Origin of the sequence: Bacillus sp. FJAT-42315, assembly GCF_002797375.1 — a bacterium.
GTDB lineage: Bacteria > Bacillota > Bacilli > Bacillales > Domibacillaceae > Bacillus_CE.
Genome location: NZ_KZ454941.1, coordinates 1,691,090 through 1,748,760, shown reverse-complemented (window position 1 = coordinate 1,748,760; position 57,671 = coordinate 1,691,090). Strand labels below are relative to the sequence as shown.

Annotated in this window: 63 protein-coding genes, 1 other RNA gene and 1 riboswitch (1 of these 65 cut by a window edge); of the genes, 14 read left to right on the top strand and 50 right to left on the bottom strand. The window is 41.2% G+C overall.

Going from position 1 to position 57,671, the window contains the following annotated elements; translation table 11 throughout:
* From CEF22_RS08515 to CEF22_RS08505, 3 genes are all read left to right on the top strand, one after another.
* A protein-coding gene (locus tag CEF22_RS08515; RefSeq protein WP_095480583.1) for a queuosine precursor transporter crosses the window boundary here: on the top strand, window positions 1-153 show its end. It extends 519 nt beyond the left edge of the window; the window shows 153 of its 672 coding nt (coding positions 520-672); its start codon lies off the left edge, out of view; its stop codon occupies window positions 151-153.
* 124 nt (window positions 154-277) lie between these two features.
* Window positions 278-679 (top strand): ribonuclease HI family protein, encoded by a 402-nt coding sequence (locus tag CEF22_RS08510; protein WP_100402511.1) that lies wholly within the window; start codon window positions 278-280, stop codon window positions 677-679.
* Window positions 676-1,581, top strand: a complete 906-nt coding sequence (locus tag CEF22_RS08505) for a DMT family transporter (RefSeq protein WP_100402510.1) — start codon at window positions 676-678, stop codon at window positions 1,579-1,581. Before CEF22_RS08510 ends, CEF22_RS08505 begins: the two co-directional genes overlap by 4 nt.
* Window positions 1,582-1,657: 76 nt before the next feature.
* Here the strand turns inward: CEF22_RS08505 and CEF22_RS08500 are convergent, their stop codons facing one another.
* The 7 genes from CEF22_RS08500 to CEF22_RS08470 all read right to left on the bottom strand — a co-directional run bounded on the left by CEF22_RS08500 (window position 1,658) and on the right by CEF22_RS08470 (window position 9,907).
* Window positions 1,658-1,933: a DUF6123 family protein gene (locus CEF22_RS08500; protein ID WP_100402509.1), complete on the bottom strand. Its 276-nt coding sequence runs from the start codon at window positions 1,931-1,933 to the stop codon at window positions 1,658-1,660.
* A 14-nt stretch (window positions 1,934-1,947) separates the two neighbouring features.
* Window positions 1,948-2,838 (bottom strand): 5'-3' exonuclease, encoded by an 891-nt coding sequence (locus tag CEF22_RS08495; protein ID WP_100402508.1) that lies wholly within the window; start codon window positions 2,836-2,838, stop codon window positions 1,948-1,950.
* 82 nt (window positions 2,839-2,920) lie between these two features.
* A complete protein-coding gene (locus CEF22_RS08490; RefSeq protein ID WP_100402507.1) occupies window positions 2,921-3,757 on the bottom strand; it encodes a sulfurtransferase in 837 nt (278 codons plus the stop codon).
* On the bottom strand, window positions 3,754-3,984 hold the full coding sequence (locus CEF22_RS08485; protein WP_332849165.1) for a hypothetical protein: 231 nt from the start codon (window positions 3,982-3,984) through the stop codon (window positions 3,754-3,756). The genes CEF22_RS08490 and CEF22_RS08485 overlap by 4 nt, the downstream gene beginning before the upstream one ends.
* Window positions 3,965-7,594 (bottom strand): dynamin family protein, encoded by a 3,630-nt coding sequence (locus CEF22_RS08480; RefSeq protein ID WP_100402506.1) that lies wholly within the window; start codon window positions 7,592-7,594, stop codon window positions 3,965-3,967. The genes CEF22_RS08485 and CEF22_RS08480 overlap by 20 nt, the downstream gene beginning before the upstream one ends.
* Before the next feature lie 712 nt (window positions 7,595-8,306).
* Complete coding sequence (locus tag CEF22_RS08475) at window positions 8,307-8,837, bottom strand: isoprenylcysteine carboxyl methyltransferase family protein (RefSeq protein ID WP_100402505.1); 531 nt, start codon at window positions 8,835-8,837, stop codon at window positions 8,307-8,309.
* The gene (locus CEF22_RS08470) at window positions 8,837-9,907 is read right to left on the bottom strand and encodes a type III polyketide synthase (protein ID WP_100402504.1); all 1,071 of its coding nucleotides are present in this window, start codon (window positions 9,905-9,907) and stop codon (window positions 8,837-8,839) included. Before CEF22_RS08470 ends, CEF22_RS08475 begins: the two co-directional genes overlap by 1 nt.
* A 146-nt stretch (window positions 9,908-10,053) precedes the next feature.
* Between CEF22_RS08470 and CEF22_RS08465 the strand changes: the two genes are divergently transcribed.
* From CEF22_RS08465 to CEF22_RS08450, 4 genes are all read left to right on the top strand, one after another.
* A complete protein-coding gene (locus CEF22_RS08465; protein WP_100402503.1) occupies window positions 10,054-10,473 on the top strand; it encodes a hypothetical protein in 420 nt (139 codons plus the stop codon).
* 187 nt (window positions 10,474-10,660) lie between these two features.
* The gene (locus tag CEF22_RS08460) at window positions 10,661-11,260 is read left to right on the top strand and encodes a hypothetical protein (protein ID WP_100402502.1); all 600 of its coding nucleotides are present in this window, start codon (window positions 10,661-10,663) and stop codon (window positions 11,258-11,260) included.
* Window positions 11,261-11,486: 226 nt separating this feature from the next.
* Entirely contained in the window at window positions 11,487-11,765 is a 279-nt protein-coding gene (locus CEF22_RS08455; protein ID WP_100402501.1) for an autorepressor SdpR family transcription factor, read from the top strand.
* Window positions 11,766-12,404 (top strand): DUF1648 domain-containing protein, encoded by a 639-nt coding sequence (locus CEF22_RS08450; protein WP_100402500.1) that lies wholly within the window; start codon window positions 11,766-11,768, stop codon window positions 12,402-12,404. It abuts the gene before it with no gap.
* A 278-nt stretch (window positions 12,405-12,682) separates the two neighbouring features.
* On the opposite strand, the gene CEF22_RS08445 is transcribed toward CEF22_RS08450, so the two are convergent.
* Both CEF22_RS08445 and CEF22_RS08440 read right to left on the bottom strand, forming a co-directional pair.
* Complete coding sequence (locus tag CEF22_RS08445) at window positions 12,683-13,990, bottom strand: nucleobase:cation symporter-2 family protein (protein ID WP_100402499.1); 1,308 nt, start codon at window positions 13,988-13,990, stop codon at window positions 12,683-12,685.
* A complete protein-coding gene (locus CEF22_RS08440; protein ID WP_100402498.1) occupies window positions 13,987-14,571 on the bottom strand; it encodes a xanthine phosphoribosyltransferase in 585 nt (194 codons plus the stop codon). The genes CEF22_RS08445 and CEF22_RS08440 overlap by 4 nt, the downstream gene beginning before the upstream one ends.
* Before the next feature lie 113 nt (window positions 14,572-14,684).
* Window positions 14,685-14,786: riboswitch (purine riboswitch) on the bottom strand.
* Between the two features lie 268 nt (window positions 14,787-15,054).
* Between CEF22_RS08440 and CEF22_RS08435 the strand changes: the two genes are divergently transcribed.
* From CEF22_RS08435 to CEF22_RS18495, 4 genes are read left to right on the top strand one after another with little or no spacing between them, the layout of a single operon-like run.
* Window positions 15,055-15,210, top strand: coding sequence for a cytochrome c oxidase subunit 2A (locus CEF22_RS08435; RefSeq protein WP_094835507.1), 156 nt, complete (start codon window positions 15,055-15,057; stop codon window positions 15,208-15,210).
* 17 nt (window positions 15,211-15,227) lie between these two features.
* Window positions 15,228-15,707, top strand: coding sequence for a cytochrome c oxidase subunit II (locus CEF22_RS08430; RefSeq protein WP_095480571.1), 480 nt, complete (start codon window positions 15,228-15,230; stop codon window positions 15,705-15,707).
* Window positions 15,707-17,356 carry a b(o/a)3-type cytochrome-c oxidase subunit 1 gene (locus CEF22_RS08425; RefSeq protein ID WP_100402497.1) on the top strand — a complete coding sequence of 550 codons (1,650 nt, stop codon included), beginning with the start codon at window positions 15,707-15,709 and terminating at the stop codon, window positions 17,354-17,356. The genes CEF22_RS08430 and CEF22_RS08425 overlap by 1 nt, the downstream gene beginning before the upstream one ends.
* On the top strand, window positions 17,350-17,505 hold the full coding sequence (locus CEF22_RS18495; protein ID WP_157843197.1) for a hypothetical protein: 156 nt from the start codon (window positions 17,350-17,352) through the stop codon (window positions 17,503-17,505). The genes CEF22_RS08425 and CEF22_RS18495 overlap by 7 nt, the downstream gene beginning before the upstream one ends.
* Window positions 17,506-17,751: 246 nt before the next feature.
* Here the strand turns inward: CEF22_RS18495 and CEF22_RS08420 are convergent, their stop codons facing one another.
* The 11 genes from CEF22_RS08420 to CEF22_RS08370 form a co-directional block, all read right to left on the bottom strand.
* Window positions 17,752-18,585 (bottom strand): cytochrome c oxidase assembly protein, encoded by an 834-nt coding sequence (locus tag CEF22_RS08420; protein ID WP_157843196.1) that lies wholly within the window; start codon window positions 18,583-18,585, stop codon window positions 17,752-17,754.
* 154 nt (window positions 18,586-18,739) lie between these two features.
* Complete coding sequence (locus CEF22_RS08415) at window positions 18,740-19,882, bottom strand: THUMP domain-containing class I SAM-dependent RNA methyltransferase (protein ID WP_100402495.1); 1,143 nt, start codon at window positions 19,880-19,882, stop codon at window positions 18,740-18,742.
* A gap of 148 nt (window positions 19,883-20,030) precedes the next feature.
* Window positions 20,031-20,428: RNase P RNA component class B (gene rnpB / locus CEF22_RS08410), an RNA gene on the bottom strand.
* Window positions 20,429-20,506: 78 nt separating this feature from the next.
* On the bottom strand, window positions 20,507-20,824 hold the full coding sequence (gpsB, locus tag CEF22_RS08405; RefSeq protein ID WP_100402494.1) for a cell division regulator GpsB: 318 nt from the start codon (window positions 20,822-20,824) through the stop codon (window positions 20,507-20,509).
* A 79-nt stretch (window positions 20,825-20,903) separates the two neighbouring features.
* Window positions 20,904-21,464: an SLOG family protein gene (locus tag CEF22_RS08400; protein ID WP_100402493.1), complete on the bottom strand. Its 561-nt coding sequence runs from the start codon at window positions 21,462-21,464 to the stop codon at window positions 20,904-20,906.
* A 58-nt stretch (window positions 21,465-21,522) separates the two neighbouring features.
* Window positions 21,523-21,762, bottom strand: a complete 240-nt coding sequence (locus CEF22_RS08395; protein WP_100402492.1) for a CotD family spore coat protein — start codon at window positions 21,760-21,762, stop codon at window positions 21,523-21,525.
* 339 nt (window positions 21,763-22,101) lie between these two features.
* On the bottom strand, window positions 22,102-23,307 hold the full coding sequence (locus CEF22_RS08390) for a ribonuclease H-like domain-containing protein (RefSeq protein WP_100402491.1): 1,206 nt from the start codon (window positions 23,305-23,307) through the stop codon (window positions 22,102-22,104).
* A gap of 38 nt (window positions 23,308-23,345) precedes the next feature.
* Window positions 23,346-25,592, bottom strand: a complete 2,247-nt coding sequence (locus tag CEF22_RS08385) for a DEAD/DEAH box helicase (protein ID WP_100403956.1) — start codon at window positions 25,590-25,592, stop codon at window positions 23,346-23,348.
* Between the two features lie 135 nt (window positions 25,593-25,727).
* On the bottom strand, window positions 25,728-26,096 hold the full coding sequence (locus tag CEF22_RS08380) for a YppG family protein (RefSeq protein WP_100402490.1): 369 nt from the start codon (window positions 26,094-26,096) through the stop codon (window positions 25,728-25,730).
* A 67-nt stretch (window positions 26,097-26,163) separates the two neighbouring features.
* On the bottom strand, window positions 26,164-26,514 hold the full coding sequence (locus tag CEF22_RS08375; protein ID WP_100402489.1) for a DUF1798 family protein: 351 nt from the start codon (window positions 26,512-26,514) through the stop codon (window positions 26,164-26,166).
* 83 nt (window positions 26,515-26,597) lie between these two features.
* Entirely contained in the window at window positions 26,598-26,840 is a 243-nt protein-coding gene (locus CEF22_RS08370) for a hypothetical protein (RefSeq protein ID WP_095480562.1), read from the bottom strand.
* Between the two features lie 329 nt (window positions 26,841-27,169).
* On the opposite strand from CEF22_RS08370, the gene recU reads away from it, so the two are divergent.
* Window positions 27,170-27,775, top strand: coding sequence for a Holliday junction resolvase RecU (gene recU / locus CEF22_RS08365; RefSeq protein ID WP_100402488.1), 606 nt, complete (start codon window positions 27,170-27,172; stop codon window positions 27,773-27,775).
* 62 nt (window positions 27,776-27,837) lie between these two features.
* Entirely contained in the window at window positions 27,838-30,558 is a 2,721-nt protein-coding gene (locus tag CEF22_RS08360; RefSeq protein WP_100402487.1) for a penicillin-binding protein 1A, read from the top strand.
* A gap of 29 nt (window positions 30,559-30,587) precedes the next feature.
* Here CEF22_RS08360 and CEF22_RS08355 read toward each other — a convergent pair whose 3' ends face one another.
* The 20 genes from CEF22_RS08355 to CEF22_RS08260 form a co-directional block, all read right to left on the bottom strand.
* Window positions 30,588-31,076, bottom strand: a complete 489-nt coding sequence (locus CEF22_RS08355; protein ID WP_100402486.1) for a YpoC family protein — start codon at window positions 31,074-31,076, stop codon at window positions 30,588-30,590.
* Entirely contained in the window at window positions 31,076-31,729 is a 654-nt protein-coding gene (nth, locus tag CEF22_RS08350; RefSeq protein WP_100402485.1) for an endonuclease III, read from the bottom strand. Before nth ends, CEF22_RS08355 begins: the two co-directional genes overlap by 1 nt.
* A gap of 16 nt (window positions 31,730-31,745) precedes the next feature.
* Window positions 31,746-32,435 carry a DnaD domain-containing protein gene (locus CEF22_RS08345; RefSeq protein WP_095481135.1) on the bottom strand — a complete coding sequence of 230 codons (690 nt, stop codon included), beginning with the start codon at window positions 32,433-32,435 and terminating at the stop codon, window positions 31,746-31,748.
* 293 nt (window positions 32,436-32,728) lie between these two features.
* Window positions 32,729-34,021 (bottom strand): asparagine--tRNA ligase, encoded by a 1,293-nt coding sequence (gene asnS / locus CEF22_RS08340; protein WP_100402484.1) that lies wholly within the window; start codon window positions 34,019-34,021, stop codon window positions 32,729-32,731.
* A 125-nt stretch (window positions 34,022-34,146) separates the two neighbouring features.
* On the bottom strand, window positions 34,147-35,328 hold the full coding sequence (locus tag CEF22_RS08335; protein ID WP_100403955.1) for a pyridoxal phosphate-dependent aminotransferase: 1,182 nt from the start codon (window positions 35,326-35,328) through the stop codon (window positions 34,147-34,149).
* Window positions 35,329-35,351: 23 nt separating this feature from the next.
* Window positions 35,352-35,837, bottom strand: coding sequence for a cell wall elongation regulator TseB-like domain-containing protein (locus CEF22_RS08330; RefSeq protein WP_100402483.1), 486 nt, complete (start codon window positions 35,835-35,837; stop codon window positions 35,352-35,354).
* 8 nt (window positions 35,838-35,845) lie between these two features.
* Window positions 35,846-36,016, bottom strand: a complete 171-nt coding sequence (locus tag CEF22_RS08325; protein ID WP_100402482.1) for a YpmA family protein — start codon at window positions 36,014-36,016, stop codon at window positions 35,846-35,848.
* Window positions 36,017-36,098: 82 nt separating this feature from the next.
* Complete coding sequence (locus CEF22_RS08320) at window positions 36,099-36,857, bottom strand: hypothetical protein (protein WP_100402481.1); 759 nt, start codon at window positions 36,855-36,857, stop codon at window positions 36,099-36,101.
* A 59-nt stretch (window positions 36,858-36,916) separates the two neighbouring features.
* Entirely contained in the window at window positions 36,917-39,721 is a 2,805-nt protein-coding gene (dinG, locus tag CEF22_RS08315) for an ATP-dependent DNA helicase DinG (protein WP_100402480.1), read from the bottom strand.
* A gap of 96 nt (window positions 39,722-39,817) precedes the next feature.
* On the bottom strand, window positions 39,818-40,663 hold the full coding sequence (locus CEF22_RS08310; RefSeq protein ID WP_100402479.1) for a pentapeptide repeat-containing protein: 846 nt from the start codon (window positions 40,661-40,663) through the stop codon (window positions 39,818-39,820).
* 93 nt (window positions 40,664-40,756) lie between these two features.
* On the bottom strand, window positions 40,757-41,140 hold the full coding sequence (gene panD / locus CEF22_RS08305; RefSeq protein WP_100402478.1) for an aspartate 1-decarboxylase: 384 nt from the start codon (window positions 41,138-41,140) through the stop codon (window positions 40,757-40,759).
* A gap of 13 nt (window positions 41,141-41,153) precedes the next feature.
* A complete protein-coding gene (panC, locus tag CEF22_RS08300; protein WP_100402477.1) occupies window positions 41,154-42,002 on the bottom strand; it encodes a pantoate--beta-alanine ligase in 849 nt (282 codons plus the stop codon).
* A complete protein-coding gene (panB, locus tag CEF22_RS08295; protein ID WP_100402476.1) occupies window positions 41,999-42,838 on the bottom strand; it encodes a 3-methyl-2-oxobutanoate hydroxymethyltransferase in 840 nt (279 codons plus the stop codon). The genes panC and panB overlap by 4 nt, the downstream gene beginning before the upstream one ends.
* 262 nt (window positions 42,839-43,100) lie before the next feature.
* Window positions 43,101-44,087, bottom strand: a complete 987-nt coding sequence (locus CEF22_RS08290) for a biotin--[acetyl-CoA-carboxylase] ligase (protein WP_198508046.1) — start codon at window positions 44,085-44,087, stop codon at window positions 43,101-43,103.
* The gene (locus CEF22_RS08285; protein WP_100402474.1) at window positions 44,072-45,265 is read right to left on the bottom strand and encodes a CCA tRNA nucleotidyltransferase; all 1,194 of its coding nucleotides are present in this window, start codon (window positions 45,263-45,265) and stop codon (window positions 44,072-44,074) included. The genes CEF22_RS08290 and CEF22_RS08285 overlap by 16 nt, the downstream gene beginning before the upstream one ends.
* Complete coding sequence (bshA, locus tag CEF22_RS08280) at window positions 45,255-46,409, bottom strand: N-acetyl-alpha-D-glucosaminyl L-malate synthase BshA (protein ID WP_100402473.1); 1,155 nt, start codon at window positions 46,407-46,409, stop codon at window positions 45,255-45,257. The genes CEF22_RS08285 and bshA overlap by 11 nt, the downstream gene beginning before the upstream one ends.
* A gap of 1 nt (window position 46,410) precedes the next feature.
* Window positions 46,411-47,118, bottom strand: coding sequence for a bacillithiol biosynthesis deacetylase BshB1 (gene bshB1 / locus CEF22_RS08275; protein ID WP_100403954.1), 708 nt, complete (start codon window positions 47,116-47,118; stop codon window positions 46,411-46,413).
* The gene (mgsA, locus tag CEF22_RS08270) at window positions 47,108-47,521 is read right to left on the bottom strand and encodes a methylglyoxal synthase (protein ID WP_100402472.1); all 414 of its coding nucleotides are present in this window, start codon (window positions 47,519-47,521) and stop codon (window positions 47,108-47,110) included. The genes bshB1 and mgsA overlap by 11 nt, the downstream gene beginning before the upstream one ends.
* Window positions 47,522-47,535: 14 nt before the next feature.
* The gene (dapB, locus tag CEF22_RS08265) at window positions 47,536-48,336 is read right to left on the bottom strand and encodes a 4-hydroxy-tetrahydrodipicolinate reductase (protein WP_100402471.1); all 801 of its coding nucleotides are present in this window, start codon (window positions 48,334-48,336) and stop codon (window positions 47,536-47,538) included.
* Window positions 48,336-48,668: a nucleotide pyrophosphohydrolase gene (locus CEF22_RS08260; protein ID WP_100402470.1), complete on the bottom strand. Its 333-nt coding sequence runs from the start codon at window positions 48,666-48,668 to the stop codon at window positions 48,336-48,338. The genes dapB and CEF22_RS08260 overlap by 1 nt, the downstream gene beginning before the upstream one ends.
* A 168-nt stretch (window positions 48,669-48,836) precedes the next feature.
* Here CEF22_RS08260 and CEF22_RS08255 point away from each other — a divergent pair, with 168 nt between their 5' ends.
* A complete protein-coding gene (locus tag CEF22_RS08255) occupies window positions 48,837-49,709 on the top strand; it encodes a YitT family protein (protein ID WP_100402469.1) in 873 nt (290 codons plus the stop codon).
* 74 nt (window positions 49,710-49,783) lie between these two features.
* Here the strand turns inward: CEF22_RS08255 and CEF22_RS08250 are convergent, their stop codons facing one another.
* The 10 genes from CEF22_RS08250 to aroA all read right to left on the bottom strand — a co-directional run.
* On the bottom strand, window positions 49,784-50,461 hold the full coding sequence (locus CEF22_RS08250) for a zinc metallopeptidase (protein WP_100402468.1): 678 nt from the start codon (window positions 50,459-50,461) through the stop codon (window positions 49,784-49,786).
* A gap of 69 nt (window positions 50,462-50,530) precedes the next feature.
* A complete protein-coding gene (locus CEF22_RS08245; protein ID WP_100402467.1) occupies window positions 50,531-51,322 on the bottom strand; it encodes a sporulation protein YpjB in 792 nt (263 codons plus the stop codon).
* Between the two features lie 71 nt (window positions 51,323-51,393).
* Window positions 51,394-51,996 (bottom strand): lipoprotein heptaprenylglyceryl N-acetyltransferase LhaT, encoded by a 603-nt coding sequence (locus CEF22_RS08240; RefSeq protein ID WP_100403953.1) that lies wholly within the window; start codon window positions 51,994-51,996, stop codon window positions 51,394-51,396.
* 68 nt (window positions 51,997-52,064) lie between these two features.
* On the bottom strand, window positions 52,065-52,832 hold the full coding sequence (locus tag CEF22_RS08235) for a menaquinol-cytochrome c reductase cytochrome b/c subunit (RefSeq protein ID WP_100402466.1): 768 nt from the start codon (window positions 52,830-52,832) through the stop codon (window positions 52,065-52,067).
* 53 nt (window positions 52,833-52,885) lie between these two features.
* Window positions 52,886-53,560: a menaquinol-cytochrome c reductase cytochrome b subunit gene (gene qcrB, locus CEF22_RS08230; RefSeq protein WP_095478067.1), complete on the bottom strand. Its 675-nt coding sequence runs from the start codon at window positions 53,558-53,560 to the stop codon at window positions 52,886-52,888.
* A gap of 14 nt (window positions 53,561-53,574) precedes the next feature.
* Window positions 53,575-54,078, bottom strand: coding sequence for a ubiquinol-cytochrome c reductase iron-sulfur subunit (locus CEF22_RS08225; RefSeq protein ID WP_095478069.1), 504 nt, complete (start codon window positions 54,076-54,078; stop codon window positions 53,575-53,577).
* Window positions 54,079-54,236: 158 nt separating this feature from the next.
* Window positions 54,237-54,704 (bottom strand): YpiF family protein, encoded by a 468-nt coding sequence (locus CEF22_RS08220; protein ID WP_100402465.1) that lies wholly within the window; start codon window positions 54,702-54,704, stop codon window positions 54,237-54,239.
* An 86-nt stretch (window positions 54,705-54,790) separates the two neighbouring features.
* Complete coding sequence (locus CEF22_RS08215) at window positions 54,791-55,330, bottom strand: ReoY family proteolytic degradation factor (protein ID WP_100402464.1); 540 nt, start codon at window positions 55,328-55,330, stop codon at window positions 54,791-54,793.
* Window positions 55,331-55,368: 38 nt separating this feature from the next.
* On the bottom strand, window positions 55,369-56,628 hold the full coding sequence (locus CEF22_RS08210) for a tetratricopeptide repeat protein (RefSeq protein ID WP_100402463.1): 1,260 nt from the start codon (window positions 56,626-56,628) through the stop codon (window positions 55,369-55,371).
* 156 nt (window positions 56,629-56,784) lie between these two features.
* Window positions 56,785-57,671, bottom strand: an 887-nt coding sequence (gene aroA / locus CEF22_RS08205; RefSeq protein ID WP_100402462.1) for a 3-phosphoshikimate 1-carboxyvinyltransferase, incomplete at its 5' end; no start/stop codon positions are given.

Below are 57,671 nucleotides of genomic sequence, written 5' to 3'. Positions count from 1 at the left end.
CTTGACACACTCGTCTTTACGAGCATCGCTTTTCTTGGTGTATTTCCGATGGACGTCTGGTGGCAAATTTTCCTTTCCACCTACGCTCTCAAATGGATTGTCGCTGTGATGGACACGCCGTTTGGCTATATCGCAAAACGCTTTCCGAAATAATGAAAAGAAGCGGCCTGCCCTGGCATATTTGGGGTCAGGCCGTTTTTGCTTTCTCATTTTTGTTATTGCCAATCGTTGTATTATTCAGTAAAATTTAATTTTATGAGAGAAAGGAGGAAATGGCTTGGTAGAATTATATACAGACGGTGCCAGTACAGGTGACCCTGGGTGGGCTGGTGCTGGCATTTTTATCAAACGAGATGGGAAAGTAGACAGACATAAAATTCCACTTGGCTGGTGCGATACGCATGAGGCGGAGTTTTTAGCGGTGTTAAAGGCACTTGAGCTCGTTCAAGCGCATCAATCGGAATTGATCTCACTTCGAAGTGACTCTCAAACCGTTGTTCACGCAATCGAGAAGGAATATATACATAAAGAAAAATATAAACCGTTATTACAGCAAATTTTAGAGCTGGCCAAGGATTATCCGTTGTTTTTTGTCAAATGGATTCCTCGGAAAGAAAACCGGGCGGACGGATTAGCCCGTGAAGCAATTCGAATGAATGATCGGGAGGGAAAACAATGAAAGGGCTCGCTGATGTCTCCTTATTATTAGTGGCGCTCATTTGGGGAGTCACATTTGTGATTGTACAAAACGCCATCGAATTTTTGCCTCCGCTATTATTTAACGGCGTGCGCTTTTTTCTTGCTTTTTTAATTTTATTAACGGTTCTTCTATTCCATAAAAAACTTCGAGAATTGAATAGGACGACGTGGAGAAACGGACTCATTCTCGGCCTTTGTTTAGCGGTTGGCTATGCCTTCCAAACGATCGGCTTATCATACACAACCGTATCAAAAACAGGCTTTATTACTGGCCTGAGTGTTGTACTTGTGCCGATTTTATCACTATTTATTTTAAAAAAGCGACCAACACCGATTGCAATGATCGGATCATTCATAGCCGCAACCGGCCTTTATTTACTGACAGCCGGCGGTGAAGGTGGCTGGAACGTCGGCGATTTCTTTGTATTGATTGGGGCGTTTGGCTTTGCCTTCCACATTATTTTCACCGATGCTTTTACCCATCAATCATCGGCCGTCGCCTTAACGAGCGTGCAAATTTTAACTGTCTCCATTCTTTGCAGCTTAGGCGGCTTCTTCATGGAAGATTGGCAAACAACGTTAACAGCGGCGAATTTGCTACAAACTAGCGTGTGGAGCGCCTTACTAATTACCGCCTTTGCGGCGACTGCACTAGCCTTTTTCATCCAAACGTCTGCCCAAAAATTCACGACACCAACGCGAGTCGCTTTGCTATTAGCAATGGAACCCGTTTTCGCGGCCATCGCTGCTTTCTTCTGGCTGGACGAACGACTAGCCGCCGCTGGGTTAACAGGTTGTCTGCTCATTTTCTTTGGAATGATTTTAGCGGAAATACCGGTGCATAAATTTTGGCTGGGTCATGCGATGCAGAAGGAAAAATGATTTGTTTTCAGCTTTTAAAAATTGTTTTTTAATAAAGACATTTCCCAAAAATAAGGGTCAAGCAAATTGCTCGACCCTACTTCATTAGCCCTCGTTCTTTCGCAAACTCCATCGCCATGTTCCGAGAAGTAATGTTTTTCTCCTTCAACCGCTCTAACAACGATAGATAGAAACTGCCATCAAAAGTTTTTTGGGCCTTCAATGTGATTTCAATTGCGGCCGTTACTAAGTGGTCAGAAGCATCCGTAGACCTCTGTCCAAAATAGATGAAAGCGATTTGATCATCTGAAAATTTAAAGCCCTTGTCCTCTAGTCGTAGTAAATAACTCGCTACAGATGAACGGTGTTTCATCGTCATGTTCACCTTTAAGCCCACGGGTTGCTAGAAGCAATCTCTGCCAAATGACGGCGAAGGACTTTTAATTCTAGCTGTTCCACTACTTCTTCCGCTTCTGTAGAAATGCCTGTCCAATTTGCTTCTTGAACGTTCCACTCTAGTGGCACTTCACAATTAATTTGAGCGAGCTTGTGAGAAAGATAGAGCATATCCACATCATCCGTCATCTTCTTCCGTTGCGAAGGTGTCAGTTTGTCGATATTATTCATGATCTCTTCCACCGAACCAAATTCTTTTACTAGCTTAAAGGCGGTTTTTTCACCGATGCCTTTCACTCCTGGATAGCCGTCACTCGTATCGCCCATTAATGCCTTCACATCGATAAATTGCTGAGGGGTGATGCCGTATAGTTCAGAAAAACTAGCGACTGTATGCGTTAAATAATTGCCGTAGCCTTTTTGCAGTAGCATCACATCAATTTGGTCATCTAATAATTGCAGTAAATCCTTATCTCCGCTCAAAATCGTCACTTTTCGCTCTTCTTGTTTCGCAATCGTTCCAATGCAATCGTCCGCTTCATAGCCAACAATGCCGATATTCGGAAGTAAAAAAGAACTCGCAACTTCTTTCGCCAAATCAAATTGCGGAATTAACTCCTCAGGTGGAGCGGATCGATTCGCTTTGTACCCTGAATATAGCTCATTTCTAAACGTTTGACTGCCCATATCCCAACACACGGCCACATGAGTCGGACGTGTGTAATCGACCGCCAGCAATAAATGCTTCATAAATCCTTGGACGCCGTTTGTCGGCACTCCCTTTGAATTGTACATAAATTGACCGCTCACCGCTGTCGCGTAAAAAGCACGAAATAATAAAGCCATTCCATCGATAAGCAAAATATGCTCTTGTTTGTTCATGTTGTCACCTCAACTGCTATTCTATCATATTCGCAAAAAAACGCTTTAGAAAAATCATTTTCCAAAGCGTTTCATTATTGTATTAATGTTTATCCGTTTTTTCAATAGGTAAATCCTCGTACGAAGACCAGTCGCTATAGCTTCCAGCGTATAATTTCACATGACGAAAGCCTGCTTCTTTTAAAGCGATAATATTCGGTGTCGCCGATACGCCAGAGCCGCAGTATACAATAATTAGCTGATCCGTATCTAGCTCACGAAAACGTTCGATTTGCTGCTCCTGACCTTTCCAGCTTGTCCCTTCTAACCCTTCTTGAAAGAAATAATTGACTGCGGTCGGAATATGACCAGGTACGCGATCCAGCGGTTCTATTTCGCCGTTATAACGTTCAGGAGCACGCGAATCGATCAGCACCGACGTTCCAGTAGCCACCGCTTCCTTCACCTCTTCGATGGAAACGAGCCAATCGTTTTGAATATTTACCGGGAAATAACTAGGCGTCGCTGTTGGAAGCTCTTTTGTCACTGGAAGCTGACGGTTCGTCCATTCCTGAAAGCCACCATTAAGCACATACACTTGCGAATGACCAAGGTAAGACAACAACCACCAACATCTGCCGGCAAACATCGCTTCCCCTTGATCATACACCACGACAGTCGTCTCTTCGGTAATTCCGAAAGACTCAAACACCTTTTGAGCATCTTCTACGTTCGGCAGTGGATGTCTGCCACCATGCTGTTGCTTTTCTCCCGATAGATGGCGATCTAAATGAGCGTAAAAAGCGCCTGGAATATGCCCTTCCATATACGCTTTTTCTCCCGCCTCAGCATCCGCTAAACTAAAACGGCAGTCGATTACACAAACATTCGGATCGTCTAAACGCTCGACTAGCCAGTCAATCGATTGAACAAAATTCATGCCTCTTCCTCCTTATCTTCCGCTTCCTTCAGCCTCTTTTCCATCAGCTTTTTCACTTGTTCCTTAGGGTCCCAACAATCGAATGTATAGCCGGGCTTTGTAGCAAACCCAAGCCGGCTACACATATAATTCATTCCTGATCCCCCTTTGATCGCGCGGAAATGACGACAAGTCGCACATGTATGAAAATGGCGAACGATCTCCTGTTTACGCTCGTTGAAGTTCAACTAAAACGCGCTCCCATTCGTCGATATTTTCCGCATGGTCAAGCACATCGAGCCAAGCAGTAAATTGCTCTTTCGCATCGGACTCAACCGTTGTTTTCATTAACGTTATGCCCGCATCAAGCTCATGATAAGCCCATGTCCATAATTTTTCTTTTTCTGTTTCTAAATACACATCAGCAAGCGTTGACAGCTTCTCTTCTAACTGCTCTTGCATCTGTTGCTTTTCATTTTTTTCAAAGAACGATTTTGCATTTTTAAACAAAGACAGCGCTTGGTTAAACGTCGACAATGGTTCATTCGTAAACGCCGTTGGAAACTCTGGCGTTTCTTGCGATGACCACTCTAATGGCGTAAATGACAACTGTGGCTGAATCGTTTGATAATGCAGCTGCAAGTTCGCATATTTTTCAGTTAAAAGCTCGTGTACATGATTCTCTGTTCGTAAGCTTGTTGCCCGCATTTCTTGAGCCAAGTCATATCCGACCGCTTCAAGAAGCTCTTTTAACGCGTCGTTTAATGCCGCTTTTATTTGATTGCTGGTGAGTGTCGCTGGGTTAAACGACTCTTTAAAGAAATCGGAAAAACGGTAAAATACACGCTGTTTTAAATAGTAAACGAGCTCATTGATTTCTTGTGACAATCTCTTTTCTAATAGTTGAGACGTTTCATTTGTTAAATGAGTAGCTACTTGTTGTTGTTGATCGTTCAATTGTTGTTGCTTTTGCTCGCGGTTGTCGCGATTTTCTTTCGCTGTCGCAATCAGTTGACGCAATCTCTCTACTCCACGCTCCCACTCAGCCTCTGCCGATTGCACCGCCATATGTGCTAAATCGCCATCGAGGAACTGATGAAACGCTTGTTTAAACGGCACAATATTAGAGTTTGGATGATCCGTCTCTCCACGCTCAATTTCTTGAATCGCCTGCAAGCTGGAAACGCCAAATAATCTCGGGAAGCGAATACCGTATTGCAACAACTGCTCCGTTACGTAGTTTTTCACTTCTTGTACTTCTTCTTCATCTTTCGCTAAGTCAATCGCATTAACGATAAAGAACATTTTATCCAGTTCAAAGGCATCCTTTACACGGCCAAGCTGAATTAAAAATTCACGATCCGCTTTTGAAAAGGCGTGGTTATAATATGTCACAAACAGAATCGCATCAGAATTTTTAATGTACTCAAACGCAACGCCTGTATGACGCGCATTAATCGAATCGGCCCCCGGTGTATCAACAAGCGTGACCCCTTGTCGTGTAAAATCACAATCATAATACAAGTCAATCGATTCAACGAAACAGCTTTGTTTCTCATTTGCCACAAAGCCTTGGAACGCTTGTAAGTCGACTAATAACGTCGTACCGAGCTGCTCCTTGTATTCATTAAATCCGTCATGGAACGCTTTCAAAAAGGATAAATGAATCTTTTCACGACCTTCTCCTTCATTTGCTATTAACAATTCTGGAATCACTTGATTCGCTTCAACTAAAGATGTAACCGATCGATCAAATAATTGTAGAGAATGCTGAATATCTAATAATAAATCTTGTTCTGTCTTTAAATGAACGGCCGCTGTTCGGTGCGGATGCTGTTCATCAGGCGGATGAATGCGGTTCACCGCTGCCGTTGTTGGGTTCGGCGAAACCGGAAGCACCTTTTCACCGAGCATCGCATTCGCGAATGATGATTTCCCGGCACTAAACGCCCCGAATAGTGCAATCGTATATTTACGCTGCTCTAAACGATCCGCTTTTTGACGAAGTCCATCGATAAAGCGTTGGAATCCAGGAATACCATCAAGCTGACGGTTCATGTTTTTCAGCTTCGACACGGTGTCGTTGACGGCCACTGTTGCTCCGCTAGATACAACTGTTTCCTCTTTTTGTTCCACTTTTTCGACAGTTGTTGCGGCTTCTTCTTCCCACTCTCCGCTAAAAATGTCCACTTGTTTCTGTTCTTTTTTCCACTCTTGCACAAACTGATCGAAGCTCTCAGGTACATCGGAGAACGAACGAATCATAAGCTCGTGCAAGCCGCTTCGATGCTCTTCCATCGTCGTATCTAAGTCCGTTAACTGCTGGATCGCCGTTAATTTTTGGTGCCAAGCTTGCCATTTCTCTTTCAGACCCGCTTGCTCAGAGGCAAACTGAACCGCCATTTCCTGTGATGCACGCGTCTTTAACTCATCTGTCGCCATCCGAGCTTTTTTCTTTAGTTGGTTAGCGACGTCGTCACAATAATTAAGAACGTAATCACCTGTCACTTGCGCCCCTGCTTTAATCGTATCCTTCAATAACGATGCATCAAAAGGAATCGATAACTCCTCGGCTTCTAGCTGCAACGAATCACTGATCAGTCCGCTTGATTTTAACCAAGAAGCGAATAATTGACGAAGATGCCACTCAAGCTGGGCTTCTGTTTTCTCCTTCAAATCCACCATCAATACATCCAGTCGGCGCTGTCTTTCTTCTTCTGTTTTCTTTTTGCTAAAGAATAGACCGACTTTAAATTCCGGCTGCATCGCTTCTAAAAAGTCCTTCGCTAATTGACGCGTAGAAGCAGGCATTAAATAAGCATTTTGCAGCACTTTTTCGCGGCCTTCCTCGACGGATTTCACTAAAGCGTTTGCATCACGCTTATCGAGTTCTGCCTTTGTTTTTTGTTCATTGGCGATGATTTCTTCCGCCATCCACCCTTCACCAAGAACTTCCTGTAGCTGTTCTCTTACTTCTTCTTGCCCATCTTGTAGCCATTGTAGGTGCTCACTGACAAGAAGACTCATCATCGTTTCCGCCGAACGGAGCGTTAATTGTTCCCGATTGGCCATGCTTTGATGAATCAGCTCTTTCACTTCGGCGAAATCATTATAAGGAAGATCCGGCTCTCTCAAGCTCGTGAAATAAAACTTTTCTGGATGCACATTCCAAGAGGCAAACGAGTCGTAGACCGATTGTTTAAAGGCATCAAAGGACAGCTCCTCGTCACGATGCTTATCAATTTGGTTAATGATCAAGTTCAACTTCACACCGTGAGAAAGCAAATCTTTCGTATAAATGAAGTTTAATTCCGATTGCACATGGTTGTAATCCATAACATAAAACACCATATCGGCTAAATGTAGCGCCGATTCAGTGGAAATTCGATGGGCATCGTCTGTGGAATCGACCCCAGGTGTGTCCATCACCGTCACTTCTGGCGGCAAACTAGATTCGCTATGACCAATTTCAATCGCTTCTACTTCTTCCCCGTTTTTACAATATTCTTTCACCTTTTCAAAGCGGTATGGTGCCTGAAAAAGGAGCGGCTGGCGATCTTTATAGTACACCTTCGCAAAGTCCTCAGGGGCTTTATGAATTTTTACTAAGTTGGCACTCGTCGGAATTGGACTGGATGGCAACAGCTTTTCACCTGTCAACTCATTAATCATCGTCGACTTCCCTGCCGAAAAATGTCCGCAAAACGCCACAATAAATTCTTCGTCATGCAACTTCCTTAAAAACAATTTGGCCTTTCTCGCCCGTTCTTCATCCCCGTATTGCTCAAATAAATCATGAAGCCAGGCCGTTCTAGCAATCGTTTCTGATAATGTTTGCTGCTGTGTTTCTAATGGCATCTTCACATAACTCCTTAATATACACTTTCCTTACATTAGGAAGCGGATTCTTTTTTTCTATTGTATCTGATTTCCGCTTTATTGCCCATCATAAAAAAGAAAAAAGAAGGCTTTGTATCAGCCTTCTTCCTAAATTATGCTTGCGCTTTATTTACGTGATCGACCACATATTTCATAACTCCACCGTACACTACAACTGTCGCTCCAACAAACATCCATACCATGATCTTCACCCCGTCCTTTTTATTCAGTCCATATATGTTTATCGTTTCATTGATAATAATATTCATCTTCACTTATACTTTATCATGAGCGATAATGATTTTCAATAACATTCACCATTTTTCTCATTTGCTTTTCTTTTCTACGTTAGCAAGTGGACAATCTTTGCATTTTCCGCAACCTGTTTTTTTGCACATCTTTCATTCCTCCGATTTTTTTGTAATGGGTAAGGGAAACGAAAAGAGCCAGTGATACCCACTCCAAATAAGGAAGGTATCACTGGCTCGATCTGCGCACAGGTCTCTTTTTCTAGAGATTTTAGCAGATTTGACAGTTTCGGTTTATCTCTAGCAGCATGCCTTTTTCACTTGATCAAAAAGAGGTAATCTTTAAGGAAGTGACTTTGCATGTCCGCTTCGTATCTTATTGATATTGAATATTATTATAACCCTCTCGCAATTTTCTGTCAATTGGTTTTGTTAAAATAATATCATCTTTTCGCAAAGGCCTCTTCATAATTTGTTAACTGTTCTAATGCCTTCTCTTCCTCATTCAACCGAATCATTAAAATAAGCTGATTCAAAAAGAAATAAATCATCAATGTCCAATATGCTTGAAACATCAGTGGAATGACAATTAGTTCAGTTGTCACAACGAAATAATTAGGATGTTTTAACAAGCGGAATGGACCTTTAACAACGACTTTCTCACCTTTTAACACAATAATTTTCGTATTCCAATAGCGACCGAGTGTGCGAATCGTCCATACCCGCATCCACTGTAAGCCCAAAAAGAGAACAAGTAGTAAAGGCCATAACGGATGAATCGTGGGCTGTTTTATACTCACCTCGACCATTAACGCAACAAAAAACGTGATATGCATCAACACCATAAACGGATAATGCCCTTGCCCGAATTCCTCCGCTCCCTTTGCCTTCATCCACTTTTCATTCCGTTTCGCATAAAGAAGCTCCACTAGCCTTTGCGCTGCCACCAATATAATAAACGCATAAAAGAACACTACTCCCACCTCATTAACAACATTTCTGAACTAAACCCCGGCCCAAGAGCCAGCATCAAACCTAAATCATTTGTATGTATATCTTTTTGTACATATTGCTCCAGCACAAACAGCACCGTAGCGGATGACATATTGCCATATTGGCTTAACACGCTTCTTGATACGTTCAGTTGATCTGGCGCTAGCCGTAAACTCTGTTCATACGCTTCCAATACTTTTTTACCGCCCGGATGAGCAACGATATGACCGATTTCTTCTATTTTTGTTTGTTGGCTCGCTAAAAACTCTGTCACTTGCGGCTCCAACCACTGGTGGACAATCGCAGGAATATCTTTTGAAAAAATCACATAAAATCCATTGTCCTTGATGTCCCACCCCATCACTTCTTCGGAATCTTCCATCAGAACGGTTTCGGTTTGTTGAATCACCGGGAGCAGGCGTGATCCGTTTTTAAACAACGAACTTTCCTTACCAGCGACAAGCACACAAGCCGCTCCATCGGCAAATAAAGACGTGCCGATTAAATTACTTTTTGATAAGTCGTCCACTTGAAACGTAAGACTGCATAACTCCACCGCCACCACTAACACATTCGCTGTCGGATGAGCTAAACAATAATCATGCGCTCGGGCCAACCCCGATGCTCCTCCGCCACAGCCCAATCCCCAAATGGGTAGCCTTGTCACCTTTTTTGAAAAAGGAAGACGGTTAATCCATCGTGCTTCTAAGCTAGGCGCAGCAAGACCAGTCGTACAAACAGTAATCATCGCATCCACATCTTCATATCGTGCCCCTGCTCGATCTAAGCATCCCTTGATCGCCTCTTCTCCAAGCGCCACCGCCGCCTCTAAAAACAACTCGTTTTTCTCTTCAAAGCTATGCTTCTTTTGATACCACTCGAGCGGTTTCGCCAAATATCTCGTATCGATGCCCCCATTATCAAACACCGACAACAACCGCTCAATTTTCGGATAGGTAGGCTGAAATAATTGATAAATCATCTCCTTCGCCTCTTGCTGATGAACCACATGACGAGGTAACGCCGTTTGAACCGCAATAATTTTTGACATAGGCAACTCTCCACTTTAATTGATAGGCTTATTTTACCTATTTCTCCATTAACTTATTCATGTAAAAAACAGACATAAAAATAAAGTTAAAAGGAAAAATAAACATATTCAACATTTGTTTGTGAAATTATACGAGGAGATATTACATGAAAAACCTATTATCATATTCATTAACAGCGTTTATATGTTTATTTTTGATGAACCATATAGCAGCCGCTGACTCACAGAAGATGGAATACAATAAAGGTCCGTTACATGTGAAAGAAAAAGTGGATGAAAGCAAAGTCGTGTTTGAATTTAAAACAGACTTTGCTTCCATGGCTAAATTTTTCAAACTGAGCGTAAAAGAATTCCACCAATTGCGTGAGAAAAAAAGCATGGTAGAAATCGCTCAAATGCAAGGAATAAATCGAAATGAATTGTTTAATTACTTAGTGGCTGAGCATTATAAACATTTAGAGTTGGCATACGAAAAGAAACAAATCGATTTAGAATTTATCATGGATTATACTCTGCATTTAAAAGAAGATATTATTTGGGAAATGCATGCTAAGAAAAGCGAATAAAGTAGGAAAAAGAAGTTCCTGTTCTAACAGAGCGGCTTATTTATTTTTTAAGAGCAACTCAAATTGAACAGGTCTTCTTGATGTGTAGCTACATCACCAGATCATCGAATTTTACAATAAAATAACAATTCCATCCATGTATAGAGTATAATTCTATATAAAATACCAATTGATTAGGAGAAAAATGATGAGAAAAATACTATTTTTCACAATGTTAGCATCGCTTATGTTTTCTTTAATGGCTTGCAGTAACGATAACACCAATTCGAAAGTCAACACCATTTCTGAAACTAAGCTAACGGAAAGAGAACAAGCTATTCTTACAACTACGGCTAATCAATCTTTTATATTTGACTTCAATGTAGATGGTAAATATAAGAATATAAAATTATGGGTTGAAAAATATGAATCTGGCAAGTTAGTTGGAGAACTAAACAATATTTCTACTGAGATCAAAGATAAAGGAAGCATTATCTTCACCACATCGCAAACGATGGAAGAAAGTAATCAAGCTCTTTTTGCTGTTAGTGTACATAATAATGGTAGTACAAGTACCATCTGGAACTCGGAAACTACGCCAAAAGGTGAACTTAGTACTGTGTGGGGGAGTAATTCGTTAGACAATATATCCATTACCGATCAAATGGTCTTGGCCAGTATTTGTTATTCAAGTAGCCAAGATGGAGTCAGCTCTCTTTCTAGTGATTTTTATCGTGATGCGGACAAACATATGAATGAATTAAAAGACTATGAGGTGGTCTATTTGCTTAGAGGTGAATTCAAGTGATTACTGGATTTTATTTTACAAATAAAGTGACTACGGTTTGGCCAAAATCCGCTTGGGTTCCACAAATTTCTCGAGGGACGAGGTATCTGCCCCTTAGTCCCCCTTGCTTCACAAAATTAATTGACAAGAAGAAAATACCAATATAAACTATAATTAAGCATTTGCTTAATTACTTTATCGTGTACTTTTAGCAGCTTAGTTTCTAATAAAAGGAGGTACAAAAATTGTGTCCTTAGGTAAGATTTTTAAAGCTCTCTCAGATGACAATAGAAGAAAAATATTAGATCTGTTAAAAGAGGGCGATATGACATCAGGTGAAATTGCCAATCATTTCAACATGAGTAAACCCGGCGTTTCGCAGCATTTGAACATCTTGAAAAACTCTGAACTGGTCGTTTCAAATAAACGGGGACAGTATGTTTATTACTCTCTGAACACGACTGTATTACAAGATATTATGAAGTGGGCTATTGATATGAAAAATACGCAAGGAGGAAAAGAATAAATGATAAGAAAATTATTCGTTTGGTTGTTCGTTGCTCTTGCTCTTGGATTAAGCTTTTATTTTTACAAGGAATTACCGAGTAAAATGCCTAGTAAATTTGCTAATTTCGAAGGATCACCAACCGCGTATACTTCCAAGAACCTCATGTTGTTTATCATCCCATTTGCCATGATCATTAACAGTCTTTCTCTTTCTGCACTTTCTTTTATGCGTAAGCAAGGAGTGACCTTTAAACGATTAGAAAAGATTCTAGACAATATTTCAATTGCAGTAAATATTGTTCTACTCGTTCTCCATTGTGCGATTATTTACATCGGTTTAGGAAACGAAGTAAACATTCTTCTATTATTGCCTATCATTGTTGGAATTACTTTTGTTGTAACAGGTAACTTACTTCCACGTGTTCAAGTAAAAGATACGCACAAGAATGCACTTAAACAAGCTTCATATGGGATGTGGCACCAAGTATCTAGGACCGTTTCCTACGCATTATTCTTTGGGGGATTAATTATGATGTTTTCAATACTTCTTCCTCAAAATTTAATTCTAACTAGCTTCTTTGTGATACTTACATTAACCATTGTATCTGCTTTCTTCTTTTCTTACATTCGCTATACGCGTTCTATAAAAATAAACTAAGGAAATAAAGTGAAACTTCAATCAGTGGGGGGTTCTTCATCCCCCACTGTTATGATTAAATCGGACTATCCAGATCGAAAGAATAAAATAAAAACACTCCCAAACATTGATACATCAACGTTTAGGAGTGTTTTGACGTTTTTTTAATTGAATATCTAATTTCGTTCTCGTTTATTTTAAAAAAACAAGATGCTAATACTTATTTAGTCTATTTAGACGAAAAATCTCAAACAAGCATCAATGAATTTCTACTATGTTTAACTTCTTTTACCCCTCAATTACGACACCTTCGCCCCACTCAATGCCACCACTTGCTTGCGTTTACTGCCAATTTCGTTAAACAAGATATTCAAAATGATCGCTGTCATGCTACCAGCCACAATGCCATTTCCTGTTAAAATTTTCAAACCTTTTGGCAAGTTCGCAAATAAGTCCGGTACAACGGTAACACCGAGCCCCATGCCAACCGCACAAGCGATAATTAATAAGTTCTCTTGTTTCGCCATATCGACTTGGCTTAACATTTTAATCCCTTGAGCAATGACCATTCCAAACATAGCGACCATCGCTCCGCCTAAAACGGATAGCGGAATAATCGTTGTAAATGCCGCAATTTTTGGTACGAGTCCGAGTACAATTAAAAATCCTGCTGTATAATAAATCACTTTCTTCGATTTCACACCTGATAACTGCATTAAACCGACGTTTTGCGAGAAAGCGGTGTAAGGAAAGGCATTAAAGAGACCGCCTAGTATAATCGCAAACCCTTCTGCGCGATAGCCTTTAGCAATATCTTTTTCCGTAATGCGCTCGTCGCATATATCACTTACCGCAAAGTAAACGCCGGTTGATTCTACAAGGCTGACCATCGCGACTAAAATCATCGTTAAAATCGCCGTCCATTCAAAGGTAGGCGTACCGAAATAAAACGGCTGCACCATATGGAAGTAAGACGCTTCTTGCACTGGTGAAAAATCGACCTTATCCATAAAGAAAGCAATCGCCGTTCCAACGAGCAAGCTAATCAGCACGGAAATCGAGCGAACAAATCCGGTAAAAAAACGATATAACAAAATGATTAATAATAATGTCGTTCCGCCAAGAGCAAGATTTGATAACGATCCGAAATCTTCACTGCCAACTCCTCCACCCATATTGTTCATCGCTACTGGAATTAACGTCACTCCAATAATCGTTACGACTGAACCTGTCACTACAGGCGGAAAAAAGCGGACAAATTTACTAAAGAAAGAAGATACGAGTAAAACAAAAATACCTGAAGCAATAATCGCCCCATACACGGCGGAAATGCCAGATGATTCACCAATGGTAATCATCGGAACGACCGCAGTAAAGGTACATCCTAATACAACTGGCAAACCTATTCCCAGGAAACGTCCCTTCCACACTTGCAAAAAGGTCGCGATCCCGCACATGAAAATATCAATCGATACTAAGTATGTGAGTTGCTCCGCTGTTAACCCTAACGCTCCACCAACAATCAATGGAACAATGACCGCTCCAGCATACATCGCTAGTACATGCTGCAAGCCCAGTGAAGCGGTTTTTAACACCGATGTTTTCATACGTGGGCCTCCTCGACAAAGGTCACTTTGCCATTTTCAAGCGATTGCACACGAGCCAATGACTCCACGCGGACATTTTTTCCTTCTAACAGCTTTCTTCCATCTTGGAACGACTTTTCAATGACAATTCCAATACCAGCCACATGTACCTCTGCTTGCTCGGCAATGTTTAATAACCCTAAAGCGGCTTGTCCATTTGCTAGAAAATCATCAATAATCAAGACACGATCCTCTTTATTTAAAAAGGCACTAGAAACCGCAATGCGATTCGATTGCTGCTTCGTAAATGAATACACATCTGCTGTTAGTAATCCTTCTGTTAACGTCAGCGATTGGCGCTTTCTAGCAAAAATGACCGGCACACCCATCTCTAGCCCCGCCATCACACTTGGCGCAATCCCACTAGATTCAATCGTTAAAATTTTCGTAATGCCCTCTTCTGCAAATAAGCGAGCAAATTCTTGTCCCATTTCTTTCATTAATACAGGGTCAATTTGGTGATTTAAAAAGGCATCCACTTTTAATACTTCATTTGAAAGTACCTTACCCTCTTCAACAATTTTCTGCTTTAAACGATCCATCTCTATTTCCCCCTCAACAATAGTTGATCTTTGGGGCATAAAAAAGCCCAAAGATCATTACATTCCTCAAAAAAAGAGTGAAGCAATGCCCTTTGGGTTCTTTCGCTGCATTCATACAGCCACTGCTCACTCATAGTCAGACGATTTACGGTCATCCGGTAGAAACTTGCAGGCCCTATCCCCACGATTATATGAGCGAATGATATTTTTTAATGTATTCACATTATATCAGCAAAACAAAGAAATTCAAGTTTATTTACGAACATTAGAAAGTTTTTTAGAAAAAACATTCGTGAAATGAACTTTTTTCCATTCCTAGTTCTTATTCACTTGATCTTTTCTTTACAGAGCCTTCATACATTCTTCACATTTATTTCACAAATCTACTTCTGTTTTGTGATAATTCTCACAGATGAAATCCATTTCCAACCTTATGATGATGGTAACGAAAGATATTCGACAGGAGAAGAAGGAGTGAGATCAATGGCAAAGCTTGAAACGAAAGAAATGACTGAAGTGAAAGTAAATCCAGAAGATTCTTCATCATTAAAAGGTACATTATACGCTGTATTTGGAATAGGAATATTTCTTGTCATCACTTGGCTTATCGTTTTTTCCATTTTCTTAGAACGCAATTAAGAGAGGAGTTATAAATTATGCATCTTCATCGTTATGAAAAATGGTGGTTAACCTTTGGAATTGCCTCTTTAGTCGTCTTTCTTGTTATTTTAGGAATTAGCGCTTTCCATCAAGGTCACCAGCCCCCAAGTGCCAATGCTGTTATCAATCATGAAAAAGTAGAACAAATCAAGCCTTTTGATCAACCTGGTTTAACGAAAGTAGAAGGGAAAGATTGGGATTACGAATTAGTCGTACTTGCATCAGCATTCTTTTATAACCCTGGCGAAGTCGAAATTCCAGTAGGTTCAAAAGTAAAAGTGATTGCAACAACAAAAGATGTCGTGCATGGTTTTGAAGTAGCTGGCACAAATATTAACATGATGCTTGTTCCAGGTCACGTGAATGAATTAGTCACAACTTTTGATAAAGCTGGCGAATACCTTGTTGTTTGTAATGAATACTGTGGTACTGGTCACCACACAATGAAATCGATGTTTAAGGTGGTGGAAAAATAATGAATAATCCATTAACGAAAGTTGATCGCCGCGATGCTAAGTTAGCAATGGCTCATATGTATGTTGCATTTGCAGCCCTTGCCCTCGGAGGACTTGCTGGCTTACTTCAAGTATTAGTTCGCTCTGGACGCTTTGAGTTACCATTAAATATCGGCTATTATCAAGTATTAACGACACATGGTGTATTACTCGGACTCGTTTTAACTACTTTCTTTATTCTTGGCTTTCAAACAGCAGGTGTCAGTCGTACAGCTGGTACATTATCTAACAAACAGCGTCTAACAGGATGGATTGGATTTTGGGTAATGTTACTTGGTACAGCAATGGCTGCGACTATGATTCTATTAAATGAAGCAACTGTTCTTTATACATTTTATGCCCCATTAAAAGCTCACTGGATTTTCTATCTTGGATTAACATTTGTTGTTGTTGGTAGCTGGTTAGTTGGATTTGCACAAGTAGCGAAATATATCTCTTGGCGCAAAGAAAACCCTGGCCAACCTGGACCGCTCTTTACATTTATGGCTGTCATCAATATCGTTCTTTGGTTCGTGGCAACGATCGGTGTAGCAGTAGAAGTCATCTTCCAATTGCTTCCTTGGTCTTTAGGCTTAGTTGATCGTGTAGACGTACTCATTAGCCGTACACTATTCTGGTATTTCGGACATCCGCTCGTTTACTTCTGGTTACTTCCAGCGTACATGTGTTGGTATGTCATCATTCCGAAAATTGTCGGCGGAAAAATCTTCTCTGATTCTCTAGCAAGACTGTCCTTTATCTTATTCTTACTATTCTCTGTGCCTGTCGGTTTTCACCATCAGTTAACAGAGCCTGGTATTAGCGCATTCTGGAAGTTCCTTCAAGTCGTATTAACGATGATGGTCGTTATCCCGTCGTTAATGACAGCGTTTAGCTTGTTTGCGACATTTGAGTTATACGGTCGTTCTCGTGGTGCGAAAGGGTTATTTGATTGGTTTAAACTGCTTCCTTGGAAAGACGCACGATTTGTCGTTCCATTTATAGGAATGGTCGCTTTCATACCAGCTGGAGCAGGCGGAATCATTAATGCTTCCAACCAAATGAACCAAGTTGTTCATAACACGATTTGGGTAACTGGACATTTCCACTTAACACTGGCAACATCTGTTGTGTTAACGTTCTTTGGTATTACTTATTGGCTCATCCCTCATTTAACGGGACGTGTACTAACACCAGCGATGAATACATTAGCGATCGTTCAAGCCTTTACATGGGCGCTGGGTATGGGCATTATGTCCGCTGCGATGCACTGGGCGGGCTTACTAGGAGCTCCACGTCGTTCATCATTCTCTACTTACGGTGATGCGGCACAGGCACTGGAATGGATTCCATATCAAATCGCTCAAGCAGTCGGCGGAACGATTCTATTCCTAGGTATCATCTTAGTATTAATCATCTTCATTAACCTTGCTTGGTTTGCACCAAAAGGCGAAGAAGAATTTCCGATTGGTGAAGTGGCTGAAGGTGCCGAACAAACACCAATGGTTCTTGAAAACTGGAAAATCTGGATCACAGTCACTGTCGCTTTAATCTTAGTTGCTTACACAATTCCAGTTATGGACATGTTCCAATATGGACCAATCGGATCGAAAGGATTTAAACTTTGGTAATATCCAAAAGCGGAAGGCGACGATTAGCGACGTATGAACTAGAACGACCCGCACGAGATAAAGGAAACACGATGAACGATAGTGAATCGATGTTGACTTATCGCAAGGAGGAGCGTGGAAGTTCACTAGTCGCTGGCGCCTGGAGCTAGACGATACTAAAGCGGAAGGCGACGATTAACTCCCACCCAACTTTAAGTAAACACTAAAAGCCTATGCTACTCATTTGGTAGTATAGGCTTTAGTATTTTTGATAAGTATAAACTACACAAATTCTCATTCACTTTAATCGAATAGCTAGATGTACGATTCATATATCGTTAATTTATGACCCGTTAGTTCAAAAACGATATAATCAGAACCGTTCTTTTTTAGATAAAAATAGAGTGCTTCATCATCTATTTCTTTTTATAAGGCACATTAAACGATTCTCTCGCATAGTACGGGTAATCATCATCAGGTTCTTCTTCCTTTTTCGCCCACCTTGACATAATGATGAATAAAGCAATGCCATATGTCGTCAACTGAATCCCCTTCAGAAAGCCACCGCCTAATTGCTGATCCCCTAGCGCTGATAAGCTAGGTAGAATTTGTTGCCCTGCTTGATATAACATGTAATGTGGATGACCTGTCGCTAGAAGAAAAATACCGATCGGTAATAGTAACAATGAAGCTAAAAAGATATAAAGAACGCGCACCTGCTCGGAAAGTTTCGTCATTTCCGGAAGTGGCGTAATGATTGTCCACCACATAATAAAAGCAAACAACAGCAAAAGTGTTTGAAGGCTCTGGAGTAGCACTGAATGACTGATCGCCATATTAAAAACAGGTGGGGCAAAATAAACGGATAATGAAATATTAAATAGTAAAGCAGATGGAAACGGGTGAGTGAGCCATTTCATCACTCTTCTCTTTTGATAAGACCAAAAATAAGAACGCAAAAAATCAACCGGTAAACTCATAATGCATAACGGCGGCACGACAAAGAGAACGACCATCAATTGCAGCACATGAGCACTAAATAATTGATCGCCACTCACTAAAGCAATCGGACTGCCTTTAAAGAGATAAAATAAAACAACCGCTGTGAAAAAAAACAATTTTTGCTTACTCGTCACTTTATATTTACTCGTTAATTTCATATATAACAACGATAGTAATACGAGCATAACAAAAACGCCAACTCCCCAAAACTTAAACGAGCCATAATGAGAAATTAGATTGCCGCTCACTGTAAACATAACCTCCTTCACGAAAAAACAATCGATTTATCCCCCTAATTATTTACTATAACAAAATATTCTAACTTTTTCACGCATAGACAGACCGATCATGACAGAAAACACTAAAGCGGAGACGACTTGTCGCTCCGCTCAAAAACCTATTCTATTTTTCTTTTCTTGGTGGACGTTTTCCCCAATATTGATAATAGTCCGTTCGAATAAAGCCGTTAAATAACTTGCGCTTTTTCGTTGCCGGCTTGCCATAAAATTGTTCAAAGCCTTCATGCGATGTCATCATGTAGACTGACCAAGTATCATATGGCGCTAAAGCCGCGCCCATTGCTTTATACATTTGCTCGACTTCCGGACGATCTCCAAGGCGCTCACCGTACGGCGGATTCCCTACGATCACACCATACTCTTTCTTCGTCGTAAAGTCAGCGACATTCATTTGCTTAAATTCAATTAAATCGCCCAGTCCTGCTTCAAACGCATTCTCTTTGGCAATCTCGACCATGCGATGATCGATATCGTAGCCTGCAATATCAAGCGGTTGATCGTAGTTCGCCACATCTTCCACTTCACCTCTTGCTTTGTCCCATACAGCTTTTGTCATCCATGGCCAGTTTTCAGAAACAAAATCTCGATTAAAACCAGGGGCGATGTTTTGTCCAATTAAAGCCGCCTCAATTGGAATCGTTCCTGAACCGCAAAATGGATCGATAAACGGACGATCGGGATGCCAGTTCGTTAATTGAACAAGTGCCGCAGCCAACGTTTCCTTCAAAGGGGCGCCCCCTTGAGCCACTCGATAGCCGCGTTTATGTAAGCCTGCGCCGCTCGCATCAATCGTTAATGTCGCTTTATCTTTCAATAATGCAACTTCAATTTTAAATAGCGGCCCGGACTCTTGTAGCCATGTTTGCACTTTATATTTTGAACGCAATCGTTCGACAATCGCTTTTTTCACGATCGCCTGACAGTCTGATACGCTAAACAACGTCGACTTTACAGACTTTCCTTGCACTGGAAATTCGGCATCGACTGGTAAATATTCTTCCCAAGGCAATGCTTTCGTCGATTCAAACAACTGATCAAAGGTTGTTGCCTTAAATTCACCGACAACCACTTTTAAGCGATCCGCTGTGCGCAACCATAAGTTACAGCGAGCAATCGCTTCTTCGTCCCCTTTAAAAATCACTTTTCCGTTTTCAGTTCGACCTTCATACCCAAGTTTCTTCACTTCGTCCGCTACGAGCGATTCAAGTCCCATCGCTGCCGTCGCAATTAATGTATATGTCGTCATCATTTCACCTGCACTTTTTATTTTCCGTACATATGTCCGTTATGTATTAACATGTTTCATGAATAAAATGAATTAAAAATTACTACAAATAGAATAAAAGCCCTCCTATAATAGGAGAGCATGTGAAGTTAGTTTCCCAACAATAACGTTCTGTAAGCCATGTTTTGTTCCATTGTACTGCAAGCGATCTGGGAGATCTTGTACTCCGGTGGTAATCATCTATCTCCGAATACCTTCATTAGCATTCGCCCTTCTTATCGTTCATTTCCTTAAAGAAGATGCCCCTACCTAAATTTGGGTTGCTCACTCGTGGGGTTTACCTCGTTCCACCTTTATAATTTCTTATAAAGCTCCGTCACTGTGGCACTTTCAAGATACTCATACCATATCTAAGAGACTTAGGTATTTTCTCTGCCGTCAATCGGACTTTCACCGAACTGCCCTAGCTTATTTATTCACTAGGCACGAACACTACGGGCATCTCAGCACCGTGTGAGCATGGACTTTCCTCTACAACCTCAAAAGTTGCAGCGATTACCCGAACGTTATTATGATCACCTGAACCATTATAGAGGAAAATAGACCTGATTGCAATGGTTCATTTCAATTCCCTCATTTGCCAGCTTATTCATTGTACAACTTATCACCAAACACATGTCTTTCAAGGTTAGATAAGCGTTTTAAAATATCAAAATTAGTTGACCCTGTCACCGATTGTGCGGAAGGAGCCGCTTGCGAACGTGTCATCGTAGTTTCACTTTGCTTTTTCAAACGCAAGTTTTCCCGTTGTAGCTCTTCAATCGCTTGATGAAACATTTTATAGTCTTTGATAATTAGATCAAGAAACTGATCAACCTCATCCGGATGATAGCCTCTCATCGATGTTTTAAATTCTTTCTCTAAAATTTCTTCTGTTGTTAATTGTATTTTGTCAGATAACATCTTCGTCATCACCTCAATGTAGTGCAACTGTTTTATTTATTTTTTCAAAAATAGCTTGTTTTGTCAATCAAAATAGCCCTTATTCCCACTCTAAATTGTTTAATTGCTCCTCTTCGACAATAAGCTGTAGGTCATAAAAGCCAATTTGTCGAATGTCGTAAGGTTGTTGCTCTTGCCATTGCTTGGCCATTTGATATAAATATTGTGGCGAGCCTTCCTTTTCTTCGTCATATAATGCCAGAAGCCCGACCGATTTTTGCAGCATTAATTGATTTTTATTTCTAAATTGCTGCGGACTTGTATACGGTTGATTAGAGACAGAGGCGACAAAATCCGCTTGACTCACGATCATTTCATAGTATGTACGTGTGTCCTCTTTCCAATTTTCCTCTTGCTGAAGGAAAGGAGTAAGCACGGCTAGCTTAATATCATAGCCTTCATCTTGTAAAGCAAATGTGACTTCCGCTGACCAACACTCCACACCTAACTGCCCGCTAATGAGCACCCATTCAAGCCCTTCATCTACGAGCTGAAGAAGCTGTTGTCTAAGCGCCTTCTTAATATAATCAATGGCCAGGTCCTGTTGTTTAAACAGGCCTAGTTCATGAGGCTTATAACCCGTTACCGCCCAAACAGACATAGGCACCTCCCCTATACAATATAAAAAGTAAGGGTTGCCCCTTACTTTTTATTTATAATTAATAACCAAAAGGCGGTCTAGGACGACCTCCACACATCTGTTGCTGATATTGAGCATTTTGAGCAAAAGACTGTGTATGTGGAAAATAATGCTGATGCTCAAACATTTGATGATGCACGTTTGTTGTATGAGTTGGATGAATATGTGGAACAACAATGTTTTCAAACGTGTGATTCTCACAGCACTTTGTCGGATGAACAACAGCAGGCATTACTCTAGGTGGTCTGCAAGGAAACATCTGGATTCCCCCTTTCCTTTTCCTGTTTACATAAGCAGTTTATGAAAGGACAAGGGAACATGTACTATTACAAACACCTATTTTACATAAAGCTATAAAAACTCGTCTTTAAATTCGTCATCACTAAGGCCGTCAAACAAATAAACACAAAAAACAAGACAAATAGTGCACGATACACCGTCAATCCACCCCAAAAGTATTTTTCATAATATTTCTACATGATTCTACATTTTACAACCTTTTTACTAATTATACAATCAATATACGGCTGGAATTTGGGGAATTTACTAAGAAAATACGCATTTTTTGTATAAAAACAAATACCGAGGGTAATATTGGTTAATTACCTAATTTTCTCTTAATGCGGTTCAGTCGTTTGCTGAGCATTTCATTCGTTTCCGCTAACAACTCGGCTGCATATTGAGCATGCGTTAATGCCATTGGATAATCTTTGGCTTGATGTTCATAGTATTTGCTTAATTCCAGATGGGCTTCTTTCTTATAGAGATCCGAGCCATTCTCACAAACTTCATTCCATAAGTGAATAGCTTCTTGCCATTGTTTCTTTCTTTTATAATGAAATGCAAGAGCGTGTTTCGCTTCTAACCCGACGACTGACGAATCATTCTCGGCAATTTGCTGATAGGCTTGTGTCGATTTCCCCTTCTCCCCGATATAACCAAGCCATTTCGCGACTTCGATTCGCTCTCGACCTGTGCTATCTTGGTTTTTTTGGAGAATGTGATGACTCAAATGTGTGTAGAGCGTAATCAATGTTAATATATCCTTCTCATTATGCTCCATCACTTTCAATATACCTTCAGGATCGCGTCTTTCCAAATAATCAAAATAAATCATCGGCGCTAAAAATCCAGGGACATCTTCTTGGCGCTCAATGCCGAGAATCTCTTTTTCTACATTAGCTAGCTTCACTGATTCCATCGTATGCTTCCACATTCGTCTAGATGCATGAAATAAATCAAAGTGACCAAACGTCGGTAGTTTAGGCACATGATCGCGAACGAGCGTATGTCTCGTTTTCACTTGTGGCCAATCGAACGCCTTTCCATTATATGTTACTAACGTCGTGTAATCGACTTGTTCTAAGAAACTGGCATATAACGCTACTTCATTCCCAGGCGCCGGTAAAAAATGCTGCCGCACAACCACGCGATCTGCTAACACACGCGCATAGCCTAGCAGAAAAATGGTGTTACCTACTCCTCCACCAAGCCCTGTCGTTTCCGTATCGAAGAAAAACAAATCATTCACTTTCATCCCTTTAGCAGAAAGTGGGTGTTGCCCATCCCAATCATTCCAAGCGCCCACTGCTTCCTTTATTTCCAAAAACGAGTGGCGCCCGTGCTGATAATCAAGTGGATAGCTCACCTCTCGAATGAAGCAATGCTGATCACCAAGCACGTAAGGAATCACGTGAGCATCGCCCCATCCTGCAATAGTAGGTACCTCCTTCTCCACTTTCACCGTCTGTTCTTCTTTTATAATATGAGACTTCATTCGCTTTAATTTGTTAGATAGACTCATTTTGCTAACTCCTTCACCCACTGCTGTCAAACATCATGTTAACATTGATTAAGCAATTGTATACTTCGTTGTTTCGCTTGGATTCCTTTTATTTCTGTTCCAATACATGAAGGGCAACCATCTTCACAAGGACAATGCTGAATTAAGTTGATAGCCGCTTCTTTCATCGAATCAAAACGTTTATACACATCTTCCGCTAGCCCAATGCCACCGGGATAATGATCGTATAAAAAGATCGTTGGCAATCCAGAATGTGTTGCTTTCACTTGCGATACGACGTGAATATCTTTACGATCACACATCACATAGACAGGAACAACATGCTGCAAGACATTCGCCACACCTAATAACAACTGCTCAAGCGTTCGTTCCCCTATAGTTGGGTCGACTTCCGTTAATTCGATCCACATCGCACTCGTATGCAATTCTTCTTCTGGCAGATGGATCGGGCCAGAGCCGATATTCTCAAACGTGCTTAATCGGATTTTCTTAAAAATACTGGGGAGTATATTAATCGTCACATCTCCATAGTGAATTGCCGTCCGCTCTCTCTTTTTCGTTTGATCGATTTCTAACACTTTTAGCTGTACCGCTAAATTAGCATCTGTGAAATATTCGACGTCCACTTCCCTGACATACGCCTTTTTATGCTCCCAATCTAGCTTTTCTACTTGATATTGAACGCCTTCATGTAAATAAATCGCTTCGTCGTGTAATAAGGTCATTGCACTAAAACGGTCCATTTCACCAATAATTTTTACATTTGCTGTTTCCGACTGATCGATAATGACGACATTCTCCTGCGAAGCCGAGCGCAAGCTAATGCCTCCTGCCGGGAATGATTGATTCGCCCAATAATACGTGTCACCATTTTGGTGGATCACTCGTTCTTCCACTAAAAATTCGAGAATATCTTGTACATCGAGCGCACCAAATTGTTCTCCTTCTTTAAAAGGCAACTCATAGGCCGCGCATTTTAAATGATCAACTAAAATAATTAAATTGTCGGGATTGATTCTCGCTGATTCAGGAGAGCGATCGAAAAAATAAGCGGGGTGTTGGACGATATATTGATCAATTGGCGTTGAACTCGCGACCATTACAATCAGTGCCTCGCCGTGCCGCCTCCCCGCTCTTCCTGCTTGCTGCCATGTGCTCGCAACACTTCCTGGGTAGCCTGTCATAATACACACTTGCAGCTGACCAATATCTACCCCAAGCTCTAACGCATTCGTGCTCACCACACCTAAAATATCTCCTTCTCGTAAGCCTTTTTCGATCTCCCGCCGCTGCTTCGGCAAATAACCACCGCGATATCCTCTAATCGATTTCGTTGCGATTTGATCTTTCACAAGCTCTTGAATATGACTTAAAATAATTTCCACTCGCACTCGACTTCGAGCGAAAACGATCGTTTGGATTTTATTTTTAAGGAATTCTTTCGCTAACTGATTGACTTCGACAGTAGCACTTTTACGAATATTTAACGGCTTGTTCACAATAGGCGGATTATAAAAGACAAAATGTTTCCTCCCCCTCGGTGCTCCATTATCATCTATAAGGCGCATCGGGTTTCCTGTTAGCTGCTCGGCTAACTCTTTCGGATTAGCAATTGTTGCCGATGTACAAATAAAGATCGGATCACTTCCGTAAAATCGGCAAATCCTTTTTAAGCGGCGGATCACATTGGCAACGTGACTACCAAACACTCCACGGTATGTATGCAGTTCATCGATCACCACATATTTTAAGTTTTCAAACAGACTGACCCATTTCGTATGATGAGGTAAAATGGCCGAATGGAGCATATCTGGGTTGGTAATGACAATATGCCCTGCTTTTCTCACGACTTGGCGAATCGCAGGTGATGTGTCCCCATCGTATGTGTAGCTCTTAATATCGATCCCCATTTCATCAATCAGCTCGTTCATTTCGCTTTTTTGATCTTGCGCTAATGCTTTCGTCGGAAAAATATAAAGCGCCCGACTCGTCTCATTCTCGATAATAGATTGTAAGACTGGCAAGTTATAACACAATGTTTTCCCCGAAGCCGTCGGCGTAACGGTCACGATATTTTCTCCTTTTTGTACCGCCTCAAAAGCCGCCAACTGATGACTATACAATTCACCGATCCCGCGTTTTTGTAGAGCGTGCTTAATATGAACATCTACATGATCTGGCAGTGACTTTGTTTTCGCTTCTTGTGGTTCAACCTCGTGCCAGTTGATAATATTTTCATTATTTCTTAACTCTTGAATGAGGTCTGAAAGTGATTTTTTACCGATCATTAACGTTGCCCCCTTATTGATATGTACTAGTTTATCGAATAAGCGTTTGGTTTGCTAGTTGGAATTTGTCGCTGAACATAGAGAAAAACCGCAAAAGGATGCGATCCTCTTACGGTTTTTCTAAAACTATGATCACACTTTCAACCATCCGCTCACACCTTTGACAATGCTCCCTAGCTGTGACATCGTATTCATCATCATTCCTGCTGTATCTAATGCTTTGTTCATATTAAACGATCCATCTTCATTTTTAAACGATTGGATAAACATATTGCTTGTGTTCTTTTGTGGTAATTGGTTAGGATGTGGGGCAAGGGGCATTTGCGAATAAAATGGCTGCTTTTGTTCCGGCATTTGCATGTGATATAACGGATGATCAAATAACTGACCAGCAAATGAAGAATACTCTTGAGCTTGTGAGTGAAAAGCAGGATAAGAAGGGCTATACGGATGATACATATAATACTCAGGCCGAGGTGGCATCGCTTCCCAAGGATTCATTCTTTCTCCCCCTACTTGACTGTTTATTCATAATTATCGTATGAAAAAGCAGGGCAAAAAGTGAGCATCATTTCAACTCGTTCAACAAGCTATTTAATAAGAAACTCGTTGATTCTATATAATTTTTAAAGCGAGTGTAGCTTGTCTCTGGAAAGAAGGCCTGAACAGATACTAACTCGATATTTTCAACCACAGCTTTCACTTGTGGTTGATGGATATATTTAAATCCCCCTTGCTGCAACTGTTCGTCTATTTCTTTTTCCCAGCGAGTGGACACGTCGTTTGCTCGATCAGCAAACGGCTTAACCTCTTCGTAGAAGTCGCCTTTTTCATTCGTCCTTCTTTTCTCATGATAGATCTCATTGGCTTCTTTGACGACCGCCAGTAGTTCAGTCGTTAACTTTTGAAGTTCGTTCATCTGATATTCTCCTCTGATGGCAACAATTCCTTATAAGATGTTCACATTCTATAAGTTTTTCTTTCAGACTTCAAGCAAAGAAATTATAAAGGCTCGTACATCACTTTGAATGATTGAACCATTTTATAAGAAGAAGGAGCGGCAAGAAGATAGTCTGCACCTTCTTCAAGGTGTTCTATTCGTTCTAAGATGAGTTCTTTTTTTCTCCAGAGGCGATTGCAATGAGCTTTATGCAAAATAGCCACACGTTTTTGCATTTCTCTTTCAATTTGTCCGACGGTCTTTTCAATCTCCATCAATGTGCGCAGTACCTCTTCTCTTGTCACGTTTACCACTCCTTTTTCTTATAGTTCTTTCCTCGCTTATATATGCTTTCGGTCTGTCATCGTTGATCTCCTTCACGTCTGACAAAACTAGTACCTATTCGTCAAAGAAAGAAGAGAATTGAGACTAGTGTCACTCATTTCGACAAAGTCCAAATACCTATTTTTTCAAAAAATGCAGAATATGAAAGAAGAGGGTATAATAGAATAAGTGGGTGTAGCTGTTTTTATTTTTCGCTCTCTCTTTTCATGATTTACAAAAACAGATATTTTTCACGCCCCATAAATAAATTTTTCTGTTATGATATGTATTATCTTGTGAGGTGTATTCAATGGTGATAAAATATCCAAATGGAAAAAAGTATGCTCCACAATCAAAAGCATTATCCATGCCGCCCCAATTGAAGCAGCAAAACTATAGCAACAGAGGAATGACGCTTGAGGAGGATCTAAACGAGACAAATAAGTATTATTTAGAGCGTGGGATCGCGGTGATTCACAAAAAGCCCACCCCCGTCCAAATTGTTCAAGTGGATTACCCAAAAAGGAGCGCAGCTGTCATTAAAGAAGCTTATTTCAAACAAGCTTCGACGACGGATTACAATGGTGTGTATAGGGGAAAGTATTTAGATTTTGAAGCAAAGGAAACAAGGAATTCCACTTCTTTTCCACTGAAAAATTTTCATGAGCATCAAATTGAGCATATGAAAATGGTGGAACAGCAAAACGGCATCAGCTTTGTCATTCTCCGTTTTGCCACATTAGAAGAAATATTTTATCTTCCGGCTACTCACTTGTTTGATTTTTGGGACCGGATGAAAAATGGAGGTAGAAAGTCGATTACCAAATCTGAAATAGAACATGTCGCATTTCGAATTCCATTAGGACTTCATCCACGGATTCCCTATTTATCTATTATTAATCAATTGCACTTTTAATATTAGATAAAGATTAATTTAGGAGTGTACTTACTCCTTTTGAAAGCGAGGATATTAGACAAATGTCTGATCAATACAGTTCACGTACAGAAAGACGAAAACAACAGAAAAAAAGACCTGCGAAAAAATCGGCAACGACTAAAGCAAAAAGTAACAAACGATCGATCGTCAAAAAAGTATTTTTGACCCTTGTCGTTCTCATGTTCCTTTCTCTTGCGGCTGGCGTAGGAACGTTTGCCTTTATGGTTAAAGATACGCCTGACTTAGACGCAGCGTTATTAAGAGACCCTATCTCTTCAAAAATCTACGATAAAGATGGTGAATATATCACTTCCATCGGTTCAGAAAATCGTGAATATGTCAAATACGAAGATATCCCCCCAATGGTCAAAGAGGCTATTTTAGCCACAGAAGATGTTCGCTTTTTTGAACATCATGGGATCGATATTTTGCGCATCGGTTCAGCCGCTATTGGCAACATCACTCAAGGCTTCGGTTCCCAAGGAGCCAGTACAATTACACAACAAGTAGTGAAAATGTCGTTTTTAACACCTGAAAAGACGTTAAAACGAAAAGCACAAGAAGCTTGGCTCGCTTTTCAACTCGAACGACAATATTCTAAAGAAGAAATCTTTGAAATGTATGTCAACAAAGCATTCATGTCGGGAAATATGTCTGGAGGTATTCACGGCATAAAAACGGCGGCTAGCTATTACTTCGATAAAGAGTTGGATGAGTTGACACTAAATGAAGCTGCCTTGCTCGCTGGTATGCCACAAAGTCCAAACAATTACAACCCATTTAGACATCCTGACCGTGCGGATAAGCGAAAAAATGTTGTCTTATCTTTAATGGAGCAACACGGAAAAATTACAAGCACAGAAATGGCAGCAGCCAAACAAGAGTCGATCACAGCTTATTTAACAGAGCCACAAGAAACAGAGAACAAAAAATACAATGCATTCATTGACATGGTTGTAGAAGAAGTGCAAGAAATGGGAGAATACAATCCGTATTCCGATGGCTTAAAAATTTATACAACGCTCGATCGTAATGCGCAAGATTATATGGATAAGTTATTAAACACGGAAGAAATCATTAATTATCCAAGCGATGAATTCCAAGCAGGGATTGCTCTTACAGACACGAAAACAGGTGAAGTTCGAGCGATTGGAGGCGGACGCAACCAAAAGGTGGAACGAGGGTATAATTACGCGGTTGACTTAAAACAACGCCAACCAGGTTCTGTCATTAAACCTTTAGTTGATTACGGTCCTGCTATTGAATACTTAAAATGGTCAACGTATCAACAATTAGATGACCGCCCTTACTCGTATTCAAACGGAGCACCTATTCGTAACGCTGGCGGATCTTATATGGGACCAGTTTCTGTGCGAACAGCTCTCGTCTACTCTCGTAACATTCCGGCCTTACAAACGTATCAAGAAGTCGGTCATGAAAAAGCAAATGAATTTTTAAGCAATGTAGGCATTCAATTGCGTAAAGAGGAATCCGAAAACGAATCAAATTCGATCGGTGCAATGAGCGGCATCTCTCCGCTCGATCTAGCAGGTGCTTATGCGGCATTCGGAAATGAAGGACAATATAATAAACCTCACACAGTGAAGAAAATTGTTTTGTCTGATGGAGATACAGAAATTAAAAATGACATTAAGCCGAAAGCTGCGATGAGCGATTATACCGCTTATATGATTTCAGATATGCTGAAGGATGTTATGGACGAAGGAACAGGGAGAAGAGCCAATATTCCAGGTCTCCACGTTGCCGGAAAAACGGGAACGACGAACTATACTGAAAAAGAAAAAAGAGAATTTGGCATCCCTAATAGCGGCTCTCCCGATTCTTGGTTTGTCGGTTATACAACGAACTACACAGCCGCAATCTGGACAGGATATGCAAGTAAAAAAGAGTATTTATCGAAAGAAAGTCAACAAATTTCCAAAAAACTATTTAAAAACCTAATGGAAGAAGTTTCTGCAAACGTCGAAACGAAGAATTTCAAACGTCCAAAAAGCGTCGTTGAATTACCTATCGTCAAAGGCTCTAATCCAGCGGCTATTGCTGGAAAAGATGTACCTAAGAGCGAAATAGCCTATGAGCTATTCGTTAAAGGGGAAGAGCCGAAAAAAGTGTTTAATGACTTTAAGAAAGAAGAAGAGAAAAAAGAAGAGGCTAAAAGTGGCATTACAGGCTTAAGCGCTTCTTACGATGCAGCTTCTCAAAGCATCTCTGTCTCCTGGTCCTTTAATGGAGAAGGTACGCCGAGCTTTACCGTTTCTTCTAACGGCGCTTCACAGGCTGTTAACGGCACATCAACCGTTATTAGCAATGTACAACCAGGCCAAACATATAATATTACCGTCACAGCAACCGTAAATGGAGAAGCAGCTGGTACAGCCTCCACTTCGGTCACCGTTCCAGGTGAAACAACACCGGAAGAACCTGAAACTCCACCTGTTGATCCAGAAAATCCAGATGGAGAGAATCCAGACGAAAATGGGAACAACAATGGCGGTGGTACTCCTCCTACAGATGGTGGGAACAACAACGGTGGCGGTACTCCTCCTACAGATGGTGGTGGGAACAACAACGGTGGTGGTACTCCTCCTACAGATGGTGGTGGTGACAACAACGGTGGTGGTACTCCTCCTACAGATGGTGGGAACAATAACGGCGGCGGTACTCCTCCTACAGATGGTGGCGGCACCCCTTCAACTGGTGGTGGCGGTAATAGCCAACAAGGAAAACCGACGGAAACATGAACAAAGGGATGGCCAGTGGGCCATCCCTTTTATTTTTGGTCATTATTTCGTAAGCTATGTTTAGCAAATTGCTTCTGTTGCTCGGTCATCAATGTATCTATTTGACGATACGCTTGGTAGGAAAACGGACGCGCAAGAACAAATGACAGCCTTTCTTCTACGTTCAGTGGCTTGACATTAAACACAGCGACCTTTTCTTTCCAACCATTCAATACCACCGGATCATGGTTGCTCCAAAACAAACTCATAAAAAATAAGGCAATCACCGTCTTCATCAGCGGATCAACCTCTGTCTCTTTTTCCTTAAAACTCCTCTCAATCAATGGTTGCATCGATTGATAAGCCTCCTGAACCATTTGTAAACCATAAGAAGGATTTCTCCAAGGCGTTTCCTTTCCTTGAAGTTCATAAATAAAATAAGGAGGGATCACCAAGCTAGACGATGGAACAAGCGTAACCATTTCCTCTTGAAAAAACAAAGGATGCTTTAAGCTATTTGGTACGACCATCTCTATCATTAGCTAGCCTTCCTTTTCATCCGCTTCTTTCCTTCACGACATAAGTCTAATAACGGACATTCTTCACATTTAGGAGACTGCGCCTTGCAATGATAACGTCCAAAGAAAATAAGACGATGATGGGTTACAGACCATTCTGCTTTCGGAATTTTCTTCATCAACGTCTCTTCTACTTCTGTAACAGAATCCTTCCAGCGACAAATCCCTAACCGTTTACTCACTCGCTCGACATGTGTATCCACCGCAATCGCTGGCACATCAAAAGCAACAGACGCGACAACATTGGCTGTTTTTCTCCCAACGCCGGGTAGCTTCACTAGCTCATTTTGTGTTTGCGGAACTTCCCCATCCATTTCTTCAATCAGCATCTTACTTAGTTTTTGAATATTTTTGGCCTTGTTACGATAAAGACCGATCGAGCGAATATCTTGTTGTAGCTCTTCTAGTGGAACCGCCAAATAATCTTCTGGTGTTTTATATTTTTGAAATAAATCCTTCGTCACTTTGTTTACTAAAGCGTCTGTACATTGAGCAGATAACGCCACGGCGATGACGAGTTCAAATGGATTCTCGTGTCGCAGCTCACAATGTGCATCAGGAAACATCTTGGCAATTTCATCTAGACAATGGCGAATTTGTTGTTTATTTAACAAAGTGCTTCTCCTCCTTTTATTGCTCTAACCAGTTATAAAAATGAACAGCCTTTTTCGAGCGCTGTACTTGTTCAGGAGAAGATTGTTGCTTGCGAAACCGTTGACCATAATCTCTCGCTTGTTCAAGTGTCTCAATCCCTTGCTTTTTCCATTCAAAAAGAATGCGATCGATATAGCGAAAGTTCATCTTTCCAGAAATGACCGCTTCTCTCAGTGCTGCTTTAATGATCATCGGGTCATGGTGATCCTGATCAATCCAAATCGCCAGCGTTTCACATTCAAGCGGAGACAGAGGGCGACCGAATTCCTGCTCAAACAGAGAATATAAATCTTGCTCCTCGCTCATCGCTTGCTGCAAAGCTGATTGTCTGGACTGCTGCAACATATACTCAGCTAACTTTTTCCATAGTGGTTTTAAAGAATAGCTCTCATACCCTGTGGAATCTCCCTGCTCAATCGTAATTAACTGCTGCTGCATCAACTTTTTAACAAGGACGGCACAGTCACCTGCAGAAATCGTCATTTGACTGGCTAACTCCTCAAATGTAGGAAAGTGGTGACCTTTTTGTTTAAAGGAAAAAATTTGTAATAACAATACCAATTCGACTTCAGATACATGTAATTGACGATAGTGCATAAATAGCACTTGAGGAACGCTAATCATCCCCTCGTCCATCCATTGCATGACTAATTCTTTTTGTTCCATTGTGTACACCTCATAGTTAGTATATCACGACCATCCCATAAAAATGAGAATTGACATTTGAGAACGAAGAAATACCGCGCTCATTAAGCGCGGTCATTGTTTCCTTTATCTCGATCGGCTCGTTCCAGTCCATACGTCGCTGATCAGCGCCTTCCGCTTTTCTTCTTGTCCAGCTGCAGGCGCTATCGGCTCGAGGTCAAAAGCCAATCTGTCCAAAAGGTTAAAGAACAACCTTTCAGCCAGCTCGTCTTTTGCTTGTCGCCGATGATCAAGCGCCTTCCGCTTTTCTTTATTTAGGGGTATAGTCTGTTCAGTAGGCGCGGGAATGGGATGGTTTCACGGACGTGTTCGACGCCGCTAATCCACGCTACAGTACGCTCTAGACCAAGTCCAAATCCTGAGTGAGGAACGGAACCGTATTGGCGAAGTTCTGCATACCATTTATATGCTTCAGGGTCTAATTGATGTTCTTTAATTCTTTCACTTAACAGGTTAAGATCATGAATACGCTCAGAACCACCGATGATTTCACCATAGCCTTCCGGCGCAATTAAGTCGGCACATAACACCACTTCTTCGCGATCCTTCGCTGGCTGCATATAAAATGGTTTTAACGTTGTTGGATAATGCGTAATGAACACTGGTTTATCATAGCTTTCGGCAATCGCTGTTTCATGAGGCGCGCCAAAGTCATCTCCCCACTGAATATCAGTGAAACCTTTTTCATAAAGGAATTTAATCGCTTCATCGTACGTAATACGTGGGAATGGTGCTTGGATCTTTTCAAGCTTCGACGTATCGCGTCCGAGGCGATCTAATTCGAGGCGACAATTTTTCAAGACAGATTGCACAACATGAGAAACGTATTGCTCTTGTACTTGTAAATTCTCTTCAAATTCACAAAAGGCCATCTCTGGTTCAATCATCCAAAACTCAATTAAATGACGGCGCGTTTTGGACTTCTCTGCACGAAACGTAGGGCCGAAAGAAAACACTTTTCCAAGAGCCATCGCTGCTGCTTCCATATACAATTGACCACTTTGAGATAAGTAAGCATCCTCATCAAAATAGCGCGTATGGAATAACTCAGACGTTCCTTCCGGCGCACTTCCCGTTAAAATCGGAGGGTCCACTTTCGTAAATCCATTCTCGTTAAAGAATTCATACGTCGCGCGAATAATTTCATTACGAATTTTCATAACCGCATGTTGACGGCGCGAGCGTAACCATAAGTGACGATGATCCATTAAAAATTCTGCGCCATGCTCTTTCGGCGTAATTGGATAATCGACTGCTTCTGAAATTACTTGAAGTCCAGTGACTGTTAACTCATATCCAAAAGGTGAACGGCTATCCTCTTGCACAATACCAGTTACATATAGCGAAGATTCTTGCGTTAATGATTTCGCTTGCTGAAATAGTTCTTCTCCTACTTCACTTTTCACCACTACCCCTTGAATAAAGCCCGTTCCATCACGAAGCTGTAAAAAAGCAATTTTTCCACTTGAACGTTTATTCGCTAGCCAAGTACCAATCGTGACTTCTTGACCAACAAATTTGCCCACTTCTGCAATTGTTATTTTCATATGAGATCTTCCCTCCAAAAACTTTCCTCTACTAATCGTCTAATATTATACCTGTCTTTTGCAAATAAGTGCAAGAAAGGAAAACACCTTGACGATCGTCAAGGTGTTAACAGCTTGTATTTCGTTTACATATGTTCCTTTACATAAGTAGCCATGCGCTCAACCGCTGCTTCAAGCGCTTCTAAAGAAGTTGCATAGGAAAGACGAATGTTATCAGGAGAACCAAATCCACTTCCTGGAATCACTGCTACTTTCGCTTCTTCAAGTAAAGCTTTCACAAATGCATCAACATCTGCAAAACCTGTTAATTTTGCTGCTTCTTTCACGTTCGGGAATAAGTAGAACGCACCTTGTGGTTTCAAGCAAGAGAAGCCTGGAATCTCATTTAATTTCGCGTGAATCACATTTAAACGCTTTTCAAACGCTTCTTTCATTACCTCTACCGGCTCTTGTGTTCCTTCATACGCCGCAATCGAGCCGTATTGAGAAGGAGCTGTTGGGTTAGAAGTGGAATGACTCGCTAAGTCCGTCATTGCTTTAATCACTTGCTCATTTCCTGCCGCATAACCGATACGCCAGCCTGTCATAGAATGAGATTTAGATACACCGTTAATGATAATTGTTTGCTCTTTCAACTCAGGGGAAAGTTCAGCAATCGATACGTGTTTATGGTCACCATATACAAGCTTTTCATAAATTTCATCAGAAATGATCCAAATGTTTTTACGAAGAGCGACTTCTCCTAATGCTTGCAACTCTTCTGCTGTATATAGCATACCTGTTGGGTTACTTGGTGAGTTAATAATAACCGCTTTTGTTTTCTCTGTAATCGCTGCTTCAAGCTGCTCTGGAGAAATTTTGAATTCATTTTCTTCCTTACCTTCGATATAAACAGGCTTTCCGTCCGCTAACTTCACTTGCTCCGGATAGCTAACCCAGTAAGGAGTCGGGATGATCACTTCATCATCTTTGTCTAAAATCACTTGGAATAATGTATATAGAGCATGCTTCGCTCCGATTGTGACGATAATTTCACTTCGTTTATATGTAATACCTTGATCCTTTTCAAACTTAGCAATGATCGCATCTTTTAATTCAGGTAGTCCACCAGCTGGCGTATATTTCGTTTGTCCTTTTTTCATCGACTCGTAAGCCGCCTCGATAATATGTTCTGGTGTATTAAAGTCAGGCTCTCCAGCACCAAGACCAATGACATCAATGCCTTGTGCTTTCATTTCTTTCGCTTTCGCTGTAATCGCTAACGTTGTTGAAGGAGTTAATGCCTTCACTCTTTGCGCTAATTGGATATCCATCTATAATTCCTCCACTCTTAAATGTTCTTAATTTTCTTCGACCATTCTCCGCTGTTCACTTGAAGATAATAGTAATTGACCCGATCATTTTTATCTAAAAAGACGAGTTCCCATACTGGATTGGACTTTTCAATTCCAAGACGGGCAGCCAATAACTTCTCCATTGATTCATCTTTTTGAAGCTTTTTGACGGCCTCTTCCTTTGAAATCCCCTTCGTAATATCCTTTGTAATTGGCTGTTTCTTTTTTTCTTTTGGAACAAAGACAGCCAGCTTCTTTTTCTTATCTGTCTGTCCTGTCACCGCATAATAAGTCTCTTCGCTATTATATATATTAAAATCAGTCACAGAAGTGATGGCACTTTCTTGCTTGGCAACCGAGATCGCATACTCTTTCGCCTTTTTATGCGGTTTTTGCGCATGATTATACACATTCAAACATGCCGTACAAATCAGCAGGAGCGAAACTGCTATAACTGTTAGCCATATCCATTTATTCTTCATCTTCTACCCTATGTACGATAGATCGTAAAGACGGCTTTATTTTGGTCTTCTTGATCTAATGCCAGCCCAAACATTAAATCTTCCCGTTTTAACGTGCGGTTTAGCATATCGACGATTTTATACAAATCGGCATGATTGTCAACCGTAACGGTGGATAATACTTCAATTTTACTTTCCATATATTACGCCTCCTGTCCTCATTTATTATACCAAGAAATCGTTTGTTCGCATCAATTAATTTGTTGAAAAATGCGAATTCTTTCAATTACGAATCGTTAAAACTTCATAACCAATTTTGTTACATTTAATCATAATTAACCCGTGCTGCTTTGTATAATAGACATCAATCCACATTTGATGAAGCATTTCCATCAATTCTCCTCCCGGAAGGCTCTCTTTTTTTGTAAAAATAATCGCCGTTTGCGGATCAATATGTGTCAATAAACTATAAGACATACTATCGTTTTGTCCAAAATTCGGAGTCTTGACGATATTAATATCTTTCAGCTCTTCCTTTAACAAACGTTTCTCCGCTCGTGTCGATGCCGAGGACAACCATAAAAACCGAGAATCAAAATGCTTGATCGAAAAATCAATGCCCTCTTTCTGCTTGATACCGTTATACAGAATCTCCAGTTCCAACCCTGGTTGAAGCTGTTTCACCTCACCAACCTGCATGTCAGCTCCATATATGCGAGACAATTGATAATCCTTTTTTAACTGAGCGATAAACGGAGGCAATTCTTCTTGCGTTTCTGTGATCACTAATCCTGACAGCTGGTTAATCGCAAATTTTTTCATATACGAAAAAATTTGCGGACGGCTCTCTTTCGTGCCTGTATTGATTAAATAATGTTGACCATCTGCTGTGTGCAAAAAAGCAGCTTCCCCATCAGACAACGGCAAAAAAGTAATGGCCAATTCATTCTCTTTCAAGTTCAAGTCAATCGTTTCTGCTGCCACATAAGAGCTATTTAGCAAAGTACAGATCAACAGACAAACAGCGAATAACATTCTCATATCGGCTTCCCCTTTCTTTACCGTTAGCGTATGTTATTCGCTGTAAAATTAATCAACCATTACAGCCAATTTTCAATGAGTGAAACCGTCTCGCTAAGCGACGCTTCCGCGACTGTCACTTTGGGAATCGACGTTAAAAAAGTTTTGCCATATACACTCGTTTGAATACGACGATCAAAAACGATAATAATTCCCCGATCTCGATTGCTTCTAATTAACCGACCGAAGCCTTGCTTGAAACGCAACACCGCTTGTGGAAGTGAATAAGCAGAAAAAGCATTTTTTCCTGTTTTCGCATACTGCTCATTTTTCGCCTGAGTAAATGGCTCATCCGGTGGAGAAAATGGCAAGCGAACGATCACTAAGCAGGAAAGATCCTCACCGGGGATATCAATGCCTTCCCAAAAACTATTCGTCCCAAACAAAATCGCTTTATCAAATTTTTGAAAGTTCCTCGTTAGTCGCGCCCGACTTCCATTCGTAATGCCTTGCGCTAACAACACATAGTCATCTAAAAGACCGCTATCTTTCATTAAGTCATGCGTTTTCTTCATCATGTCATACGACGTAAACAAGACGAGCATACGCCCTTTCGCTGCCTCAGCTACCGCCATTAAATGATTCGCTAACGCCTCAATATATTCATCCGCCTTCACCTCAGTAATTTCAGGCACATCATTTGGGATGATCATCCGACAATTCTTTTCATAATCAAAAGGAGATGGAAGCATCACTTCTTCATAAGTTTGCATCGATAAGCCGACTTCTTCCGCAAAAAAACGAAACGAACGATTCACGGTTAATGTGGCTGAAGTAAAGACCACCTGCTTTGGATCTAATAGCTTGTCTTTTATTAGCTCGCCGCTTGAAACAGGATGAGACTTGATAACAAACGTATTGGCAAAGGAACGACTATCCCCTTCCATCCAAATCACTTCATCCGCTTCCGGACGAAAAATGATCCGGTCAAGACTGTCTAAAAACCCTTCCCATTGAGTCATTAACGCTTGTAAATCATCTAGCTTCAGCTGATCCTTAGCGGTCATTTGTTCTCGATAAAATGCCATGTCCGTCAATCGTTGTTGAAGTAGTTGATGAAGCATCATCATCAGCTCATGAAGCCGTTCCGCTCCGTATTCGACTGCTTGCCAAAGCTTGAACTCTCGAACTTTTTCTGTAAGCCGCAGCTGCCTACGGTGACTGTTTCCCGACCATTTTTTCGTATGTTGATCAAAGAACGTATGAAGCACCTTAAACCATTCATCCCCCTCTAATAATAGCTCATTGAAGGTACGATGAATTTCTTCTCGCGGATGATCTTGTCTGTTTTCGACAAATTTTTCATACAGCTGTTCACATTGTAGAAATAAGCCATCTGGTTGGTCACATGCTAATTTAGCAACCAAATATTTAAAATTCGATACATCAATCGAAATTCCCATTCGATCTCTTGCGGCATTTTCAAAATGATGAGCCTCATCAATGATCACATGTGTATAAGACGGTAGCAAAGGAGAATTGGCCATTAAATCGGCCACTAGCAAAGAATGGTTCGTAATGACGATATCGGCTTCTTTCGCTTGCTTTTTCGCAAACAGATAAAAATCTTTATCGAGCCACGCTTTTCGGCCTTTATTCATGTAGTCGCCGTCTTGCTTGACGTCATTCCAAAACAATGAGCCTCCAGATGATAAATTTAATTCGTCCACATCGCCGGTCTCCGTCTCTAACAGCCACGTCAATATTTGCATTTTTGCTAAAGCAAAATCATAATTATCGGTTGTACCTCTTAAACTTTGAAAAAACTTAAACAAGTCTAAATAATGGTTTCTCCCCTTTAATACAGTAACGGACAAAGGGAACGGTAGCATCATCTGCAATTGCTTAATTTCTTTATTTAAGAGCTGCTGCTGCAAAACGATCGTATGTGTACTGACAATTACCGGTTCGCCTAGCTGTTTACTTCGATATACTGCTGGAAGTAAATAACCGAGTGACTTTCCTGTCCCCGTTCCTGCTTCGATCGCTAGGTGAATCGATTGCTCCATCGACTGATACACTCGATCCATCATGCTCATTTGCCCTTCTCTTCGTTCAAAATGAGGTAATTGGGCTAAAAGCTGAATTTTCTCTTCATCGCTCGTTGGATAAGATACTTGATTTTTGTCAATCCATCTTTTTTGAATCACTTTTTTTCGCAATCCAAGTCCGCGATATACCTCTATTTGTTCAGGAAGCTGTTCGATATGATGCTGTTTCTCTTCAATGACCGCCTGGATTAAAAAGTAAATATCACTTTTTAAATTCGTCGCTACTTTCGCTAAATTTTCCAACGTCACGAGCGGCATCGTTTTTAATTTATCAATCATCTTTAATAATAGCTGTGCAGTCACATATGCATCGCTATCGGCTTGATGAGGTCGATCATGGTCAAAACCAAGACTTGTCGTCAAATCAAACAGCTTATAGCTATCCGATGTAGGAAATAAAATACGAGCCAATTCGACTGTATCAATCGCTAGACCCGAAAAAGGCAAATACCCTGCTTCTTCTAATTCAGCTTGTAAAAACTGAAGATCGAATTGAACATTATGGGCAACAAATACAGCCTCATCTAACAACGGCAAAATTTTCGGTGCCACTTCATGAAAAAAAGGTGCGTCCTTCACCATTTCATCATCAATTCCCGTTAATTCCTCAATAAACACCGGAATAGAACGTTCGGGATTAATAAACGTCGTATATTGGTCAATAATTTGATTGTTTTCTATTATCACAAATGAAGCTTGTATCATCCGATCTCCGCTTTTCGCAGCATGACCGGTCGTTTCTAAGTCAGTAACGACAAAACGTGGATATGTCATAACGGCTTACACCCTTTTTCTCGTAAAATCTCTATCAAGTGTACCATATCACCTTCCCGCGCCGCTAGATGTGAACGAAAAGTGGAAGGTCCTCCATCAGTTCATCCAATGAGATGGTCGCTGTAAATAAGGAGGTAATATCGTTTGATCGTTACCTTTAGCTGAATTTATTTGCATTTGCGTTAAAAACATACCGGTAGACAGATCGGCCCCACTTACATTAGCGTCGCGCAAATCCGCTCCAATAAAATCAACGCCTCTTAGATCGGCATTTCGTAAATCAGCAGCAATTAAATACGCTCCTCGTAAATCCGTCGTTCTTAAATCTTTTCCTTTCAAATTCCTCCCTATCCAATCAATCCCCCTGCATGTCTTGCCTTTCTTAATAGCAAAAACTTTCGAACTTAACTCACTTCGCACATATTCACTTGTTTCTAAAAGCAATTCATTGACAGGAAATCGACACATGATCATGTCTAACGACAATAAGCAATCCACCTCCATGTCTGTCAAACTTTGTATATGCTCTAATTGCTTATTTAATCTAGTACGCAATGAGTTTGACACCTCATAAGTTAAGGCTTCAGCGAGAAATGCCATCATTTCATACAATTGCTCCATGATAGGAAATACTTGAAACATCTTTTCAGCAACTTCAGGATACTCTCGCCAGCTTTTTCCTTTAAAAGTGACTTGAGAGACTTGTTGACCAGCGCCTAAACAGTCAAACACTGTACACCCCTTAAATCCTTTTTCTCTTAGATTTTCGTGAATCTTACATCGAAAGTCTGCTTGCAAATTAGGACAAGCTGTTCCAGCCCCTTTATTTATCGCAAAATCATTGGATGCCGCAATATTCAATGCTGTGCAGCAAAGTCCAAAACAATTCATACAATCAGCTGTTAAACGCTCCCTCATATTTTCAGCTGTTTCATTATACATTTTTATCTCCTCTTACAACATTTTACCTTTTATTGTACATGAATGAGAAAAAACAAAAAAGACTGCCCCTTCTCTAAAGGACAGTCTAAATCATTATATAATCGTTCCCGCAGGCTCGTAATGAAGCATTTGTTCAATTTTATTATTCTCTCCAGCAATGACGACTTTCGGCTGATGATCTTTCACTTTTTCTTCAGGCACCATCACATACGAGATAATAATAACAACATCTCCAGGCTGTACAAGTCTCGCTGCCGCTCCATTTAAGCAAACAACTCCGCTTCCTCGCTCTCCTGGAATGATATACGTTTCTAATCTAGCCCCGTTGTTATTATTAACGATCTGCACTTTTTCATTAACCGCCATGCCAGCCGCATCGATTAAATCTTCATCAATCGTAATACTGCCGACATAATTTAAATTCGCTTCTGTCACCGTTGCTCGGTGAATTTTTCCGTTCATCATTGTTCGAAACATATAAATCTCCCCTTTATTCACATTCAAAAATGATATTATCAATTAACCGTGCATTAGAATATTTCACAGCCGCAGCAAGGATGACTTGACCCTCCACCGTTTGAATAGGTGTTAAGTCTGGGAACGATAGTAATTCCACATAATCAATCTCGGCCTTTGCGTGTTCGTTTAAATAAGCGATCGTTTCATTAACCACTTTCGTCGGGTCTTTTTCTCCTTGTTCAGCAAGATCTTTCCCAGCCTTTAACGCTCGATACATATGAGGCGCTAACTGCCGCTCGGTTGCTGTCAAATACACATTACGTGAGCTTTTCGCTAAGCCATCCTCTTCTCTAACCGTTTCGACCCCAATCACTTCAAGCGGGAAGTTAAGTGATTCGACTAGCCCATTAATCACCGCCACTTGCTGAGCATCTTTTAACCCGAAATACGCTCGATCCGGCTGCGCCACATGAAACAGCTTCGTCACGACCGTCACCACGCCGTCAAAATGACCAGGACGTTTCTCTCCGCATAGTCGATCCGTTCGTTCGACGACGCTCATGATAATCATTGAAGGTTTTGGGTACATTTCATCCGGCTCTGGAGCGAATAAAATATCTACACCAGCTTCTTCCGCTAATTTGTGATCGTGCTCCAAATCACGAGGGTAACTTTCGAAATCTTCGTTTGGACCAAACTGCAGCGGATTGACAAAAATACTCATGACCACAACATCATTTTCCGCTTTTGCTTTTCTTGCTAACGTTAAATGGCCTTCATGAAGATAGCCCATCGTCGGCACGAGTCCGATCGACAGCCCTGCTTTTTTCTTTTCACTGACAATAGCTGTTAATTCTTTTACTTGTTTAATGATAATCATGAACGTGTTCCTCCATATAGCTGAAGTAGTTCTTCTTCTTTCATCGAAAAAGTGTGCTCTGCACTTGGAAACGCCCCTGCTTTCACTTCACGAACGTAAGAGTGAATCGCTGAGGCAATGACTTCACCTGCATCGCCATATGTTTTGACAAATTTCGGTGTGCGCTCGACACCATATTGAATCAGATCATGATAGACAAGAACTTGTCCATCTGTATCAACGCCTGCACCGATGCCAATTACAGGAATTATCAAAGCGCGAGACACTTCTGCGGCTAATTGATGCGGCACACATTCTAACACAAGCATACAGGCTCCTGCCTCTTCCACTTGCTTCGCTTCCTGCAGCAATTTTGTCGCCGCTGATGCGGTTTTCCCTTGAACTTTATAGCCACCTAGTACACCAACTGACTGTGGTGTGAGACCTAAATGGGCCACAGTCGGAACGCCTGCTTGTGTTAACAGACGAATCGTCTCGATCACTTCTCCGCCGCCTTCTAGTTTCACTGCATGAGCGCCTGCTTCTTGAAGCAGTTTTTGTGCCGCTTTCATCGTCTCTTCTTTACTAATGTGGTACGTCATAAACGGCAGATCGGTGACGATAAACGTATCTTTTGCTCCACGCTTCACGGCTTTCGTATGATGAATCATCTCTTCAAGCGTTACAGGCACGGTTGATTCATACCCAAGCACGACCATCCCTAAAGAATCGCCGACTAAAATGACATCTACTTCCGTCTCCTCAGCGTACTTGGCAGAAGGATAATCGTAAGCCGTCAGCATCACAATTTTCTCGCCATTTGCTTTCATGTTTAAAAAATGACTCGTTTGTTTCATTTCCGCTTCCTCCTTTTTTCATCAGAGGAGACGAAACAATAGTCAATAAAAAAAGGGTCCTCTAGACAGAAGGACCCGATTTATCATCAGTAGTTGTTTCGACCCTCTGTCCCTGTCCATTGCGGATCAAGGCAGACTTTCGCGTATTTAATTCACCATAGACTAACAATCTCAATCAGGTGCAGCTCCATTTGATACTGCCCGCATTTATTATAACAAGCTGATCGTTTTTTGACTATTGAAAATGACAAAAAACAGCGGACTACTCCGCTGTTTTATTAATCTCAATATCGGCTGAATAAATATCATGAATCGTTCCTTCATCATCGAGAAGCTTTAGCACGCCTTCTTCTGTGATGCCGAGCGCTTTTCCTTTAATTGTTGCTGTGACAGTACGAGCCGTGATTTGTTTGCCAATCGACACGGCATATCTTTCCCAGCGCTTTTTAATATCGGTAAAGCCGTCCTTCATATACACATGATAGTAGGTTTCGATATTTTTTAATATTTCTTGAACTAACTGCGAACGCGAGATGTGCTCGCCTTTTTCAATTGCCAGTGAAGTCGCAACTTCGGCTAACTCCTCTGGGAACTCTTTCTGATTAGCATTTAAACCGATACCAATAATAATCGAATGAATTTGATCCGCATCGGCCTGTAACTCTGTTAAAATACCAGTAATCTTTTTACCGTTTAACAAAATATCATTCGGCCATTTGATCTCAGGTTGCAACCCTGTCACTTCCATAATCGCTTCCACGATCGCCACCGCTGTAATTAAGGTAAACTGCGGAGCCTTATATGGCGGAAGAGCCGGCTTTAAAATGACACTCATCCAAATACCTGTGTGTTTCGGTGAGTGCCACTCTCTCGCCATCCGCCCACGCCCTGCCGTTTGCTCCTCGGCAATGACGACCGTTCCTTCTTTAAACGGTTCCTGCGCTAATCGATGTGCTTCCTTTTGCGTAGAATCCGTCGTTTCTTTAAAGACAATTTCTTTTCCGAGCCATTCCGTTTGTAAGCCAATTAATAGCTCATTTTCGGTCACTTTATCGGGCTTATGAATAATGCGGTACCCTTTTTTACGAACCGCCTCGAGCTCAAAGCCTTCACTTCTTAGCGCCTCAATATGCTTCCAAATCGCTGTTCGTGAACAACCAACGATTTCAGCCAACGCTTGCCCAGAAACAAATTCCCCATCCGCTTCTGAAAAAGCTTCTAATAATCTTTGTTTCACAGAAGATTGCAAGATTCGAGCCACTCCTTTATCTTTTCTTTCGAATTCTCTATTTTCCGTTCGACGACCGCACATTCAACTTCCGCTAAATATTGCTTCATCCACGGTCCGCCCTTCTCTTGCTTCCAAGCAAGCAAATCTTTCCCGGAAATGGCTAACTCACTAAGCTGTTTAATTGGTAGTTCGGCATACTGTTCGCTCAACTTCTCCACCTCAGCTTCTCGCCCATGAAGAAGAGCATGTACGATTTCTACATCAATAGCGGACTCCATTCCTGCTTCATATAAGAAAAAAGCAGACCAATGATGCGTATCTCTTTTATCTACCAGCTGAAGCGCTCTCGTTACATATTTAATTTTTTGTGCGGGCATGCGCCACTCAGATAAAAACGCTTTTGGAGACGACGGGTTCAATAATCGTAGCAGCAACAGCCACATTTGATTGGAGGATAAAGGATCGATAGAGAAAGAAAGAAGCTTCTCAATCACTGCCTTTTTGTCCGTAAGCCCTGGCAAATAAGTAAGTAACCCTGCCTCCATCAGCACTTCCATGCCGTTATGTTTATTAGCCCCTGCAAACAACTTTTCGATTTCATTCAATTTACGTTCAATCGCAATATGCTGCAGGAGAGAAGCATGCTTTTTTAAAGCAGCTGCGGTGTCGGCATGTAACCCGAAACCGAGCTGACTGACAAAGCGGGCCGCTCGCATCATTCTTAGTGCATCCTCTGAAAACCGTTCACTCGCCTCACCAACCGTTTGAATTTGCTTGTTCACTAACGCTTCTTGACCATTGAATGGATCGATGATGCGTCCTAATCGATCCATAGCGATCGCATTCATCGTAAAATCGCGTCGTTGGAGATCTTCTGTTAACGACCGAACGAACGACACCGTTTCTGGATGGCGGTAATCTTTATAATCCGACTCCGTTCGAAATGTCGTAATTTCATAGCCATCGCCTTTCCAAAGAACGAGCACCGTTCCATGCTCAATCCCAACGTCCACCGTTTTAGCAAACACGGTTTTCACTTCTTCAGGAGTAGCAGAAGTCGCAATATCGACATCACCGATTGGCCGCTTGAGTAAATAATCCCTGACAGCTCCTCCCACATAATACGCCTCGAACCCTGCTTGCTCTAGCTTTTCTAACAAAGGAGCGGATTGTGCAAACACATCTTCATTTTTCATGTTTTTCACCTGCACCATCAAGCAATTGATAGTAAAGCTGCTCGTACTGACCGACAACTTGTTCCGAGCGAAAACGATTGGGAACCGTTTCAAGCGCTTTTTCTTGAAAGCTTTTATACAACCCTTCATCTTTCAGTAGCTTGATGGCTTGTTGGCTCATGTCTTCAATGTCACCTACTTCAGACAAAAATCCATTGACTCCATGCTCGATCACTTCAGGAATGCCGCCAATATTCGTTCCGATGCAAGGCACGCCACAAGCCATTGCTTCAAGCAAGACGAGCCCAAAGCTTTCTTTTTCAGATAACAGCAAGAAAAGATCGCTAATGGAATAGAGCTCTTCTAAGTTATCTTGTTTGCCAAGAAACAAGACGCGATCACGCAACCCTAGCTCAGACACTAAGCTACAAGCAACGGTCATTTCCGGCCCATCACCGACTAGCAATAGTTTCGCAGGAAGCTCTTGCTGAAGGCGAGCAAACACGTGAATAACATCCGGCACGCGTTTCACACTGCGGAAATTGGACACATGCATTATCACTTTTTCCTCTGGAAGAATCTCATATTCCTGACGAAGCCGCTCGGCAGAATCCATCCGACGATACACACGCTCATCGATGAAATTATAGATCGTTTGTATCGTTTGCTGCGGCTTAATCATTTCCATCGTTTGGTTCGCTAATGATTCTGATACCGCCGTAACCGCATCAGATTGTTCAATGCCAAATCGAATCGAGCCTGTCAGAGATGGATCTTCCCCTAACACCGTAATATCGGTGCCATGCAACGTCGTAACGATTTTAATATCGGAATGAGCCATCTGCTTACCGAGAATCGCACACACCGCATGCGGCATCGCATAATGTACATGAATGAGATCCAACTGTTCTCTCGTAATCACTTCCGCAATTTTATTAGCTAACGCAATATCATACGGAGGATATTGAAACACAGAATATTGATTAACATCGACTTGGTGAAAGTAAATGTTATGGTACATTCGGTTTAATCGAAACGGTACGCCCGAAGTGATAAAATGAATTTCATGTCCTTTTTCCGCTAGCAGCTTCCCTAGCTCCGTCGCTACTACCCCCGATCCTCCGACCGTGGGGTAGCAAGTAATTCCTATTTTTAACTTTCTCATATCAATCTCCAATGACATCATTTTCTAATAATAGCGGCTTTAACACTTTAAATCCTTCCGCATAGGACACGCCTACTTCTTTGCCCATCATCCGTTCTCTCGCTTCGACTGCCTCAATATAGCCATTCGTTAACGGCGTTTCTACAGCCCCTTCACCGAGCTGAAATTGACTGCGATAAGCAAGCAAGCTACGTTTCTTTGCCTCAATGTAATCGCTAATATCGATACAAAAATCTGGCGCATGAAAACCATTAATCATATAAAAATAGACATGGTTGACTTTATGAGCAGGCAAGTCATTCGCCGTTATATACTTTCTAATTCCGGCGGAAAACACCGCTTCCTGCACGAGACGAGAGCATTGGCCGTGATCGGGGTGACGATCTTTTTCATACGGAGCAAAAATCACTTTCGGTCGAAAGCGACGAATCACTTCCGCTACTTTTCGAATGGCTTCGTCCGTGATAAATAAGCCTCGATCAGGAAGGCCGAGATTGACACGGGTATTCACTCCTAATATTTCAGCCGCTTCTTTTGCTTCCTGATGTCTCGTTTCAACGGTCCCATTTGAAGAAAGATCTGCTTCCGTTAACTCACAAAAGGCGATTTTTTTGCCCTGTGCGGCATATTTAGCGATTGTGCCTGCCATACCGATCTCAATATCGTCGGCATGGGCACCAAATGCTAAAATATCCACGTCATTTTCCATCATAGCTCAACCTCTTTCCTTCTAAATACCTTAAATCGCCCCGTTCCATTCCTTTAATGAGCATCGTCGCTGTCCCGATATTCGTCGCCAGTGGGACCGCATAAACATCACATAAACGAACTAAAGCAGAAACATCGGGTTCATGAGGCTGAGAGGTCAGTGGATCGCGAAAGAAAAAAACAATGTCCATTTCCTTTCGAGCAATACTTGCCCCAATTTCTTGATCTCCTCCAAGGGGACCTGATTGAAAACAGTGGATCGTTAATCCTGTTCTTTCGGCAATTTTCCGACCCGTTGTTCCTGTCGCAAACAAATCATATTGCTCAAACACTTGGCGATGATCAGCCACAAATTCAATCAGATCGTCTTTTTTCTTATCATGGGCAATTAACGCGACTTTCATAAACACCCTCCAAATTAATCAATAATATGTTCCATTCCGTAAATAAGCGTCTGGACATTCATCACCGTCTCTACACACACTTTCACACCAGACATAAAGGATGCACGGTTATAAGAATCATGGCGAATCGTTAACGTTTGACCGTCTGCTCCAAACATTACTTGCTGGTGAGCAATCAATCCTGGCAAACGAACGCTATGAATATGCATGCCATCCATGTTAGCCCCGCGAGCACCTGGCATCGTTTCCTTTTCATCCGGATGACCTTGCTCTTTCGCTTGTCTTACTTGACTCATCATTTGCGCCGTTTTTAACGCTGTTCCTGATGGCGCATCTAATTTTTGATCATGATGCAGTTCGATAATTTCCACATCTTGAAAATATTTCGCCGCCATTTCCGAAAACTTCATCATTAAGATCGCACCGATCGCAAAGTTTGGCGCAATAATACAGCCAAGCCCTTTTTCTTCTGCTAATGCCGTTAATTCTTTCAGCTGTTCATCGGTAAATCCTGTCGTTCCTACCACGGGACGAATATTGTTTTGTAACGCTGTTTTTGTATGTACATAACCTGTTTCTGGCGTTGTTAAATCAATTAATACATCTGCTTGCTTTTCGCTAAAGCATTGATCAATATCGACATAAACGGGAACATCTACTCCTTGAAATCCTTCGATCTCGCTTAATAATTGGCCATCGTATTTACGATCAAGCACTGCAACTAGTTGAAAGTGCTCCGTCTCCTGTACCATCTTCACTGCTTCTTTCCCCATTCTTCCACGCGGGCCTGCAATTATTACTTTAATTGTCTCCATTATTGTTCCTCCTCTTTCTTCGTCCAACGATCTTTATCTCTCGTATTGAATTTCTCCATCACTCGTTCATGAGCCGTTTGTAAATCAATATTTAACGAATTGGCTAAACAAGTAATGACAAACTGTACATCCCCTAGTTCTTCCTCAATCGTTTTCGGCTGCTCCGTCGATTTTTTCGGCTTTTCCCCGTAATGATGATTGATTTCGCGGGCTAATTCACCGAGTTCTTCTGTCAATCTCGCCATCATCGCTAGCGGGCTGAAATACCCTTCCTTAAATTGACCGATGTAGTCATCGACCTCTTTTTGCATCTCTTTCAATGTCTTATCCATCTACTTCCCTGCTTTCTATATACTCTTTTTTATGTTAGCTAATTCTATCCTTCCTGACAATGAATTTATCCGTTTCAATCGGTAGGATATTGTCGAAAAGCTAGCCGTTCTATATAATGACAAGTACCGGCGCAAAAAACAGAGTTTTCACACAAAGGGGGACACACCATGTTGTTTGGGATGAAATTGAAAAATATTTTTTTTATTTTATTAGGAAGTGCGATCTTCGCCTTCGGACTCGTTCATTTTAATATGCAAAATAATTTAGCAGAAGGCGGGCTGACAGGGATCACATTATTATTATACAGTTTGTATGGCATCGATCCTTCCTATTCGAACTTACTTTTAAATATTCCTTTATTTTTTATCGGATGGAAGCTATTAGGGCGCACTCCTTTTTTATACACACTAATCGGAACCGTAAGTCTTTCCGTCTTTTTATGGATTTTTCAAAAAATCCAATACCCCATTCCCCTTCATGATGATCTATTTTTAGTGGCTCTCTTTGCAGGGGCTTTTATCGGTGTAGGGCTTGGCATCATCTTCCGTTACGGTGGAACAACGGGAGGCGTAGATATTATCGCTCGACTGGCTCATAAATATTTTCATATCAGCATGGGAAAAACAATGTTTGCCTTTGATGCGATCGTTATTACGGCATCGTTATTAACCTATATTGATTACCGAGAAGCGATGTACACTTTAGTTGCCGTCTTCGTTGGGGCCAGAGTGATTGACTTCATGCAAGAAGGAGCCTATTCCGCAAGAGGGGCGATGATTATCTCCAACCATCACAACGAAATTGCGGACAAAATTTTAAAAGAAATGGAACGAGGCGTCACGGTGTTACAAGGACACGGCTCGTTCACGAAAGAAAAACGTCCGGTGCTATACTGCGTTGTCGGCAAAAACGAAATCGTCCGCTTAAAAAACATTATCGCATCTGTTGACCCTCATGCCTTCGTCTCCGTCACCATCGTCCACGACGTACTAGGAGAAGGCTTCACACTAGATGAAAACAAACAACCGATCGAAGTGTAAAATGAAATGCGGAAGGCGCTAACTTAGGAGCAAAAATAAAGCAGTCAACCTCCTCGGTTGACTGCTTTTATTTATTAATCATCATTTTGCATGCCTGTATATACGAGCACTAGGCGAACTAATTCCAGCACGGCTACAGCTGTAGCGGCTACATACGTCATCGCCGCAGCGTTTAATACTTTGCGTGCTTCTCTCTCTTCGTCATTGCGAATGATACCAGAAGAGACGATTTGATCCATCGCTCGCGAGGAAGCGTTAAATTCGACCGGGAGCGTTACGACTTGGAACAGCACTCCAAAAGCCATTAAAATAATTCCTAATAGCATCATGCCAGATAAATTGGCAAAAATTCCGATCATAATGAAAATCCAAGACATATTCGATCCGATATTCGCAACAGGAACTAACGCATGGCGGAAACGAAGAAAAGCATAACTCTCTGCATCTTGAATCGCGTGACCAACTTCATGAGCAGCGACAGCTGCACCAGCGATCGAATGTTCATGATAATTATGAGAAGACAAATGTACTGTCTTTGTCATCGGGTTATAATGATCACTTAAAAAACCTCTTGTTTCTACTACTTGCACATGATACAGCCCATTGTCATCTAAAATTTTTCTAGCGGCTTGAGCACCATTAATTCCAGTAGAAACCGGTACTTTTGAATATTTCTTGTACGTTCTTTTCACTTTTAGTTGTGCCCAAATTGGTACAATAATCAATAGTAAAAAGTAAAAGATATAGCCCATAGTGTAATTTTTACCCCCATAAGTAAATGAATGATGTTAATTCTATTTTATCTGGAATGTTTGTTTTTTTCAATGATTAGGCTTATTTCGTGTTTCTTCCTTTTGTCCTTTATATTTTCTCCAGCCGACATAAGATAATGTAGTAATAATAATTCCACCTGTCATGCTAATCACCCAGCCAAGTGACGGTTGAATCACTTCTTCCTTTCCTTTTTCATAAAAGATCGCTTGTACTTCCTTCTCCAACTGCTCAATCTCACCCGTTTCTGATTGAGTAGCTAAAATATCATCTCGATAGTAATCAACATAGCGCACTCGTTCGTCTAACAGCTGTAATTGAGTAGCAGCTACGTCTACTTGCAAGCTTGGTTTCAGCATCTCATAATTGGATAAAAACACATTTAACGTTTCATGAAATTGCATCGTATCTAGCTGGGCGGAGGATTGCTTTAACGCTTGCAATGAAGACATCACCGGTTCCTCCATTTGTGTCCACAATGGCGTGCCAGTTGAACTGATCGCATTGACAGCTAAGCGAAAAGAAGTCATTGCTACTAAGCATTGCTGCTCTTTTCCATCTGGTTGTTCAATCAGCGGAAGCGCTTCAGCAAACACACTCTCAATAACGAACCATTCTTCTGGTGATGCCAAGCGATCATCCTCTTGAAGAACGAGATATTCCTTTTCAAATTGACGCATCAATGCGTGAGCTTGCTCGTAACGACCTGCTTGTGTAAATTGTAAAGCTTGCTCAGCGATCGTATCTAACGTAAGAAGGCGAGAATTCATCATTTCCGCCTGAGTAGAAATAGGTAACATAAAAAGGAAAAAAACTATGAACAATCGTCTCAATTTATTCATCTCTCTCCCTCCTCAATCCTGCTTATAATATATGCAAGGAAACAAGAAACGAGAAGAGGAGAATGGCAACATCAAATTTTACCGGGAAACTCCCATTTCAAACGTTGCGCTCTTACGCCAACATACCAAGCAATGAAAATAGAAAGAAGGCTCAACCAAAATGTAAAATAGCCAATTTCTTGAATGTACAAGTTCAATTGAGAATAAATAGGATATTGCATAAACACATAATCAATGATTTCGTTATGTAACGTCCAAACAGCCGCAACAACTAATTGCCACCATTTGATTCGATAAAATGGGGCATATAATAACCCCTGAACCGCCATCCCAAGGTGTGAAGCCATTAACATATATCCTTCCCAAGGCAAATCACCACTCACTTTTAGCGTCAATATATTCATAATGACCGCCCAAATCCCATATTTAAATAAAGTAATGATCGCCAATGCCTGAAACAAGCCCCAATGCTTTTTGAATAAAAAACCAACTAAAACGATCACAAAAAATAAACTAGCTGTTGGACTATCCGGAACGAAAGGAATAAAATACCACTCTGTTTGTTGAAGCTGTGATCCATACCAAATGTAGCCATAAATGGTTCCCAAAATATTAATAATCAATAACATCCACAAAAACGATCGATTCGTTAATCCCCAATATAAATAGCGCAAATAACCACCTCCATCGCTATTATATACGAAAAAAAGATGCCCCGTACAATACGGAACATCTTCTTTCATTATTTCGCTTCTAAAGTAGAGATGAATTCAGCCATTTTCGCTAAATCTTCATCGTTTCCTTTATACATGCCGGCTGGCATAGCACCACGGCCTTCTTTAGCGATTTTGGAGATTTCTTCAGGGCTCAACCCTGTTCCAACTAATGTTGGTCCAGCAGCTCCACCCGCCATCGTATCTCCATGACAGTTAATACAACCATTTTCTTGATAAATCGTGTAGCCTTCCGCTGTTTTATCAATATCAGCTTCTGCTTTAATTTCCCCTTGAGCTTTCGCTGCTTCCCAGTCATGGTTTACAACTGACTCCCAAGTTAAGAAAACGATTGATGCTAAAGCTAATAACATGAAACCTGTTGCAAATGGACGCTTTAACGGACGACGTTCTGGTCCACGGTCAATAAATGGAGCTAGTAATAGTCCTCCAAAGGCAAGACCTGGAATAACGAAGGCGCCAATTACGTTGTATGGTCCAGATGCATAAGTGTATTTTAACAATTGATAAAGAAACAAGAAATACCAGTCTGGAAGTGGAATATATCCTGTATCCGTTGGATCCGCAACACGCTCAAGCGGAGACGGATGCGCGACCGTTAAACATAAATAACCAATTAAGAAAACAGCACCTACCATCCACTCTTTTAATAAAAAGTTCGGCCAAAATGCCTCTGTTTTCCCTGGGTATTCCGAATAATCTTTTGGAATATTCGGTTTACGTTCAGCCGGGATACGCGAATCACCAACGAACTTCATCCCTTTTCCACGATGCATAGCGTTCCCCTCCTTTTATAAAGATACAAATCAAGTCGATTAGTTGTTGAATTTTACAATGGGCCAGAGATCCCTTGTTTACGAATCATAACGAAGTGAGCTCCCATTAAACCAAGCAACGCTGCTGGTAAGAAGAACACGTGAATCGCAAAGAAACGAGTAAGCGTCTGCGCCCCGATAATATCAGGGTGACCGGCAAGCAATGTCTTGACTTGCGCCCCGATAAACGGTGTCGCCGCCGCAATTTCAATACCTACTTTTGTCGCAAATAGCGCTTTCATATCCCACGGTAATAAATAGCCTGTGAAACCTAATCCAAGCATAACGAAGAAAATTAATACTCCGACCACCCAGTTTAACTCACGAGGCTTTTTGTATGCGCCTTGGAAGAACACGCGTAACGTATGTAAGAAAATCATAACGATTACTAAACTCGCACCCCAATGATGCATACCGCGAACGATCATTCCGAAAGCAACTTCATTTTGTAAATAATATACGGATTCCCAAGCATTTTTAATATCAGGTACATAGTACATTGTTAAAAACATACCTGATAAAATTTGAATAACTGTTACGAAAAACGTTAATCCACCGAAGCAGTAAACGAACGCAGAAAAGTGATGCGCAGGGTTTACGTGCTCAGGTACTTCGTGATCAGCGATATCGCGCCACATTGGCGTAATATCTAAACGCTCATCAACCCAATCATAAATCTTGTTAAGCATGTATTACGCCTCCTTTACACGATATTATTCGGTTTCGGCTTACCAATCTGAAGGAAACCATCTTTCACTTTTGTTGGATACACATCCAACGGTTTAGTTGGTGGAGTTCCTGGTACGTTGTTACCATTCTTCTCATACAACCCATTATGGCATGGGCAGAAGAATTGATTCTTGTGATCATTACCTTCCCAGTTGACCGTACAGCCTAAGTGTTTACATACTGGTGAAAGAGCGACAATTTCTCCCTTATCATCTTTGTAAACCCAAGCTGTTTGTGTTACTTCGGATACATACCATGCATCCTTTTGTTCGTAAGAGAAGTCGACACGTGTTGGAGTTTTACTTAATTCATCCACCTTTTGCTTCGTTGCATGGTATTCGCCTTTGGCACTACCCTCTAATACTGGATCGACTGCAAAACGCACCATCGGCATTAGCATACCCGCCGCCATAAAACCTCCTACTCCCGTGAGAGTGTAGTTAAGGAATTGACGTCTTGATACCCTTTGTTTGCTCATTCTTTTCCCCCCTCTATCGTAAGGTCTGTCCATTATGGACATAAAATAATCGCACAAACATAAACTAGGACATAATTATGATAATCTAAACTTGATTTCTGGTCAATATGATAGTGCTTTAAAAACTCTAAACAATGTGACGTTTTTCTGAAAAATCACTAAATTCGTTGCCATTTCTGTACAATGATATTGACAAATTGCTTCGCTTGTTCTTCTATTAAAGAATACTTATAAGAGTCCTCCATATGCTCTAACGGAACAGATGGCACCCAAATGAGCGTCCCTTCTATCTGATCTTCTACGAGCTTCCAATCGCTATCGGATGTGAAGAAAAATGTATGCTTGAAGCCTGCACGGTCAAATTCATTCGCCCATTCATTAATCGCTGCTACTTTCTCTTCTCCGCTTTGCTTTTTCATATAAGAAACTGGTGGAACAAGAAGAATTCTTCCCTTAAATTGCTTTTCTAATAACATGGTCAACAACTGAATAAATTCATACTGAGAAGCAGCTTGCTTCATATCCGGCTCAAAAGAAATCGGGACAAGCGGCACGATGACAGTATCAATATATTCCTTTTGCTGTTGAAACAGTTCCGTGTCTTTTCCATTCCAATTCATCATCATTCACCTCGTTTCCATCATATCATGACAGCTAGTATAGAGCCACCTTCCCCAAACAAAAATAACCCTTTGCCCGGGTGAGCAAAAGGTTATTTTAATTGATTTAATCTTTCCGTTAGCTGTAGAAAACGCTCTTTATCTTGCGTGTCAAGCGCCTCGTCAATCTCTTGAAGGAGTCGCTCTTTTTGAAAGTGATAAATACTATCTTTTAAAAATTTCTCGGCTAACGCTTTATCCTTTTCCGTAATTCGCAAATTCCTTGGCATAAACGGATTTTCTTCTAATACGGCTGCATATTGGTGAGAAGTATTAGACCCTCTAAACTTCAACTCAATGTATATATTCTCTTCTTTGTTTAAGCGAATATCATGAAAAGATTTCTCGGCATCCGTTGTCATAATATTTTCTTTAAAAAACCGAAATGGCGCGCTATCTACGCAATGCGTGGACATCACCATTCCTCTTGGGCAATATTGGGCGTCATCAACAAAATGAACCTTCTCCATTAACTGATCATGGCTCATTAAATAATTTAAGATCCAAACAGACTCTCTTCTCTTTAACTGATAATGATTTAAAAACCAGCGGATAAAATCTTTTTTCTCATGAACAGATACAGGGGCAGCCATCAATAAATCCCTCCTCTGCAAACAATAATAGTAGCCTGTTAATCCCTCAACCGTTCGATTAGTGACAGCCATTCTTCATTCGTTGGGTCCGTTTTCAACAGTTCAGTAAAGATCTGCCACGCTTCCTTTCGCCTTCCTTCTTCCATTAGGAAATAACCATACTCCTCCAAAAACAAATGATTCATGTTAAAGAAATTATATGCTTCCTCATAACATTTTAATGCCTGATCATAGCTTTCCATGCCATGATACGCTTTTGCTTCATCCCAAATAAACTGAGGGTCTGCTTCCCCTTCTTTTTTAAGCAGAGCTGATATTTCCAACACTTCTTCATAGCGCTCCTGATGTAATAGAAGTTTATTTAGTGTTAAACCAGCCTCTGAATACTCTGGATCTAGCGCCAACGCTTCCCGGAAATAGCCCTCCGCTTCTTGTTCTTTAGCAAGCTTTAAGCTTAGCTTTCCAGCGATAAAGAATAGCTCCTTATGAAACTCATCGTGGCTAATCCCCTCTTTCGCCACCTCAAGCCCTTTCTCAAGCTCTTCCTCTCGCTCATACGCTCTTGCTAAATATAAATAAATCGAATGGTAATCTGGGTCTAAAGCCTTCACTTCATTAAATTTCTCAATCGCTGTTCGATCATGTCCCGCCTGAAATGCAGTAAACGCATACCCAAATAACGTGTTAATCTCTATTTTGTGATCAAGTGCTTGCTCATAATGATAGAGGCTGTCCTCAAATGCCCCACCAGCACTTAATGCCTCCGCCAGTCGTTGATGAATAGAGACACCTGCAATGACCTCTTCCTCAAGAGCGAGCAATTCACGATAGTTCTTAATCGCTTCAAGGAACTTACCTTGTTCAAGATACAATTCGGCTAACGCAAATTGAATCACCGGCTCATCAGGAAGTATTTGTTTTGCCTTTAGTAGCTTTTGTTCACTGACTTCATATAAACCTTGCATTTGATATAAGTCCGCTAACAGCAACAACGATCGTGGAAAAAACTCGTCTGATTCATCCATTTGATCTAATTGAAGCATCGCCTCTTCTTCTTCATCCATCTCGACAAGCACTTCAGCTAACAATACCCGTAACTCCCCTTCACTTGGGTATTTTTTCAGCAGTCCTTCATACAATTCCTTCGTCTCATTTAGAAATCCTAAATGATACAGCTGCTCAGCGAGACTATATTTCTCGTCATCAGATGAAAAAGTGAGTACCTTTTTAAATAGCGATTGAGCTTGCCTCTCATTTCCTTGTTGTAAACAATCCATCATTTGTTGTGCATAAGACATATGTTCGAACCCTTTCTTTTCTTCAGCCTTTCATCCTTTTTACAAGATAAGCAGCAGCTTGTTTTCTTTTCTATGATACATAAATTCTCCACATTAATAAAATTTCCTTCTTCATCGCGAAAAGGAGCTGATAAATTCATATTCAGCTCCCCACCTTTATTGAATTAAACTCGTTAAATCCTCAAAAAACTGCGGATAAGATACGGCAATGGCCTCAATATTTTCAATCGTAACTGAACCGGAGGCAATTAGCGAGGCAACAGCGAGCATCATCCCGATCCGATGATCACCGTAAGACGTAACGTGCCCGCCTGTCAGCGACTGGTTTCCATGAATAATCATTCCGTCCTCCGTCGCTTCCACCTTTGCTCCAAGCTTTGTTAATTCATTAACGACCGCGTCAATTCGGTTCGTTTCTTTCACTTTTAGCTCCTCTGCATCTTTAATAACCGTCTTGCCTGATGCTTGAGTCGCCAGCAAAGCGATAATCGGAATTTCATCAATTAATCTAGGAATTAAGTCGCCGCCAATTTCCACCCCGTGTAGCTCAGAAGTGCGAATAATGACCGTACCAATTTCTTCACCTTTGGATTCCTCTAATATGACTTCCATGTTGGCGCCCATTTTTTCCATCACATCAATAATACCTGTTCTCGTAGGGTTTAAGCCGACATTTTTTAATGTAATTTCACTGTTTGGCGCAATCGCACCAGCAACTAGGAAAAAGGCCGCTGAAGAAATATCTCCTGGTACGTAAATATCGGTCCCTTTAAACGATTGACCACCTGTTACGATGATCTCATTGTCGCGTCGTGTAATCTTTCCACCAAACTGTTCAATCATTTTCTCTGTATGATCGCGAGTCGGAAGTGGCTCGGTAATAACCGTCTCTCCGTTTGCTTGCAAACCAGCAAAAATAATCGCTGATTTCACTTGAGCACTAGCCATCGGCAACTCATAATGCATCGCTGTTAACGTCGTTCCTTGCACCGCTAAAGGAGTGAATCGTCCATCTTCGCGCCCAGAAATTTGTGCTCCCATAT

What these genes read in the sequence shown, in the direction of transcription:
- CEF22_RS08415 (WP_100402495.1), bottom strand. Translation starts at nt 19,882, where the DNA reads ATGACGACATATACATTAATTGCGACGGCAGCGATGGGACTTGAATCG.
- dapB (WP_100402471.1), bottom strand. Translation starts at nt 48,336, where the DNA reads ATGGAGACAATTAAAGTAATAATTGCAGGCCCGCGTGGAAGAATGGGG.
- CEF22_RS08245 (WP_100402467.1), bottom strand. Translation starts at nt 51,322, where the DNA reads ATGAATAAATTGAGACGATTGTTCATAGTTTTTTTCCTTTTTATGTTA.
- CEF22_RS08430 (WP_095480571.1), top strand. Translation starts at nt 15,228, where the DNA reads ATGCATCTTCATCGTTATGAAAAATGGTGGTTAACCTTTGGAATTGCC.
- CEF22_RS08425 (WP_100402497.1), top strand. Translation starts at nt 15,707, where the DNA reads ATGAATAATCCATTAACGAAAGTTGATCGCCGCGATGCTAAGTTAGCA.
- CEF22_RS08225 (WP_095478069.1), bottom strand. Translation starts at nt 54,078, where the DNA reads ATGAGCAAACAAAGGGTATCAAGACGTCAATTCCTTAACTACACTCTC.
- CEF22_RS08465 (WP_100402503.1), top strand. Translation starts at nt 10,054, where the DNA reads ATGAAAAACCTATTATCATATTCATTAACAGCGTTTATATGTTTATTT.
- panD (WP_100402478.1), bottom strand. Translation starts at nt 41,140, where the DNA reads ATGTTTCGAACAATGATGAACGGAAAAATTCACCGAGCAACGGTGACA.
- qcrB (WP_095478067.1), bottom strand. Translation starts at nt 53,560, where the DNA reads ATGCTTAACAAGATTTATGATTGGGTTGATGAGCGTTTAGATATTACG.
- CEF22_RS08500 (WP_100402509.1), bottom strand. Translation starts at nt 1,933, where the DNA reads ATGAAACACCGTTCATCTGTAGCGAGTTATTTACTACGACTAGAGGAC.
- CEF22_RS08445 (WP_100402499.1), bottom strand. Translation starts at nt 13,990, where the DNA reads ATGAAAACATCGGTGTTAAAAACCGCTTCACTGGGCTTGCAGCATGTA.
- CEF22_RS08435 (WP_094835507.1), top strand. Translation starts at nt 15,055, where the DNA reads ATGGCAAAGCTTGAAACGAAAGAAATGACTGAAGTGAAAGTAAATCCA.
- mgsA (WP_100402472.1), bottom strand. Translation starts at nt 47,521, where the DNA reads ATGAAAGTCGCGTTAATTGCCCATGATAAGAAAAAAGACGATCTGATT.
- gpsB (WP_100402494.1), bottom strand. Translation starts at nt 20,824, where the DNA reads ATGTTATCTGACAAAATACAATTAACAACAGAAGAAATTTTAGAGAAA.
- CEF22_RS08375 (WP_100402489.1), bottom strand. Translation starts at nt 26,514, where the DNA reads ATGAACGAACTTCAAAAGTTAACGACTGAACTACTGGCGGTCGTCAAA.
- CEF22_RS08495 (WP_100402508.1), bottom strand. Translation starts at nt 2,838, where the DNA reads ATGAACAAACAAGAGCATATTTTGCTTATCGATGGAATGGCTTTATTA.
- panC (WP_100402477.1), bottom strand. Translation starts at nt 42,002, where the DNA reads ATGATTATCATTAAACAAGTAAAAGAATTAACAGCTATTGTCAGTGAA.
- CEF22_RS08320 (WP_100402481.1), bottom strand. Translation starts at nt 36,857, where the DNA reads ATGAGAATGTTATTCGCTGTTTGTCTGTTGATCTGTACTTTGCTAAAT.
- CEF22_RS08380 (WP_100402490.1), bottom strand. Translation starts at nt 26,096, where the DNA reads ATGAATCCTTGGGAAGCGATGCCACCTCGGCCTGAGTATTATATGTAT.
- CEF22_RS08220 (WP_100402465.1), bottom strand. Translation starts at nt 54,704, where the DNA reads ATGATGATGAATTGGAATGGAAAAGACACGGAACTGTTTCAACAGCAA.
- bshA (WP_100402473.1), bottom strand. Translation starts at nt 46,409, where the DNA reads ATGAGAAAGTTAAAAATAGGAATTACTTGCTACCCCACGGTCGGAGGA.
- CEF22_RS08355 (WP_100402486.1), bottom strand. Translation starts at nt 31,076, where the DNA reads ATGATAGAGATGGTCGTACCAAATAGCTTAAAGCATCCTTTGTTTTTT.
- CEF22_RS08460 (WP_100402502.1), top strand. Translation starts at nt 10,661, where the DNA reads ATGAGAAAAATACTATTTTTCACAATGTTAGCATCGCTTATGTTTTCT.
- CEF22_RS08260 (WP_100402470.1), bottom strand. Translation starts at nt 48,668, where the DNA reads ATGGATAAGACATTGAAAGAGATGCAAAAAGAGGTCGATGACTACATC.
- dinG (WP_100402480.1), bottom strand. Translation starts at nt 39,721, where the DNA reads ATGACATATCCACGTTTTGTCGTTACTGACTTAGAAACGACCGGTCAT.
- recU (WP_100402488.1), top strand. Translation starts at nt 27,170, where the DNA reads ATGGTGATAAAATATCCAAATGGAAAAAAGTATGCTCCACAATCAAAA.
- CEF22_RS08440 (WP_100402498.1), bottom strand. Translation starts at nt 14,571, where the DNA reads ATGGATCGTTTAAAGCAGAAAATTGTTGAAGAGGGTAAGGTACTTTCA.
- CEF22_RS08330 (WP_100402483.1), bottom strand. Translation starts at nt 35,837, where the DNA reads ATGAAGAATAAATGGATATGGCTAACAGTTATAGCAGTTTCGCTCCTG.
- CEF22_RS08505 (WP_100402510.1), top strand. Translation starts at nt 676, where the DNA reads ATGAAAGGGCTCGCTGATGTCTCCTTATTATTAGTGGCGCTCATTTGG.
- CEF22_RS08325 (WP_100402482.1), bottom strand. Translation starts at nt 36,016, where the DNA reads ATGGAAAGTAAAATTGAAGTATTATCCACCGTTACGGTTGACAATCAT.
- panB (WP_100402476.1), bottom strand. Translation starts at nt 42,838, where the DNA reads ATGAAACAAACGAGTCATTTTTTAAACATGAAAGCAAATGGCGAGAAA.
- CEF22_RS08345 (WP_095481135.1), bottom strand. Translation starts at nt 32,435, where the DNA reads ATGGAACAAAAAGAATTAGTCATGCAATGGATGGACGAGGGGATGATT.
- bshB1 (WP_100403954.1), bottom strand. Translation starts at nt 47,118, where the DNA reads ATGGAAAATGACGTGGATATTTTAGCATTTGGTGCCCATGCCGACGAT.
- CEF22_RS08250 (WP_100402468.1), bottom strand. Translation starts at nt 50,461, where the DNA reads ATGGGCTATATCTTTTACTTTTTACTATTGATTATTGTACCAATTTGG.
- CEF22_RS08390 (WP_100402491.1), bottom strand. Translation starts at nt 23,307, where the DNA reads ATGAGTCTATCTAACAAATTAAAGCGAATGAAGTCTCATATTATAAAA.
- CEF22_RS08255 (WP_100402469.1), top strand. Translation starts at nt 48,837, where the DNA reads ATGTTGTTTGGGATGAAATTGAAAAATATTTTTTTTATTTTATTAGGA.
- CEF22_RS08235 (WP_100402466.1), bottom strand. Translation starts at nt 52,832, where the DNA reads ATGCATCGTGGAAAAGGGATGAAGTTCGTTGGTGATTCGCGTATCCCG.
- CEF22_RS08395 (WP_100402492.1), bottom strand. Translation starts at nt 21,762, where the DNA reads ATGTTTCCTTGCAGACCACCTAGAGTAATGCCTGCTGTTGTTCATCCG.
- CEF22_RS08400 (WP_100402493.1), bottom strand. Translation starts at nt 21,464, where the DNA reads ATGTCTGTTTGGGCGGTAACGGGTTATAAGCCTCATGAACTAGGCCTG.
- CEF22_RS08210 (WP_100402463.1), bottom strand. Translation starts at nt 56,628, where the DNA reads ATGTCTTATGCACAACAAATGATGGATTGTTTACAACAAGGAAATGAG.
- CEF22_RS08450 (WP_100402500.1), top strand. Translation starts at nt 11,766, where the DNA reads ATGATAAGAAAATTATTCGTTTGGTTGTTCGTTGCTCTTGCTCTTGGA.
- asnS (WP_100402484.1), bottom strand. Translation starts at nt 34,021, where the DNA reads ATGAAAATAACAATTGCAGAAGTGGGCAAATTTGTTGGTCAAGAAGTC.
- CEF22_RS08310 (WP_100402479.1), bottom strand. Translation starts at nt 40,663, where the DNA reads ATGTATAATGAAACAGCTGAAAATATGAGGGAGCGTTTAACAGCTGAT.
- CEF22_RS08470 (WP_100402504.1), bottom strand. Translation starts at nt 9,907, where the DNA reads ATGTCAAAAATTATTGCGGTTCAAACGGCGTTACCTCGTCATGTGGTT.
- CEF22_RS08480 (WP_100402506.1), bottom strand. Translation starts at nt 7,594, where the DNA reads ATGCCATTAGAAACACAGCAGCAAACATTATCAGAAACGATTGCTAGA.
- CEF22_RS08215 (WP_100402464.1), bottom strand. Translation starts at nt 55,330, where the DNA reads ATGGCTGCCCCTGTATCTGTTCATGAGAAAAAAGATTTTATCCGCTGG.
- CEF22_RS08490 (WP_100402507.1), bottom strand. Translation starts at nt 3,757, where the DNA reads ATGAATTTTGTTCAATCGATTGACTGGCTAGTCGAGCGTTTAGACGAT.
- CEF22_RS08360 (WP_100402487.1), top strand. Translation starts at nt 27,838, where the DNA reads ATGTCTGATCAATACAGTTCACGTACAGAAAGACGAAAACAACAGAAA.
- CEF22_RS08285 (WP_100402474.1), bottom strand. Translation starts at nt 45,265, where the DNA reads ATGAAAAATGAAGATGTGTTTGCACAATCCGCTCCTTTGTTAGAAAAG.